This is a genomic window from Corynebacterium pilosum DSM 20521 = CIP 103422 (assembly GCF_000373805.1).
Classification (GTDB): Bacteria; Actinomycetota; Actinomycetes; order Mycobacteriales; family Mycobacteriaceae; genus Corynebacterium; species Corynebacterium pilosum.
The window spans coordinates 1-43,555 of sequence record NZ_KB892448.1 but is presented as its reverse complement, the minus strand read 5'-3'; the positions used below and the strand labels follow the sequence as shown (position 1 = coordinate 43,555).

At 59.1% G+C, this 43,555-nt stretch carries 39 protein-coding genes and 1 tRNA gene; 28 read left to right on the top strand and 12 right to left on the bottom strand.

Going from position 1 to position 43,555, the window contains the following annotated elements:
- From B097_RS0105070 to B097_RS0105040, 7 genes are all read right to left on the bottom strand, one after another.
- On the bottom strand, positions 1-514 hold a 514-nt coding region (locus tag B097_RS0105070; protein WP_155879224.1), incomplete at its 3' end, for a hypothetical protein.
- A gap of 153 nt (positions 515-667) precedes the next feature.
- Complete coding sequence (locus B097_RS0105065) at positions 668-1,432, bottom strand: amino acid ABC transporter ATP-binding protein (protein WP_018581460.1); 765 nt, start codon at positions 1,430-1,432, stop codon at positions 668-670.
- Positions 1,432-2,370 carry an amino acid ABC transporter permease gene (locus tag B097_RS0105060; protein ID WP_018581459.1) on the bottom strand — a complete coding sequence of 313 codons (939 nt, stop codon included), beginning with the start codon at positions 2,368-2,370 and terminating at the stop codon, positions 1,432-1,434. The genes B097_RS0105065 and B097_RS0105060 overlap by 1 nt, the downstream gene beginning before the upstream one ends.
- A gap of 3 nt (positions 2,371-2,373) precedes the next feature.
- Complete coding sequence (locus tag B097_RS0105055) at positions 2,374-3,267, bottom strand: transporter substrate-binding domain-containing protein (RefSeq protein ID WP_018581458.1); 894 nt, start codon at positions 3,265-3,267, stop codon at positions 2,374-2,376.
- Between the two features lie 50 nt (positions 3,268-3,317).
- Positions 3,318-3,626 (bottom strand): hypothetical protein, encoded by a 309-nt coding sequence (locus B097_RS0105050; protein ID WP_018581457.1) that lies wholly within the window; start codon positions 3,624-3,626, stop codon positions 3,318-3,320.
- 10 nt (positions 3,627-3,636) lie between these two features.
- Entirely contained in the window at positions 3,637-4,524 is an 888-nt protein-coding gene (locus tag B097_RS0105045) for a DUF368 domain-containing protein (protein ID WP_018581456.1), read from the bottom strand.
- Between the two features lie 139 nt (positions 4,525-4,663).
- A tRNA-Leu gene (locus tag B097_RS0105040) sits at positions 4,664-4,737 on the bottom strand.
- 102 nt (positions 4,738-4,839) lie between these two features.
- Between B097_RS0105040 and polA the strand changes: the two genes are divergently transcribed.
- Complete coding sequence (gene polA, locus B097_RS0105035; protein WP_081618008.1) at positions 4,840-7,494, top strand: DNA polymerase I; 2,655 nt, start codon at positions 4,840-4,842, stop codon at positions 7,492-7,494.
- Positions 7,478-8,500 carry a winged helix DNA-binding domain-containing protein gene (locus B097_RS0105030; RefSeq protein ID WP_018581454.1) on the top strand — a complete coding sequence of 341 codons (1,023 nt, stop codon included), beginning with the start codon at positions 7,478-7,480 and terminating at the stop codon, positions 8,498-8,500. Before polA ends, B097_RS0105030 begins: the two co-directional genes overlap by 17 nt.
- On the opposite strand, the gene B097_RS0105025 is transcribed toward B097_RS0105030, so the two are convergent.
- Positions 8,497-9,243 (bottom strand): class I SAM-dependent methyltransferase, encoded by a 747-nt coding sequence (locus B097_RS0105025; RefSeq protein ID WP_018581453.1) that lies wholly within the window; start codon positions 9,241-9,243, stop codon positions 8,497-8,499. The genes B097_RS0105030 and B097_RS0105025 overlap by 4 nt on opposite strands.
- A 209-nt stretch (positions 9,244-9,452) precedes the next feature.
- On the opposite strand from B097_RS0105025, the gene rpsA reads away from it, so the two are divergent.
- A complete protein-coding gene (rpsA, locus tag B097_RS0105020; RefSeq protein WP_018581452.1) occupies positions 9,453-10,919 on the top strand; it encodes a 30S ribosomal protein S1 in 1,467 nt (488 codons plus the stop codon).
- A 94-nt stretch (positions 10,920-11,013) separates the two neighbouring features.
- Here the strand turns inward: rpsA and B097_RS13260 are convergent, their stop codons facing one another.
- The gene (locus tag B097_RS13260; protein WP_018581451.1) at positions 11,014-11,520 is read right to left on the bottom strand and encodes a DoxX family protein; all 507 of its coding nucleotides are present in this window, start codon (positions 11,518-11,520) and stop codon (positions 11,014-11,016) included.
- A gap of 112 nt (positions 11,521-11,632) precedes the next feature.
- On the opposite strand from B097_RS13260, the gene coaE reads away from it, so the two are divergent.
- The 4 genes from coaE (at position 11,633) to B097_RS0104995 (ending at position 15,391) form a co-directional block, all read left to right on the top strand.
- The gene (coaE, locus tag B097_RS0105010; RefSeq protein WP_018581450.1) at positions 11,633-12,232 is read left to right on the top strand and encodes a dephospho-CoA kinase; all 600 of its coding nucleotides are present in this window, start codon (positions 11,633-11,635) and stop codon (positions 12,230-12,232) included.
- Positions 12,233-12,269: 37 nt separating this feature from the next.
- Positions 12,270-14,375, top strand: coding sequence for an excinuclease ABC subunit UvrB (gene uvrB / locus B097_RS0105005; RefSeq protein ID WP_018581449.1), 2,106 nt, complete (start codon positions 12,270-12,272; stop codon positions 14,373-14,375).
- Positions 14,376-14,396: 21 nt separating this feature from the next.
- On the top strand, positions 14,397-14,855 hold the full coding sequence (locus tag B097_RS0105000; RefSeq protein WP_018581448.1) for a universal stress protein: 459 nt from the start codon (positions 14,397-14,399) through the stop codon (positions 14,853-14,855).
- Positions 14,856-14,947: 92 nt separating this feature from the next.
- Entirely contained in the window at positions 14,948-15,391 is a 444-nt protein-coding gene (locus B097_RS0104995; RefSeq protein ID WP_018581447.1) for a universal stress protein, read from the top strand.
- Positions 15,392-15,440: 49 nt separating this feature from the next.
- On the opposite strand, the gene B097_RS0104990 is transcribed toward B097_RS0104995, so the two are convergent.
- The 3 genes from B097_RS0104990 to B097_RS0104980 all read right to left on the bottom strand — a co-directional run bounded on the left by B097_RS0104990 (position 15,441) and on the right by B097_RS0104980 (position 19,382).
- Positions 15,441-17,651: a HelD family protein gene (locus B097_RS0104990; RefSeq protein ID WP_018581446.1), complete on the bottom strand. Its 2,211-nt coding sequence runs from the start codon at positions 17,649-17,651 to the stop codon at positions 15,441-15,443.
- Positions 17,652-17,777: 126 nt separating this feature from the next.
- Positions 17,778-18,689 (bottom strand): DoxX family protein, encoded by a 912-nt coding sequence (locus tag B097_RS0104985; RefSeq protein ID WP_018581445.1) that lies wholly within the window; start codon positions 18,687-18,689, stop codon positions 17,778-17,780.
- Between the two features lie 90 nt (positions 18,690-18,779).
- The gene (locus B097_RS0104980) at positions 18,780-19,382 is read right to left on the bottom strand and encodes an MBL fold metallo-hydrolase (protein ID WP_018581444.1); all 603 of its coding nucleotides are present in this window, start codon (positions 19,380-19,382) and stop codon (positions 18,780-18,782) included.
- Positions 19,383-19,537: 155 nt separating this feature from the next.
- On the opposite strand from B097_RS0104980, the gene uvrA reads away from it, so the two are divergent.
- The 21 genes from uvrA (at position 19,538) to tyrS (ending at position 43,069) form a co-directional block, all read left to right on the top strand.
- Positions 19,538-22,387 carry an excinuclease ABC subunit UvrA gene (gene uvrA, locus B097_RS0104975; protein WP_018581443.1) on the top strand — a complete coding sequence of 950 codons (2,850 nt, stop codon included), beginning with the start codon at positions 19,538-19,540 and terminating at the stop codon, positions 22,385-22,387.
- 98 nt (positions 22,388-22,485) lie between these two features.
- On the top strand, positions 22,486-23,334 hold the full coding sequence (locus B097_RS0104970; RefSeq protein ID WP_020573051.1) for a hypothetical protein: 849 nt from the start codon (positions 22,486-22,488) through the stop codon (positions 23,332-23,334).
- Between the two features lie 317 nt (positions 23,335-23,651).
- Complete coding sequence (gene infC, locus B097_RS0104965; protein ID WP_081618006.1) at positions 23,652-24,176, top strand: translation initiation factor IF-3; 525 nt, start codon at positions 23,652-23,654, stop codon at positions 24,174-24,176.
- 30 nt (positions 24,177-24,206) lie between these two features.
- Positions 24,207-24,401, top strand: coding sequence for a 50S ribosomal protein L35 (gene rpmI, locus B097_RS0104960; RefSeq protein ID WP_018581441.1), 195 nt, complete (start codon positions 24,207-24,209; stop codon positions 24,399-24,401).
- Between the two features lie 57 nt (positions 24,402-24,458).
- Positions 24,459-24,842 (top strand): 50S ribosomal protein L20, encoded by a 384-nt coding sequence (gene rplT, locus B097_RS0104955; RefSeq protein ID WP_018581440.1) that lies wholly within the window; start codon positions 24,459-24,461, stop codon positions 24,840-24,842.
- Between the two features lie 112 nt (positions 24,843-24,954).
- Entirely contained in the window at positions 24,955-25,785 is an 831-nt protein-coding gene (locus B097_RS0104950) for a TrmH family RNA methyltransferase (protein WP_026254319.1), read from the top strand.
- A gap of 98 nt (positions 25,786-25,883) precedes the next feature.
- Positions 25,884-26,930 carry a phenylalanine--tRNA ligase subunit alpha gene (gene pheS / locus B097_RS0104945; protein ID WP_026254318.1) on the top strand — a complete coding sequence of 349 codons (1,047 nt, stop codon included), beginning with the start codon at positions 25,884-25,886 and terminating at the stop codon, positions 26,928-26,930.
- A gap of 12 nt (positions 26,931-26,942) precedes the next feature.
- A complete protein-coding gene (gene pheT, locus B097_RS0104940; protein WP_018581437.1) occupies positions 26,943-29,471 on the top strand; it encodes a phenylalanine--tRNA ligase subunit beta in 2,529 nt (842 codons plus the stop codon).
- Between the two features lie 53 nt (positions 29,472-29,524).
- The gene (argC, locus tag B097_RS0104935; RefSeq protein ID WP_018581436.1) at positions 29,525-30,568 is read left to right on the top strand and encodes an N-acetyl-gamma-glutamyl-phosphate reductase; all 1,044 of its coding nucleotides are present in this window, start codon (positions 29,525-29,527) and stop codon (positions 30,566-30,568) included.
- 9 nt (positions 30,569-30,577) lie between these two features.
- Entirely contained in the window at positions 30,578-31,750 is a 1,173-nt protein-coding gene (gene argJ / locus B097_RS0104930; RefSeq protein ID WP_018581435.1) for a bifunctional glutamate N-acetyltransferase/amino-acid acetyltransferase ArgJ, read from the top strand.
- A 29-nt stretch (positions 31,751-31,779) separates the two neighbouring features.
- Positions 31,780-32,718 carry an acetylglutamate kinase gene (gene argB, locus B097_RS0104925; protein ID WP_018581434.1) on the top strand — a complete coding sequence of 313 codons (939 nt, stop codon included), beginning with the start codon at positions 31,780-31,782 and terminating at the stop codon, positions 32,716-32,718.
- Positions 32,719-32,720: 2 nt separating this feature from the next.
- A complete protein-coding gene (locus B097_RS0104920; RefSeq protein WP_018581433.1) occupies positions 32,721-33,923 on the top strand; it encodes an acetylornithine transaminase in 1,203 nt (400 codons plus the stop codon).
- A gap of 1 nt (position 33,924) precedes the next feature.
- Positions 33,925-34,863 carry an ornithine carbamoyltransferase gene (gene argF, locus B097_RS0104915; protein ID WP_018581432.1) on the top strand — a complete coding sequence of 313 codons (939 nt, stop codon included), beginning with the start codon at positions 33,925-33,927 and terminating at the stop codon, positions 34,861-34,863.
- A complete protein-coding gene (locus B097_RS0104910) occupies positions 34,864-35,361 on the top strand; it encodes an arginine repressor (protein ID WP_018581431.1) in 498 nt (165 codons plus the stop codon).
- A 98-nt stretch (positions 35,362-35,459) separates the two neighbouring features.
- A complete protein-coding gene (locus B097_RS0104905) occupies positions 35,460-36,665 on the top strand; it encodes an argininosuccinate synthase (RefSeq protein ID WP_018581430.1) in 1,206 nt (401 codons plus the stop codon).
- Complete coding sequence (argH, locus tag B097_RS0104900) at positions 36,665-38,101, top strand: argininosuccinate lyase (RefSeq protein ID WP_018581429.1); 1,437 nt, start codon at positions 36,665-36,667, stop codon at positions 38,099-38,101. The genes B097_RS0104905 and argH overlap by 1 nt, the downstream gene beginning before the upstream one ends.
- 46 nt (positions 38,102-38,147) lie before the next feature.
- The gene (locus tag B097_RS0104895) at positions 38,148-39,305 is read left to right on the top strand and encodes a hypothetical protein (RefSeq protein ID WP_018581428.1); all 1,158 of its coding nucleotides are present in this window, start codon (positions 38,148-38,150) and stop codon (positions 39,303-39,305) included.
- Positions 39,305-40,885 (top strand): vWA domain-containing protein, encoded by a 1,581-nt coding sequence (locus B097_RS0104890; RefSeq protein ID WP_018581427.1) that lies wholly within the window; start codon positions 39,305-39,307, stop codon positions 40,883-40,885. Before B097_RS0104895 ends, B097_RS0104890 begins: the two co-directional genes overlap by 1 nt.
- The gene (locus B097_RS0104885) at positions 40,872-41,531 is read left to right on the top strand and encodes a hypothetical protein (RefSeq protein WP_026254317.1); all 660 of its coding nucleotides are present in this window, start codon (positions 40,872-40,874) and stop codon (positions 41,529-41,531) included. The genes B097_RS0104890 and B097_RS0104885 overlap by 14 nt, the downstream gene beginning before the upstream one ends.
- Complete coding sequence (locus tag B097_RS0104880) at positions 41,528-41,710, top strand: Trm112 family protein (RefSeq protein WP_018581425.1); 183 nt, start codon at positions 41,528-41,530, stop codon at positions 41,708-41,710. Before B097_RS0104885 ends, B097_RS0104880 begins: the two co-directional genes overlap by 4 nt.
- 72 nt (positions 41,711-41,782) lie before the next feature.
- On the top strand, positions 41,783-43,069 hold the full coding sequence (gene tyrS / locus B097_RS0104875) for a tyrosine--tRNA ligase (RefSeq protein WP_018581424.1): 1,287 nt from the start codon (positions 41,783-41,785) through the stop codon (positions 43,067-43,069).
- Positions 43,070-43,555 lie beyond the last annotated feature (486 nt).

Genomic DNA, 43,555 nt, shown 5'->3' with positions numbered 1-43,555 from the left:
CGGTGGTGGTTTCATCGGTGGTGGCGCGTTCGCGGATCTGGTGTTCGAACTCGCGGATCGTGGCGGCATCGCCACGCAGGTTCATTGAGGCATCCCCGGTGGGTGGGTGCGAGGTGACTTTGAAGCTTGGTTTGGGTGTTTCTTCTTCGGCGTCGCAGTTATAGTGCTCGAGTTTTTCACGCGCATAGGCAGCAAAGCCGTAGTGGGTGCCGCCATAGCGTGTTAAGTCGCGGCGTAGTGCCCAGGCTTTGGTGTCGTCGTGAAGCCTGGCGACGACCCTTTCGATAGCATGCAGGCGCTCGAAGCCTAACTGGTTGGTGGTGGCATGCTCGCGGGCATCGCGCTGCTTGCGCTTTGAGGCGCACGGCCCGTAATACACCGCATAGAGTGTGTGGGTTTTGTCGACAGCTTTGGGTTCCGCGCCGGCCCGGATGAGGTCGTGGCGCGGTTGCAGGTCGGCCAGCAAAGTCATGGCGCTGGTGCCTGCGTCCCGGAGTATGTCGTTAATGGTCATGAACCTGACACTAAAACACCCACACAACCCAAGCGCGGGGGTAGCCGTCACATGTCCGAAACCTGTGGAAAACAACATAGTTATCCACAGAAAAATACCCCTGGGCAAACCTTCGAATGCGGACCCGCGCCGCATCCATTAACGTGAAAGGGTTTAGAAGATGCTCGAGAGGAACTCCTTGGTGCGTTCCTCGCGCGGGTTGTCCAGCACTTCTTCGGGGGTTCCGTACTCGACGATGACACCGCCGTCCATGAAAGCGACGTTATCGGCGACCTCGCGGGCGAAAGCCATCTCATGGGTGACAACCAGCATGGTCATGCCATCGTCGGCAAGCTTGCGCATGACACGCAGGACCTCGCCGACCAGCTCGGGGTCGAGAGCGGAGGTGGGCTCGTCGAAAAGCATCAGCTTCGGATCCATCGCGACAGCGCGGGCGATCGCGACGCGCTGCTGCTGGCCGCCGGAAAGCTGCGCCGGATAAGCCTCGGCCTTGGACGCGAGGCCGACCATGTCGAGCAGTTCCATCGCGCGCTTCTTCGCGGACTCGACGGACTGGCCCTTAACCTGGACTGGGGCCTCGATGATATTTTCCAGCGCGGTGCGGTGGGAGAAGAGGTTGAAGGACTGGAACACCATGCCGATGTCCGCGCGCTGCTTCGCGGCATCCTTGGCGCTGATTTCGTGCAGGACGCCGTCTTTCTCGCGGTAGCCGATCAGTTCGCCGTCCACATACAGGCGGCCGGCCGTAACCTTCTCGAGGTGGTTCACGCAGCGCAGCAGGGTGGATTTGCCGGAGCCGGACGGGCCGACGAGGCAGGTGACGTTGCCGGTGGGCACTTCAAGGTCGATGCCTTTCAGCACGTCCAGGTTGCCGAAGGATTTCCAGACCTGGTCGGCTTTGATCATCGGGGTGGTCATTAGCTGTTCCTTTCGACGATGGACACGTTGCCGGGGACGGTGCCTTCGGCGTCGGCAAGTGCGGCGAGCTGGCGGGCGGTCAATTCACGCGTGGCGCCCTTTTCGAAGTGCTTCTCCAAGTAGTGCTGGCCGATCATGAGAATCGAGGTGATCGCCAAGTACCAGGTCGCGGCGACCAGCAGCATCGGCACGGGCTCGAAAAGGGCGGCTGCGATATCCATGGAACGGCCGTAGAGCTCCAGGGAGTAGGGCACGGCGACAACCAGGGAGGACGTCTTCAGCAGGGAGATGAACTCGTTGCCGGTGGGAGGGATGATGATGCGCATTGCCTGGGGTAGCACGGTACGACGCATCGTCTGGCCCCAGCTCATGCCCAGGGCTTTCGACGCTTCCACCTGGCCTTCCGGTACCGACGAGACACCGGAGCGGACGATTTCCGCCATGTAGGCTGCCTCGTTCAGGCCCAAGCCCAGCACGGCCAACATGAACGCCGAGGAGGTCAGCGCCTCCAGTGAAATCTCAGCAAAGCCGAGGTTGATGGATTGATAGAGGGCGCCCAGCAGGCCCCAGAACATCAGCTGCACGTAGACGGGGGTGCCTCGGAAGATCCACAGGAACACCCAGGCCACCGCCTTGAAGACTGGGTTCTCACTCATCCGCATGACGGCGAGCACGACGCCGCCGACGACACCGATGATCATCGCCAAGATTGTGATCGCGATGGTGTGCAGCGCGGCGACCGCGATGCGGGTATCAAAGAGGTAGGTGAAGTAGGTGTCCCAGCCGTAGGCCTCATTGTTTGCTGCACCAATGACGAACCAGACCACCAGCGCGATGATGATGGCTGCCAGCACCCAGCGGCCGGGGTGGCGCAGTGGTTTGGCCTCAATGCGTTCCGGGCGGGAGCGCTCGGTCTGAGAGCTAGTTGTCGAAGCCATAGGTTAGTTTCCCTCCACTGGTTGTTCGTTGATGAGTGCCTCGTCGAGAAGCCCGTCCTCGATGGACCACTGGGCGAGGATGCGCTGGTATTCGCCGGTATCGATCAGGTGTTGCATTGCGGCTGCCATGGCGGGCCCAAGGTCGGAGCCCTTCGGCACGGCGAAACCGTAGGGCGCGGCGTCAAACATGTCGCCGACCATCTCCATCTTGCCGTCGGAGCGGTTGACGGCCCAGGCGGTGACCGGGGAGTCGGCGGACAGGGCGTCGGCACGCCCGACGAGTACCGCTAGCGCCGCGTTATCTGACGTGTCATAGCTCAAGACCGTGATCGGCTCCTTGCCGGCGTCCAAGCACTCTTGGGCTTTCGGCCGCACGTCGTCGGTTTCGGAGACGGTGGTGCGCTGCACTGCGACAGTAAGCCCGCACGGGTTGGCAGGGTCGATGTCGTCCCCGGTCTGCTGTGCCCATTGAATGCCGGCGTAGAGGAAGTTGACGAAATCATAGTTCCGGCGCCGCTCCTCGTTATCGGTGAAGCCGGACATGCCGGCGTCGATAGTCCCTGCGTCCACGGCAGGAAGGATCATGGCGAAGTCCTGCTCAACCGGTTCGAATTCTAGGCCCATGACGCTTGCCATGGCGTGGCCTAAGTCCATCTCTACACCGATAATTTTTCCGGTGGAGTCTTTGAACTCGAAAGGCGCGAAGGGCGGGTTGGTCCCGGCGGACAGCACCCTGTCAGCGGCGACCTCTTCGGGGACCATTGCGGCAATCTCGGGGACTTCGTCGGGAAGCACCTGCTCCCACCCGTCCGGGTTTCCGCCCTCGACGTTGGTCACGCACCCGGTGAGCAGGCTGGTGGCGCCGAGTAGCGCCCCCACTGTGACGATCTTTTTCATGCTCACACACCTTACCTGCCAGGTGCCTGAGCATTAGAATGTGGGCCTGGTTAGATGAACTTCAACGCAAAGTGAACGATCGCGCCGATCACCGTGGCGCCCACAAAGCCGATGATCCAGTCAATTGCGAAGCGCGAAGAGCCCTGAGCGCTAAGCGCGATGTCGCCGGAGGACATCATTTCGGCCCCCGAGGACAGCCATTCGGAGTAGCTGGAGGAGGATTCGGTTCCCTCCGTCGACGAAGTCTCCTGGCTGGAGTTCTGCTCCGTGTCCTGGGCCGTCGCCGCCGGAACGGCAGCCGTAGAAACGAGTGCGGCTGCCACGGTGGCGGCGAGGATTCGTTGAATACGCTTAGTCATGCAGCCGATCTTAACGAGGACTATCTTCGGTGATCACGTCAGCCTGCGCTGTGGACTGTTTGTAGCGATCAATCAGAATGAACACGGCCACGATTACGCCGCCCAGCATCATCATGCCCAGCACCAGCCCAACATTCGCCGGCGCATCGCCCGACCACGGCCACAGCGCGCGCAGCGAACCAAGCATGAGCCCGGCCATCGTGGCCAAGGTGACGTTGCGGTGCTCGCTCATCAACCAGCTGAGCACGCGCACGAAAAGGATCAGCCCGACGGCCGCACCGGCAATGAAGACCAGGATGATGTCGATTTCGCGGTTGGAGACAGCCCGGATGATCGGCTCATAAAGCCCCATCGCCAGCAGCAGGAACGAGCCCGACAGGCCGGGGAGCACCAGCGCGCACACGGCCACAGCAGCCGCGACGAAGATGACGATGAGCGACGGGTCGCGCACCGGTTCAGATGTAAAGCCTGTGGCAAAGAATGCGAGGACAGCACCGACGACGAACAGCGCGGCCAACCCCCAGTGCGCTTTACGACGATCCATCATGCCAAGCGGAACGATGATGGACACCAGCACCATCCCGAAGAACAAGCCGTTCGCCAGCTGCGCGTAGTCGGTGATGAAAACATGCATCACCGTGGACATGCCGAAGACGGCGGTGACCATGCCCACCCCGATAAGGACAAGGAAGAGCCAGTCCACCTCGCGGAACTTGCGGCGCATGATCAGGTCGGCGTTGTGAAGTGCTTTTTCGTAGATGCCGACGATCAGCGCGATTGTGCCGCCGGAAATACCTGGGACGAGCTCGGCCAAGCCGATGAGGAATCCGCGCAGAACGTCGAAGATATAGGAAAACAGGCCCCGCCTATTAGGTTTGCTGGGGGAGTGGGTGGCCATAAAGGTCTCTTTCGGAAGTGTGTCGATTTATCCGGCGATCGATTTTAGCCCAGTGGGCACCTGTATCGGGCGACCGACGTTCCAGCTTTCGTCGACAAGCAGAAACCGCCACCTACCTGCGTAGATGGCGGTTTATTTGTGCCCCTGGTGAGACTCGAACTCACACTGGACGGGTTTTGAATCCGTTGCCTCTGCCAATTGGGCTACAGGGGCGTAGCGAGTTCATACTTTAGCGCACACGCACCGCGCGCACGAAATCAGGTGCTTGTAGGCGGTCCGGGGGGCGTGTCCACGTGTCAGGCTAGACTGGCACGCGTGACTGACAAACGCCTTTTGCTTATCGACGGACACTCCATGGCTTTCCGCGCGTTCTACGCGTTGCCGGCGGAAAATTTTTCCACCACCGGCGGCCAGCATACGAACGCGGTGTACGGCTTCCTGTCTATGCTCGCGAATATTCTTGCCGACGAGAAACCCACCTACGCGGCTGTCGCTTTCGACGTGGGGCGCAAGACTTTCCGCACCGAGAAGTTTCCTGAATATAAGGCGCAGCGCGCGGCCAGCCCTGAGGAGTTCAAGGGGCAGGTTCCGCTTATCGACGATATCCTGCAGGACTTAGGCATCACCACGTTGTCGGTGGAGAATTTTGAGGCGGACGATATCGTCGCAACGCTGGTGACCCAGGCGAAGGCCACGGGCGATTTTGAGATCCTGATCGTCACCGGCGACAGGGATTACCTACAGCTTGTCGACGACACCACCACGGTGCTCTATCCCACCCGTGGCGTGTCGACCATGACGCGCTTTACCCCGGAGGCGGTGAAGGAGAAGTATGATCTGACGCCGCAGCAGTACCCGGACTTTGCGGCTTTGCGCGGGGACCCCTCCGATAACCTGCCCAATATTCCCGGCGTGGGTGAAAAGACTGCCACAAAGTGGATCAACCAGTACGGGGACCTTGAGACGCTGCTGGAGCATGCCGACGAGATCAAGGGCAAGGTCGGCAACAATTTCCGCGAGCGTTTGGATCAGGTGCGCCTGAACCGTGAGCTGACACAGATGGTCACGGATATGGACCTCCCCGTTGGGCCCGAGGACCTTGAGCTGAAGCCAGTGGACGTTGGCACGGTAGCAACGGCTTTCGATGAGCTCGAGTTCGGCGTGAATCTGCGCGAACGCGTGCTGGCGGCAGTCCCGACGACCGGCTCCGCTGACGCTGCCGAGGAAGAGACTGTCCAGCTTTCCGATGTCGTCATCTCTGACGAACCATTGGACACGTGGCTTGAACAGCGCGAGGGCCAAGGCATGGCCGTGTTTTTCGTCGGCAAGGGCGAACCGAATGGTGGGGACGCGAGTGCGGTAGGCATCGTCGATAAGCAACGCGAGGGTATTGCGAAGGAGCTGGCTGAGCTCTCGCCTGCAGAAGACAAGGCCTTGAAGGCGTGGCTGGAGTCGGAGACGCCGAAGTACCTGCATGAGGCGAAGGCGGCGTTTCACATGCTGGCCGGGCGTGATATTGAGCTGAATGGGATTGCGCATGACACGGCGATCGCGGCGTACCTGCTGCGGCCTGGTCAGCGCACCTATGATTTGCGCGATGTGTATCAGCGGCACTTGCAGCGTCAGCTGGGAGAGGCCGGTGATCAGCTGAGCCTGCTGGGCGATACCACGCTGACGGATTCTGCCGCGGCGATCTTGGAGCTGGCGGAGGAGCTGACCACGCAGCTCAAGGCGATCGACAGCTTCGACCTGTACCAGGACTTGGAGCTGCCATTGGTGTCGATCCTGGCGCGCATGGAGGATACTGGCATCGCGGTGGACATGGACGTGCTCGAAGATCAGTTAAAGACGTTCACCGACCAGGTCGCCCAGGTAGAAGAAGAGGCCCGCAGGCTTGTCGACGAGCCCGACCTGAACCTGTCCAGCCCGAAGCAGCTGTCCGTCGTGCTTTTCGACAAACTGGACCTGCCGAAGACGAAGAAGACGAAGACGGGTTATTCCACGGCGGCGAAGGAAATTGAGGCGCTGGCGAAGAAGAATCCGCACCCGTTCCTGGATCATCTCTTGGCGCACCGCGAGTACCAGAAGATGAAATCCACGCTGGAAGGCCTGATCAAGACGGTCCAGGATGATGGGCGGATTCATACCACGTTCAACCAGACCGTGACATCGACCGGGCGCCTGAGCTCCGCGGACCCGAACCTGCAGAATATTCCGGTGCGCACCGAAGCCGGCCGCAAGATTCGCTCCTCCTTCGTGGTGGGCGAGGGCTATGAGACCCTGCTGACGGCCGACTATTCGCAAATCGAGATGCGTGTCATGGCGCACCTGTCGCAGGACCCAGGCCTGATCGAGGCGTACAAGGACGGCGAGGACCTGCACAATTATGTCGGCTCCAAGGTCTTTGACGTGCCGATCGACGAAGTCACCGCTGAGTTGCGCCGCCGCGTGAAAGCTATGAGCTACGGCCTGGTCTATGGGCTGAGCGCTTTCGGCCTGTCCGGTCAGCTGGACATCAGCCCCGGTGAGGCCAAGCAGATCATGGAGAGTTACTTCGACCGCTTCGGTGGCGTGAAGCGCTACCTCGACGAGGTTGTGGAGCAGGCTCGCCGCGACGGCTACACGTCCACCGTCTTTGGGCGCCGCCGCTACCTTCCGGAGCTGACCAGCGATAACCGCGTGGCCCGGGAGAATGCGGAGCGTGCGGCGTTGAACGCGCCGATCCAGGGCACGGCCGCAGACATCATCAAGGTGGCGATGATCCGGGTCGATGCTGCGCTGCGGGAAGCAGGGCACAAGTCGCGCGTTCTGCTCCAGGTTCACGACGAACTGGTCGTGGAGATCGCCCCCGGCGAGCTTGAGGAGGTCCGCTCCATCATCGAGACCGAGATGGACGGTGCGATCACCCTGCGCGTGCCACTCGAGGTGTCTGCCGGCGCGGGGAAGAACTGGGATGAAGCCGCGCACTAAAGCACGCGCTCGCCTGCTGGCCCAAAGATTGATCGGCCCGGGGTGGGGATCACCGGCGGAGGTGATGTCGGCTTTTGGCCTGATGCAGGGGCAGGAGCCCACGGTCTTTTCGTCGATAAGCCTGCGCAGCGGCGGCAAGATCGACGATGTGTGCAGCGCTCTTGCGCGAGGAGAGATCGTGCGTGGGTATCCCATGCGTGGCACGGTCTTCGCGGCGCGTGCCGACGAACTGCGCTGGCTGACCGAGCTGCTGGCCAAGCCCGGCGTGGAACGCGCGCGAACCTCGGTGCTCAACGCTGGCGGCACCGATTCGGATATTGCGCAAATCCGTGATCGCGTTCTTGCGGAAAGTCCGGTCACGAATACTGAGTTCAAGCAGATCGTCGCGGAGGTCGCTCCAGAGACTTCAGCGCGGCTGACTTACCGCGTGCGCTACCTCCTGATAGTCGAGGGAACCCTGGCGTACCTTGGCCCGGAACAACGGATCGGACCTGCACCCGATGGCGGTGGGCTGGCGGAAGTCTTTAACGGCGATCGGCAGGCCGCGGCCACGGAGATCATCTCCCGGTATATCCGCACCCACGGCCCCGTGACCTTCGAGGACGTGCGCTGGTGGTCGAAGCTGCCGGTCGCGGAGATTCGCGTGGCGCTCACGCAGCTTCCCGAGGACATCGTGCGTGACGACGACTACTTTTACCGAGGCGGTCTTATGGAGGAGCTGGCCGAACTCTCGCCGGCGCGCGTGCGCCAACCTCATTTGTTGCCGGCCTTTGACGAGTACATCTTGGGCTACCAGGATCGCTTGTTTGCCATGAGCCAGGAGACTCACGAACAGCTTGTTCCTGGAAATATGGGGGTGTTTCGCAAGCCTGTCGTGGTGGATGGGATCGTGCGGGCAGCCTGGCGGCGAGTGGGCGGGAAGCTGGTCACCGACGAGTATTCCCGCATTCCCGCTTATGCTTGGCCGGGTGTGCGACGCAAGTTCCGCGAGTACCCCTTCTTCTAGTTGTCTCTTAAGGACGCGCAGCGGGTGACGAAGATGGCGGTACCGGGGAAGATGCGGCCACGTTCTGGGGACCACTGGCCCCAGTTCTCGGTGAGGTTGTCGGGCCATTCGGGTTCGATCACGTCCACTAGTTCGAATCCTGCCGCGCGGATGGCGCGCACCCAGTCGCCGAAGGTGCGGTGATATTCGGCGTAGGTGAGTTGGCCGTGCTCGTCGTATTCTTCGTATTCGCGTGCGAAGTAGGGGATTGTGGCGGTGAAGGAGGCGGGATCGTCAGGAAACACACAGCGCATCGGGTGGTTCACGGAGAAGACGAAGCGGCCATCGTCGTGAAGCACCCGTCGAATCTCTCGCAGTGCTGCAACCTCGTCGCGGACGAAGGGGAGAGCACCGAAGGCGGAAAACGCGACATCAAAAGCGGCCGTGCGGTAGGGAAGAGCCAGTACATCGGCTTGGACGAGCGGGGTATTGGGATCAGCGTGGGCGAGCATGCCAGCAGAGATATCGAATGCGGTCACAGCAGCGGTGGGGTATTCGTCGATAAGCCAGGAGGAACAAGGTGCGGAACCGCAACCGACCTCCACGACGCGCTTGCCGGCGAGATCGCCAAGCAAGCGCGCATCTGACTCGGCCAGCATCTCCGGACACCAGTGGAAGCCGTCCAAATAGGCGGGGTGATCGCGGTGGTAGCGGGTGGCGTCTTCGTCCCAGTAGGTACGGTTTGCGTGTGAGGGGGTATTCACTAGGGGATCAGCTTCCAAATCATTTGCTCTAGCTGCACAAACGGACTATTGTTGTGTGAGCGTGTCTGTGTTTCAGGGCGTGGTAGGCGGTAATAGGAGCGCCTGCGCGTTCCCGAAATGAGATCGAAAGCCCAGCTTAGCAGCGGGTTTTTGAGAGATACGTTTCTGTCCATTTTCGACCTCCTATCCGTTTCGGAGCAACTTAATTAATGTCCACTTCTAACACCCCTCAGGTAGCCATCAACGACATCGGCACCGCTGAGGATTTTCTCGCTGCAGTTGACGAGACCATCAAGTACTTCAATGATGGCGACATCGTCTCTGGCAGCGTCGTCAAGGTTGACCACGACGAAGTCCTCCTTGACATCGGCTACAAGACCGAAGGTGTCATCCCTACCCGCGAGCTGTCCATCAAGCACGACGTCGACCCAGACGAGGTTGTCGAAGTCGGCGACGAGATCGACGCACTTGTCCTGACCAAGGAGGACAAGGAAGGCCGTCTGATCCTGTCGAAGAAGCGTGCACAGTACGAGCGCGCATGGGGCACCATCGAGGAACTGCAGAACAACGACGAGCCAGTCACCGGTACCGTCATCGAGGTCGTCAAGGGCGGCCTGATCCTGGACATCGGTCTGCGCGGCTTCCTGCCTGCATCCCTCGTCGAAATGCGTCGCGTCCGCGACCTGGAGCCATACATCGGCCAGGAGCTGGAAGCGAAGATCATCGAGCTGGACAAGCACCGCAACAACGTTGTGCTGTCCCGCCGTGCATACCTGGAAGAGACCCAGTCCGCGGTCCGCTCCGAGTTCCTGCACCAGCTGCAGAAGGGCCAGGTCCGTAAGGGCGTTGTGTCCTCCATCGTCAACTTCGGCGCATTCGTCGATCTCGGCGGTGTCGACGGCCTGGTTCACGTCTCCGAGCTGTCCTGGAAGCACATCGACCACCCATCTGAGGTTGTCACCGTCGGCGACGAAGTCACCGTTGAGGTTCTCGACGTTGACCTGGACCGCGAGCGCGTGTCCCTGTCCCTGAAGGCAACCCAGGAAGACCCATGGCGCGTGTTCGCACGCACCCACGCTGTGGGCCAGATCGTGCCAGGCAAGGTCACCAAGCTGGTCCCATTCGGTGCGTTCGTGCGCGTCGAAGAGGGCATCGAGGGCCTGGTCCACATCTCCGAGCTGGCACAGCGCCACGTCGAGGTGCCAGACCAGATCGTCAACGTTGGCGAAGAGCTCATGGTCAAGGTCATCGACATCGACCTGGACCGTCGCCGCATCTCCCTGTCTCTGAAGCAGGCAGACGAGGACTACGTCGACGAGTTCGACCCATCCCGCTACGGCATGGCCGATTCCTACGACGAGCAGGGTAACTACATCTTCCCAGAGGGCTTCGACCCGGAGACCAACGAGTGGATGGAAGGTTACGACGAGGCTCGCCAGGAGTGGGAGAACCGCTACGCTGAGGCAGAGCGCCGCTACCAGGCACACGCTGCTCAGATCGAGCGTCACCGCGCCGCAGCAGCTGAGGCTGCTGAGGAATCCGCTAACTACTCTTCCGCGTCTTCCGAGGATGCGCCTGCTCCGGCATCCAACGAAGCAGCAGAGGAGACCTCTGGTGGTTCCCTGGCTTCCGACGAGCAGCTGGCTAAGCTGCGCGAGAAGCTCGCTGGCAACTAGTTTGCGCTGAAGCCATCTAATAATGTGATGGCTGGTTCAAAGTTCGGGCCCGAAGTCTAATTAGTTTTAGACTCCGGGCCCGATCTGTTTTAGCCTAGGCTGCGGGGAGCAGGCTTGGTTTGGTGTGAGGCGTTTTGAGGTTGCGGGTTGCCATGAAGAGATAAACGATGGCAACCGCGACCGCGAGGGCAACAGTTGAGCTGCTGTTTTCAGATAAATACATCGCGGCACTACTTGGGACGGCGAAGATGAGAAGCGCAGCGATCACCCAATTTCTAGCTACGTGCGCCCAGGATATTTGTGACGAGGAAAATCCGTCCCAAAAACCATAGGCAGAACCTTTTCCACGAATCAGGGCCAGTGCTTGAAAAGCGCCGAAGATGACGAAAGGAACCCCGGCGCCGAGCTTGCTCCAGGGGTGCAAAGCGGGAATGAGTAGGGCGACGCCTACGAAGAATTGTAGAAGCGGGAGCACATAGGAGATCTGAGTGTCCCTTTGCTTGCCCTCTAAAAGGCTTCGGGCTGCCGCGGTGAGGAGAGCGGCTGAACATAACGTTAGGAAGCCGATCGAAATCAGCTTCGTCGACAATGCAATATCCACGAGTGCTCCTTTCACTAAGTGTGTGTAATCCACATCACTATTGTTGTACTTAGTGTCAAAGTTTACTAACTTTCGCAGGGGAAATGAAGGTGGCCCCGCTAGAATCTTTTCCATGCGAATCATCGGTTTGACAGGCGGAATTGGCAGCGGCAAGAGCACTGTGGCAGAGATGCTGCGCGAACGGGGAATTCCGGTGGTAGACGCTGACCAAGTGTCACGCGAGATCGTGGAACCAGGGCAGCCGGCGTTGAAAGAATTGGCATCCGCTTTCGGCGATGAAATTCTCACTGATGCCGGAGATCTCAATCGGGCAGCGCTAGCGAAGAAGGCGTTCAGCTCGCAAGAACACACCGAGCTGTTGAATTCAATTACGCACCCGGCAATCAGGGCGGAAGTGCGGAGCCGGTTCGCGCAACTCGAAGAGGCAGGGCACAAGGCTGCTGTCTATGACATGCCCCTATTGATCGAACAGGGACTCCACGAGCAGGTTGACCTCACGATCGTCGTCGATGTAGACGCTGAGGAACGCGTACGACGCCTCGTCGACAAGCGCGGGCTCGATGAAGCCGATGCCCGCAACCGCATCGCACGCCAGATCGACGACGATACACGGAAGAGCGTCGCTGACGTGATTATCGACAACAATGGAGCCCTTGAAGAATTGGAGACGCAGGTCGACGCCTTACTAACGCGACTTACCGGGGACGACTAGATACGTTTTCATTGGCCGGCCTACTAGTGTGGGGAATATGGCTTTTCCTGCAGAGCACCCTGTCTATTCTCATTCCGAATTTCGCCCCATCGGCGAGGTGGAACGCTCCGATAAACCCTTTGAAGTGATCTCGGAGTTTGAGCCTTCAGGTGACCAGCCACGCGCCATTAAGGAACTGGACGAGCGCCTCGACCGCGGCGAGGAAGACGTGGTCCTGCTTGGTGCTACAGGTACCGGTAAGTCCGCAACGGCCGCCTGGCTGATTGAACAGCAGCAGCGGCCGACGTTGGTCATGGCCCCGAATAAGACTCTGGCGGCCCAGCTTGCCAATGAGTTGAAAGAGCTCCTGCCGAATAACGCGGTGGAGTATTTCGTTAGTTACTACGACTACTACCAGCCAGAGGCGTATATCGCGCAGACGGACACCTACATTGAGAAGGACTCATCCATTAATGAGGACGTGGAGCGTTTGCGCCACGCCGCTACCTCTGGGCTGCTGAGTCGTCGCGATGTGGTCGTCGTTAGTTCTGTGTCCTGTATTTACGGCCTAGGCGCGCCGCAGTCCTACCTGGATCGCTCGGTGGTGTTGCGTATCGACGAAGAGATCGACCGTGACCAGTTCCTCCGCCTTCTCGTGGACGTGCAATATGAGCGCAATGACTATGACTTCCGACGAGGAACCTTCCGTGTCAAGGGCGACACGGTGGACATCATCCCGGCATATGAGGAAGTCGCCGTGCGCGTGGAATTCTTCGGCGACGATGTGGACGCGCTGTACTATATTCACCCCGTGACCGGCGATGTTCTCCGTCAGGTCGATGAGCTGCGCATTTTCCCGGCGACGCACTATGTGGCTACGGAAGAGCGCATGGAAAAGGCGATCGAGGCGATCAAGGAGGAGCTGGCCGACCGTCTCGAGGACCTCGAAAACCGGGGCAAGCTTCTGGAAGCCCAGCGCCTGCGGATGCGCACCGAATACGATCTGGAGATGATTCAGCAGGTCGGTTTCTGCTCGGGCATCGAGAACTATTCGCGTCACATGGATGGGCGTGAGGCAGGAAGCGCCCCGGCGACCCTGCTTGACTACTTCCCAGAGGATTTCCTCACCATCATTGATGAGTCGCACGTGACTGTTCCCCAGATCGGGGGCATGTTCGAGGGCGATATGTCGCGCAAGCGCAACCTTGTTGAGCACGGATTCCGCCTGCCGTCTGCGTTGGACAACCGCCCACTGACTTTCGACGAGTTTGAGCAGCGCGTCGGCCAAACTGTGTACATGTCGGCAACACCCGGTGACTATGAGCTGGAGGCAGCCGGCGGCGAGTTCGTCGAACAGGTCATCCGCCCGACAGGCCTGGTGGACCCGCACGTGGAGGTACGCCCGACGAAGGGACAGATCGACGACCTCATCGAGGAGATCCGTCAGCGCACCGAGAAGGACGAACGCGTTTTGGTCACCACCTTGACCAAGCGGATGGCGGAAGACTTGACCGACTACCTGATGGAAAACGGGATCCGGGTCCGCTACTTGCACTCTGACATTGATACCTTGCAGCGCGTCGAACTACTGCGCCAGCTCAGGCTCGGTGAGTATGACGTGCTGGTGGGCATTAACCTGCTGCGTGAGGGCCTTGACCTGCCAGAAGTGTCTCTGGTGGCCATCTTGGACGCCGATAAGGAAGGTTTCCTGCGCTCGACGAAGTCGCTCATCCAGACTATTGGCCGTGCCGCGCGTAACGTCTCGGGCTCGGTGATCATGTATGCGGATAAGGTCACCGAATCGATGCAGTATGCCCTCGACGAAACCGAGCGCCGCCGCGCCAAGCAGATTGCTTATAACAAAGAGCATGGCATCGACCCGCAACCGCTGCGTAAGAAGATCTCTGACATTTTGGACGAGGTCTACGAAAACAATGCGGAGGCCGCCGCCGCGGAGGGCAGTGCTGTAGGCGACGCTGCGGTCGTCGATAAGCCTGATACGTCCACAATGGCTGAAGATGAGATCCAAGCACTGATTGATTCATTGACGGCGCAGATGACTTCGGCAGCCCGTGACCTCAAGTTTGAGCTCGCTGGGCGGCTGCGCGATGAGGTGGCTGACCTTCGAAAAGAACTTCGTGGTATTAAGGACACAGGAATCTAGAAAAGAAAGGGATCGAATCTTATGCACTCCTATTCGACAATCACCGTAGGAACTGACGGCTCCTCGTCCTCGCTCAAGGCCGTCCGCTCCGCCGCCAGCCTGGCCCGCGCGTACGATGCGCAACTGATTATCATCTGCGCCTACTACAACTCGACAGGGTCCCTGTTGAACTCCCCAAGCTCCGATTACTCCACCCTGCCCGTGGTCAGCGACGACCGCGCGGAGGAGTACCTCTCTGAGGCCGGCGAACTCGCTGCAGAAGAAGGAGCAACCAAGGTCCGTCTGATCGCCAAGTCCGGCTCGCCGGTGCAGGTGCTCGTGGACTCTGTCACCGAATACGGGGCTGACTTGCTGGTTGTGGGCAACCGCGGCGTCAATTCCTTGTCCGGTCGCGTCTTCGGCAATATCCCTACTGGCGTGGCACGGAAGGCGAATGTTGACGTGATGATCGTCGACACCGCGGAATACTCCGACGATTAGAGACGATTAGACGCAGATCACCCTAGTGGAATATTGATACACTAGAGAGGCATATCCCCTCCGCGGTTCAAATCGAAAGGTCAACGGACATTATGAGCGATTACTACAACTCCATCGTTGTCGGCACTGATGGGTCTAAGTCATCTCTACTGGCAGTCGAGCGGGCAGCGAAGATGGCTGCGGCATTCGACTCGAAGTTGATCATCGGCTGCGCTTACTACGAGACCGAGGAAGACGCGTCCAAGACCTTGCGCCAGGATTCGGTGGCTATCCTCGGTGATGAGAAGGCTCAGGAGAACTTGAAGCAGGCTGCTGAGCACGCCCGCGAAGCCGGTGCTCAGAACGTGGAGACCGCTGTGCGCCCAGGCACCCCGGTGCAGGCGTTGATGGCGATTGTGAACGACAACAAGGCTGACCTGCTGGTTGTGGGTAACCGTGGCATCAATTCCCTGACCGGCCGCCTGCTTGGTTCGGTGCCGGCAGACGTTGCGCGTCAGTCTGATTGCGACGTGATGATCGTCCACACCGTCAACTAAGCTTTCGCTTATCGACGATGCGCCCGCCACATTGTGTGGCGGGCGATTTTTATGACTTTGGCGGAAGGTCGCCAATCACCGTGAGTGTTTGCGTAGCACGGGTGTAGGCCACATAGAGGTTCTGCCAGCCCTGGTTCGACGCCCCGACAATCTCCGCGGGATTGACAACCACCACGTGGTCAAACTCCAATCCCTTGACGTCATCCACGTTCTCTGCGGTGATGATGTGGGTGAGCCTGTCGTCGTCGAAAAGCACGCTGTGGGGATCCGTGCCGGCAGGGAAGTAGCGCACCGGCTGGCCGCTCGACCGGATCGCGACCGCCGGCGTGGCATCAGGATCAATGATCTCCAGCAGCTCATTGGCCACCTCCATGATTTCGGTGGGGGTGCGGTAGTTCACCGTGAGCTCGTGGAGGGCATAGCGCGTGCCGACGAAAGGCTCTAGCGCAGTCGCCCAATCGTCAGTCCCGGCAGGGGAGCCGGTCTGTGCGGTGTCTCCGACCAGTGTCATCCAGCGTGAAGGGCTGCGGCGGAAAATCATGCGCCATTCCATCGGCGACAGTTCTTGGGCCTCGTCGACGATCACGTGACCGTAGGCCCAGGTGTAGTCCTCCTTGGCTCGCTGCGCGGTGGAACGGTTATCGGTTTCCTGTTGGCGGGCGGCGAGAGTCTCGGCGTCGATGACGTCGTGGGCGGACAAGATTTCTGCCTCGAACATGTCATCGTCGTTATCCGTGGATTCAGAGGACGCGAGCACATCCAACGCATCCTCAGCCTCGGCGACTTCACGACGCCACTGCTCGTCGGCCTTCGCGCGCTCGTCATCAGGACTGGGCATGCCGATGAGCACCGCCAGCTCGTCGAGCAGGGCAGTGTCCGAAGGCGTCAGAGGTGCGTCGGGTGAGCGGTAGAGCGCCTCCTGGGTGGTCTCGTCGTAGTCATAGGCAACTTCCTCGATAGCCTCGGTGTTGGTGAGTAGATTCTCGAGTACTTGCAGGGGTGCCAGTTCCGGGAAGTACTCGTCGATAAGCGAGCGCAACGCAGGCTCATCAGCCAAGTCATCGTGGAGCTGATCGATATCAGCCTCCGACAGGAGGTTGGCGCCGCCGAGGGGGTCTGCGCCGATACGATCCGCCATTTGTGCGGCGAGCAGGCGCGTGAACTCTTCGCGGAAGATCTCGCGGGCCTGGTTGTGCGGCTTGCGGGAACGCCGCGCCCGAGTGCGCGCCGCCTTAACCAGCTTCTGGCTGACCTGCAGTTCGATCGAACCGACGGTGACGTGCACCGTCGAGTTCGGCACGGTCTGCCAGGCCTGTACGGCGCGTTTGAGGATGGTCACCATTTCCTCAGAGCCCTTGATCTCGCGGCCGATCAGCGTTTCGGTGCCTCTGGGGTTGATTCCTGGGACGAGGTCGCCGACCGTCGCGAGCACCACGCCGGTCTCACCGAGCTCCGGAAGCACGCGGGAGATATATTCCAGAAAGGTCTTATTTGGCCCTACGATGAGCACGCCGGTTCGTGCCAGTTGTTCGCGCCAGGTGTACAGCAGGTAGGCGACGCGGTGCAGCGCTACCGCCGTCTTACCCGTCCCTGGGCCGCCCTGGACGATGAGCACACCGCGGGTGTCATCGCGGATGATCTCATCCTGCTCACGCTGGATCGTCTCGACGATCGACGTCATATGCCCCGTGCGCGCCTGGTTCATGGCGTGGCGCAACGCTGCCTCCGAACCCACATCTGCGGTCGGTTCGTCGGTGACCTGGCCCGACAATACCTCATCGTCGACGCCTGTCACCTTCCGTCCGTTGGTGCGGATCTGCCTGCGCAGCTCCACTCCCTCGGGGTTGGCGGTGGTGGCTAGGTAGAAAGGACGCGCCATTGGGGCGCGCCAGTCCAAGAGGAGAGTGCGGTAATGATCGTCGCGGTCGTCGATCCCCATACGGCCGATATAGCGGCGATCCAAGTCGGGGCGCCCAGGCACCGGATGTTCGCCGTCCTCGTCAGCAATGTCGATGCGCCCGAACACCAGCCCGATCTCCGCCACGGTCAAGGCATCCAACTTCGCGTTGAGGCCGTGGTACTCGGTCTCGCGGCGCACCAGCGCGTCCGAATCGGGGTTGTCTGGGTCAACGTCTTGCTGCACCTGCTCTAAGCGGGCGCGCGCCCCGGCAACTTCGGCGTCGAGGTGTGCAAAGAGCGTATCGACGTAGTCCTGTTCCGCTGCGATGTCTTGGGATTGACCGAGTGATGATTCGGACACGAAGTGTGCTTCTCCTCAAAGGCTGAAACTAGGGAAAGAGTGAACAGATCATTCTACCAAAAATGCCGAAAACCCCGCGGGCACCAATTCTCTGGCACCCCGCGGGGCAGCGGGCAGGCGTCGAAACTACTTATCGAGGCGCTTGCGTGCGCGGTTAACTGCCTTGTTTGCGCGCTTCTGCAGCTTGTCCGCACGCTTGTTAGCGCGCTTACGTGCGCGGCCTGACTTGATGTCGGACTCCGCCTTGTTTAGCGCTTTGTCAGCCTGCTTCTGCGCCTTGTTCGCCTTCTTGACGACGCCCTTGCGAGCCTTCTTGGCATCCTTGTTGGCTTCGTCCAACCAGTCGCTAGCGGTGTCTTGGGCGTTGCTGAGCCAATCGCTAGTGGTTTCCTTCGCGTTGTCGACCCACTTGCTAGCGGTGTCAATCCAGTCGTCCTTGTTGTCGTCGACATAGTTCGACACCTGCTTGCCCGCTTCCTGGGCGCCGGAGGTGACCTTCTCGGTCGTGTCTTGGATCCAGTTCTGCGCGTTGTTCAGCGCCTTCTCGGATTCGGACTGGGTGGGCAGTGCCGCCTGCACCTTGTTGGTGGCGGTCTGCGCAGCCTTCTTGGTGCGCCACGCCAGACCTGGCTTGCCGGCAGTGTCTGCGGTTGCCAAGAACAGGCCGCCCAGCAGAGCAACGTTGGTCAGCGCGCCGTTACGACGAGAGGACTTCTCTTCAGCGGTGTCTGCCTCCCAGAAGGCATGACGGCCCAGCAGGGTCGGGATGGCGGTGACTGCCAGGGTGCCTGCGGCGAAGCGTGGTGCCTTGCCCAAAGCATAGAGTGCGCCGGCGCCGACCTTGGTGCCGCCAAGTGCCTGTGCAACCAGCTCTGCATCCTTCGGAACGTAGCGCTGGTACTCGGCAGGAACAACGCTGCGGACCTGCTTGAGGAAGCGCTCGGAGGATTCAACATGCTCAGAGCTGTTAACGAGGGTGTCTACACCGTCGGCGATGTAGACGGATGCAAGCATCGGGCGGGCAATCTTGCGGATCATGTGTGATCAAGTCCTTACTTAGAAACTAAAAGTTATCGGTCTGTGTACTCCACTGTAGACAAAAAACGGTCTACTGTGCGAGAAATTTTCCTACCAACGGCGGTTCCACCACTCGTCGAGATGCGGACGCTCCTCTCCCACGGTTGTCGATTTTCCGTGGCCAGGGTGAATAATCGCGCTGTCGTCGTACACATCGAAGACCCGTTCCTTCGCGTCATTGAACAGACGCACGAAATCGCCTTCCGATGCCGTCTTACCTAGGCCTCCAGGGAAGATGGAATCGCCGACGAACAGGTGAGTCTGCTCGTCGATTGCGACCTCGAGGCATGCGCCGCCGGGGGTGTGCCCACGCAAGATGAACACTGGAATCTCGAGATCGGCAAATTGAAGTGTGTCGCCCTGCTCCAGCTCATGATCCACCGGTGCAGGCAGGGCAGGGGAGTCCAGGAAAGAGGCCCAGTGGGTTGCCCCGGTTTTCTGGAGGACTTCTTCCAGTGCCCCAACGTGATCATGGTGACGGTGGGTAGTCAGCACATCGGTGATGGTGACGCCAGCGTCCTCCGCCATGGTGAGTAGGGCGGAAGCGTTGGTCGGCGCGTCGATAAGCAACCCTTTGTCGCCCGACGCAATCAGGTAGCTGTTGTTGTCCATGTCGCCCACGGACACGTGATGAAGTGAAAGCTTGTCAGTCATGCCACAACTCTACGGGAATTTTCAGCGGGTTAGCGCTGTTGAGGTGGTCGTTGGTATGTTCGAAGACATTAAATGTGACTAGTAACCCTGCCCAAATTAGCCCAATCAAGCTCAGGCAGGTTGACCGGCTGTCGCAGAAAGGGACCGGTAAATACATGGCTGACAAGCTGATCGTGCGTGGCGCCCGCCAGCACAACCTCAAAGACATCGATATTGAACTGCCACGCGATAAGATGGTGGTTTTCACTGGCCTGTCTGGCTCGGGAAAGTCCTCCATGGCTTTTGACACTATTTTTGCGGAAGGTCAGCGACGCTACGTCGAGTCTTTGAGCTCTTATGCGCGCATGTTCCTCGGTCAGATGGATAAGCCGGACGTGGACTATATCGATGGTTTGTCGCCAGCGGTCTCGATCGACCAGAAGTCTACCAACCGCAACCCGCGCTCCACGGTGGGCACGATTACCGAAGTGTATGACTACCTTCGCCTGCTTTACGCGCGCGCCGGCACCCCGCATTGCCCAGTCTGCGATGCCATGATCGAGCGCCAGACCCCGCAGCAGATCGTCGACCAGGTTTTGGAGGGGGAGGAGCGCACCAAATTTCAGGTGCTTGCGCCTGTGGTGCGCAATCGTAAAGGTGAGTTCGTGGATCTCTTCCAAGATCTGGCGGCTCAAGGTTTCTCCCGTGTCAAGGTCGACGGGGAAATGTATCAGTTGTCAGAGCCGCCGACACTGCAGAAGTCCTACAAGCACTACATCGATGTCATTGTCGACCGCCTGCAGGTCAAGGAAAGCCAGAAGCAGAGGCTGACCGACTCGGTGGAAACAGCGCTGCGGCTCGCGGACGGACTTGTCGTCATCGATTATGTCGACCAGCCTGAGGCCTCCGACGATCGCTACGCCATCTTCTCCGAGAAAATGGCGTGCCCCAACGGGCACACCTTGGACATTGATAGCTATGAGCCCAGGTCCTTTTCGTTCAATGCGCCTTTTGGTGCCTGCCCGTCCTGCGACGGCTTAGGAACGAAGACGGAGATGGACGCTGAGCTCATCGTCCCGGACCCCGATGCGCCCGCGGTGGATGCATTCCAACCCTGGAATTCCAGCCCGAACAAGCGCTATTTCGTCAAGCTCATCGAAGGCCTGGCGAAGGAACTTGAGTTTGACCCGCAGACGCCGTTCTCGAAGCTGAAAAAGTCTGAACAGAAGGCGCTGCTGGAAGGCTCCAAGGTCAAAGTGCACGTGCGTTATAAGAACCGCTTCGGCAGGCAGCGCAACTTTAACTCCGAGTTCGAGGGAGTGATGGGCTATTTGCGCCGCAAGCTCGACTACGCGGAGACGGAGACCGCGAAGGAACGCTACCTCGCCTATACCCGTGAGGTTGCATGCCCTACCTGCGAGGGCACGCGTCTGAAGCCTGAGATCCTTGCTGTGCGTCTGAAGTCCACGACTCACGACGAGAAGTCCATTGCTGGATTGACGGCGCTGTCTATCGAAGAGGCCTCAAAATTCCTGGACAACCTGGTATTGGGGTACCGGGAGGAGATGATTGCGGGTGCTGTGTTGAAGGAAACGCAGGCGCGCCTGCACTTTCTTATCGACGTCGGTCTGACCTACCTCACGCTGGACCGCTCTGCCGGCACGCTGTCGGGCGGTGAAGCGCAGCGCATCCGCCTGGCCACTCAGATTGGTTCCGGGTTGGCCGGGGTGATGTACGTTCTGGATGAGCCATCGATCGGTCTGCACCAGCGCGACAACCAGCGACTGATCGAGACGCTGAAGAAGCTGCGTGACATCGGCAACACACTCATCGTCGTTGAGCACGACGAAGAGACCATTCGTGAAGCGGACTGGCTGATCGATATCGGGCCTGCAGCCGGCGAATACGGTGGCGAGGTGGTCTACCAGGGGGCACCTAAGGGCATTCTGAAGGCCAAGAACTCGGTCACGGGTGATTACCTTGCTGGCCGCAAGGAGATCAAGGTTCCAGAGACTCGTCGTGAAGTGGACAAAGACCGCCAGCTTCACATCATCGGCGCGCGCGAAAATAACCTGGACAATATTGATGTGGATATTCCGCTGGGCGTGCTGGTGGCAGTCACCGGTGTGTCGGGCTCCGGTAAGTCCACCCTGGTCAACCAAATCTTGGCGAAGACCCTGCAGAACCAGCTCAACCGGGCACGACAAGTCCCGGGCCGGGTGAAGAAGGTTGATGGCCTCGAGCACCTAGATAAGTTGGTGCAGGTAGACCAATCGCCGATCGGGCGAACGCCACGATCGAATCCGGCGACCTACACCGGTGTGTTCGACAAGATCCGTAACTTGTTTGCGGAGACCCATGAGTCCAAGGTGCGTGGCTACAAGCCGGGCCGCTTCTCCTTCAACGTCAAGGGTGGCCGCTGTGAAGCCTGCCAGGGCGACGGCACAATCAAGATCGAGATGAACTTCCTTCCGGACGTCTACGTGCCGTGCGAAGTGTGCGAGGGAACGCGCTTCAACCGCGAAACACTCGAGGTGCGCTACAAAGGCAAGAATATTGCCGAGGTCTTGGATATGCCGATCTCCGAGGCCACCGAGTTCTTTGAGCCGATCACCTCGATTCACCGGTATTTGGCAACACTTGTCGATGTCGGGCTGGGCTATGTCCGGCTGGGACAAGCCGCTACCACCTTGTCCGGTGGTGAAGCGCAGCGCGTCAAGCTGGCCGCCGAGCTGCAGAAGCGCTCCAATGGGCGCACCATCTATATCCTCGATGAGCCGACGACCGGTCTGCACTTTGAGGACATTCAGAAGCTGATGATGGTCCTGCAAGGCCTCGTCGATAAGGGCAATTCTGTGATCGTGATCGAGCACAACTTGGACGTGATCAAGTGCGCCGATTGGCTGATCGACATGGGGCCGGAAGGCGGTAGCGGTGGTGGCACCGTTGTTGCGGAGGGCACCCCGGAGGATGTCGCCAAGGTCGAAGGCTCGTACACGGGGCGCTACCTGGCCGAGCTGCTTTAGGCGTATAGGAGGGACAACATGAGGTGGTGCTTCAGGCGGTAAGTATCATTGTTAAGTGAACTTGCATGGAAGCATGACCTGAGGAAGGAACCTCTACCGTGGAATCACATCAACGACGCGGAGGCCCCCACGAGGAACCGCACGACGATTTCTGGGACGAGGATTCCCCTACGCAACACGTGGACCAAGTCAACCTAGGCGATGCGGACGCCGCAGATCCGGCACTCGACGACGAACGCCCCGAATTCGTCCCCTACGAACCGACGGAATCGGAGCCAGCCAGCGGGAATACCAAGACCAGCCCCTGGACAGTCATTGGCGCGATTTTGGCGGCCATCGTTGCTGTTGGCGCCGGAGTGTGGGCGTACTCGGCGTTGAAGGACAATGCCGACGAAGCCTCGTCTGCAAGCACAGCTACGAGCACAGTTGTGGTCTCCCAAGACCCGGCGACGGAGGAAGAGCAGCCGCCAGCTGACGACGAGGAAGCCTCCGAGACGGAGGAACCAGAACCCGTCACCAATGCGCCAGAGCAGACGCGTTCCGCACCCACAATGGTGACTTTCGACGAAGGCCAAGGAGTGGAACCTGTGCGGCCAAACGAGCCTGAACCTGGGCGGCCGCAACCACCACAACCGCGCCCTTCGCAGGACCAGCGGGGCCAGGCGAATAGTTCACGCGCCCCGGAAGGAGCTCTGCAATGCGCAGCGAACGTGAACTGGCGGGTGTTCTCGACCACCGGTAACGGAGGGTGCGGAAACGCAGAAGAAGTCGCAGTAGCGATGGCGCCGCACTCTGGGTCTGGGCAAAACTCGATTGAGGTACCGCTTCCAACGCAAGAGGGACAGCGGCCGGCCTCGGCGAAGTGCACGCTCGTTGGCGATAATTCCTATGAGTGCCAAGCGCGTGGCGTGAAGGTGTTCTTGGAAGATCGTCCGGTGCGCGACTAGCCGCAAGGTAGGCGTCGGGAAACACGGGTGTGGCGTGATTTGAGTTTCAGGTGCGGCTTCTGCTAATGTTGACCGCACTACCGCCCGAAGCGCCTGATTCTAGGTGCCAGGGTCGCAAGTGGAGTTACTCCCACCCCATACCGCCGCTTTGGTTGGTTAAGGGTCCAAAGTTCGGTAGGGGAATCGTCGTAAAGCGATCCCATCCTGAACGAGGAAGAACTCCCGCACAGCGAATATGCTGCGCGGGTTTTGTGTGTAGTGGCTCCATGCGCGAGAACTGGTAGCGAATCATATCGTCTTTTAACTGAGGAGTTCTCATCAGCGCTGAAGCTCGGATCAATGACAGAATCCGCGTCCCCGAAGTCCGTCTAGTCGGCCCGTCCGGCGAGCAGGTAGGAATCGTCCGTACCGACGACGCCCGCAAGCTTGCCTACGACGCTGACCTTGACCTAGTGGAAGTAGCACCCAACGCGAAGCCACCTGTGGCCAAGATCATGGACTACGGCAAGTACAAGTACGAGCAGGCACAGAAGGCCCGCGAGTCCCGTAAGAACCAGCAGCAAACCGTGGTCAAGGAACAGAAGTTCCGCCCGAAGATCGATGAGCACGACTACCAGACCAAAAAGAACAATGTGGTTCGCTTCCTGGAAAAGGGTAACAAGGTCAAGGTGACCATCATGTTCCGCGGACGCGAGCAGTCTCGTCCTGAACTTGGTTTCCGCCTTCTCGAGCGTCTTGCAGAAGACGTCGGCGAGATCGCGCACATCGAGTCCAGGCCGAAGCAGGACGGCCGCAACATGACCATGGTTCTTGGGCCAGCCTCCAAAAAGGGCAAGAAGTAGACCATTCTCAACCTCTGAAGGGTTTTAATCATGAAGCAGAAGACCCACAAGGGCACCGCAAAGCGCATCAAGGTTTCCGGTTCCGGCAAGCTGCGTCGCTACCAGGCTGGTAAGAAGCACTTGAACGAGCACAAGACCTCCAAGCGCGTTCGCCAGCTGAAGAACGCCGTCGACGTCTCTCCAAACGACGTGCCACGCATGAAGAAGTTGCTGCGCCGCGCATAATAGTCGCGCATCGCCCCCATCCGAATAAGTTTCAATTAGAAGTTAGGAAGTACAACTGTGGCACGTGTCAAGCGCTCAGTTAACGCCAAGAAGAAGCGTCGCGCGATTCTGAAGTCCGCTAAGGGCTACCGCGGCCAGCGCTCCCGCCTGTACCGCAAGGCGAAGGAACAGTGGCTGCACTCCATGACCTACGCGTACCGCGATCGTCGCGCACGCAAGTCTGAGTTCCGCAAGCTGTGGATCCAGCGCATCAACGCAGCAGCTCGCATGAACGACATCACCTACAACCGTCTGATCCACGGCCTGAAGCTGGCCGAGATCGACGTTGACCGCAAGATCCTTGCCGATCTGGCCGTCAACGATTTCGCAGCATTCTCCGCAATCTGCGAGGCGGCAAAGGCTGCACTGCCAGAGGACGTCAACGCTCCAAAGGCTGCTTAGTCTTCCGGGAAGCGCACGCTTCTTGCTTGACGACGACCACCCGAACTCTTCCATGTACTTCATGGGAGGGCACGGGTGGTTTTGTCTTTCAGTAGCACTACACTTATCCACCATGGCACTTGATTTCTCCCAGCCCTTTACAGAACGCACCCCACGCATCGTAAATGCGGCCAAACTACACCGGGCGGCTGCTCGTCGAAAAGCGAAGCAATTCTTGGCAGAAGGGGAGAACGCCGTCGAGGCTGCCGTAGCCACCGGCGCTGCCACCGACGTGTTCGTGACCGAGAGGGCCGCGCAGCGTTTCGGGGAAATTCTGACCACCGCCGAGTACATGAACGTGTATACGCACGCCATCGACGAGAAGGCGGCGGAACATTTGGCAGACACTGTGACCACCACGGGCATCTTTGCCTTGTGCAAGCCGGTGACGTGGTCGACGAAGCAGGCTCTGAAGGGTTTCAATGATTTCTGGGCAGTAGGTGTAGATACCGCTGATCCGGGAAATGCGGGCACTCTGATTAGGATCTGCGACGCGATGGGCGCCGACGGCGTGATTTTCGCTGGTGACACGGTGGACCCGCAGGCACCGAAGGTGGTTCGTTCCACGGCTGGGTCTCTCTTTCATACGCCGGTCGTCAGGGATCGTGACGTTAAGGCGGTGATTGCGCAGCTCAAGGACAAAGGCCTCAAGATTGTTGCCACGGTGGTAGACGGCGACGTGGCCTTGGATTACGCAGGCGAGATGTTGAGCCAGCCACACGCGTGGCTCTTTGGCAACGAGGCGCACGGCCTTGACCCAGAGATCGCAGCGCTTGCGGACTACAAAGTCACTATCCCGATCCAGGGTTCCGCAGAATCCCTGAACCTGGCGACTGCCGCGGCGATGTGCATGTGGGAATCATCCAAGGCGCAGTACGTCGTCGACGAGCAGACTGCTAACTAGTGCAGCCCACCTTCCTGCAGCGCCCGCCGCCGTCGCGGGTATGCTGTGAGGGTCCATATTTTCCTGACGTTCCCAGAAAGGCGAGGGTGAGCTCCAGCGTGTCTGATACACCCGATATCCAGTTGACCGAAGAGTCATTGAACCAGGCCGCAGAGCAGGCCATCGCTGCATTCGATGGCGCCATAGACTTGGCCGCACTCGAGCAAGCAAAACGCGATCACCTAGGGGAGCAGGCATTTATCCCGCAGGCACGCCGCGCCCTGGGCACCTTGCCGAAAAGCGAGCGCAAGGACGCCGGCCGCATGGTGAACATGGCCCGAGGCCGCGTGGAGAAGCATTACGCGCAGGTTCATCAGGTGCGCGAGGCAGAACACCGTGCGCAGCAGCTGAAGGCGGAAAAGGTCGATGTGACCATGCCTACCGCGCGCACCCAGGCTGGCGCGATGCACCCGATCACCACGCTGAGTGAAAATATCGCCGATATTTTCATCGGCATGGGCTGGGAGATTGCCGAAGGCCCAGAGGTCGAGGCGGAATACTTCAACTTCGATGCGCTGAACTTCATCCCGGACCACCCGGCCCGCACCCTGCAGGACACCTTCTATATCGGCAGTAAGGACTCCAAGCAGGTCCTGCGCACCCACACCTCCCCGGTACAGGTGCGCACCCTGTTGGACCGTGAGCCACCGGTGTATATCGCCTGCCCGGGGCGCGTGTTCCGCACCGACGAACTAGACGCAACCCACACCCCGGTCTTCCACCAGGTGGAGGGCTTGGCCGTGGACAGGGGGCTGACCATGGCGCACCTGCGCGGCACCCTCGATCACCTTGCGAAGGTGCTCTTCGGCCCGGAAACCAAGACGCGGATGCGCACCAACTACTTCCCGTTTACTGAGCCTTCGGCGGAGGTAGACGTGTGGTTTGCGAACAAGAAGGGTGGCGCCGGCTGGATCGAGTGGGGCGGTTGCGGCATGGTCAACCCGAACGTACTGCGCGCGGTGGGCATTGATCCCACGGAGTACACCGGTTTCGCTTTCGGCATGGGCCTGGAGCGAACCTTGCAGTTCCGCAATGGCCTCAGCGACATGCGCGACATGGTTGAAGGCGACGTTCGATTCACCGTTCCATTCGGTGTGCAGGCATAAGGGAGGACACTCATGCTTATTTCCCAGAATTGGATTACCCGCTTGGTGCGTGCATCGGGCACAGACAACTGGTCAGTTGCTCCTGAGGTGCTTGACCACGGCTTTGTCCGCGTCGGTTTCGAAACCGAAGGCTACGAGCCGATCGAAGAGACCACCGGGGACCTCGTTTTCGGCCGCGTTCAGCAGATTGAGGAGCTCACCGAGTTCAAGAAGCCGATCCGTTACTGCCAGGTTGACGTTGGCCAGGCGAACGGCTCCGGCGAGCTGCAGGGCATCATCTGTGGCGCCCGCAATTTCAAAGAGGGCGACCTCGTCGTTGTCGCCTTGCCGGGTGCGGAGCTTCCTGGCGGATTCAAGATCTCTGCGCGCAAGACGTATGACCACATTTCCGATGGCATGATCTGCTCCGCAGCTGAGCTAGGCATGACGGACAAGCAAAACGCGGGCATCATCACGCTTTCCGACGATTATGGGGCCCCAGGCGAGGACGCGCGTGGCCCATTGGGGCTGGACGACACCGTGTTCGATGTCAACGTCACCCCAGACCGTGGCTATGCACTTTCTGCCCGCGGACTGACCCGCGAGATTAGCTCAGCTTTTGATCTGCCTTATGCGGATCTGGCCAAGGATCCTTCGGTGGCTGGTATCGACCTGTCAGCCGTGCCGGCCCCGACTGAGCAACTGATTGAGATCACCGCCGACGAGTCCACCAAGACCCAGCGCTTCGGTCTGCGCAAGGTCGAAGGCATTGATCCTGCTGCGGAGTCTCCGTTCTGGCTCCAGCGCGAACTGATGCTGTCCGGCCAGCGCCCCGTCAACGCGGCAACCGATGTAACCAACTACATCATGCTGCTTCTGGGCCAGCCCATGCACGCCTTCGACGCTGGCCAGATTGCCGGCAACCTGCATATTCGCAACGCAAAAGCGGGGGAGAAGTTCGAAACCCTCGACCACGTGGAGCGCACGCTTTCCGACGAAGACGTGGTGATCTGCGACGACAAGGGAATTCAATCCATGGCCGGTGTCATGGGCGGCACCACCTCGGAGATCTCTGAGACCACAACGGACGTCTACTTCGAGTCCGCTACGTGGGATGCTCTCACCGTGGCACGCACGTCGCGCCGCCACAAACTCACCTCCGAGGCGTCCCGCCGGTTCGAACGCGGCGTGGATCCCGCGATTGTGGAGGTCGCCCTGGATATGGCATGTGCTCTACTGGTGAGCATCGCCGGCGGCACCGTTTCTCCAGGGCGCACCTTGGTCGAGGGCACCGTGCAGGAAGCACAGCCGATTCAGCTGCGTGTTAGCCACCCGTCCGAGTTGATTGGTGTGGAGTATGGCCGGGACGTCGTCGTTAAGCGCCTTGAAGAGGTCGGCTGCACCGTCGCAAGCGTTGGTGGCGAGGGTGATGACGAGGTCCTTTCGGTGACCCCGCCGACGTGGCGTACCGATTTCACCATGCCGGAGGACTTGATCGAGGAGATCATGCGTCTTGAGGGCTTGGATGATATTCCGCTTGTCCTCCCGACCCCGCGCGGCGGACGCGGCCTGACGCTGGAGCAGCGCCGACGCCGGGCTGTCACGCACGCCTTGGCGTACTCGGGTTATGCAGAGATCCTGCCGACTCCGTTCATCGCGAACGATGTATTCGACAAGTTTGGGCTTGCCGACGACGATCCTCGACGCAGTGCCGTCAAGGTCCAGAACCCGCTGGACAATGACTATGCAGTGCTGGGCACGACGTTGTTGCCATCGATGCTTGAGGCGGTGGGGCGTAACGTCGCGCGCGGCCGCCATGATGTCACTTTGTACGGCGTGCAGCAGGTCGCTTTCCAGCGTGCTGACTCCTCGCCGATGCCGGATGTTGCACAGCGTCCGAGCGATGCCGAGGTTGAAGAGCTGATCAACTCGCTGCCTGAGCAGCCACTGCACGTCGTCACCGTTGGTTTGGGCGACAAGGTTTACGCAGGCCCATGGGGCGAGGGGCGTGCCTACACCTGGGCTGACGCGATCGAGTCCGCGCAGGTTGTTGCCCGTGCTGCAGGTGTGCAGCTGGAGATCGAATCCGCTGAGTATTTGCCGTGGCATCCAGGTCGCTGCGCTGCGCTCAAGGTGGATGGGGAGATCGTCGGTTATGCCGGCGAGCTGCACCCGCAGGTCTTGGAGGCCCTCGAGCTTCCGCCCCGTCTGTGTGCCATGGAGATCGACCTGACCGCGCTACCGCTGCGGGAAAAGTTCCCAGCACCAGTGCTGTCGAGCTTCCCGGCGCTGCACCAGGATATCGCGCTGACCGTGGATGAGGACGTGCCTTCGGAGGCAGTGCGCCAGGCTGTTGAGGAAGGTGCCGGAGAGTTGCTAGAGACCGTCGAACTCTTCGACGTGTTCCGCAGTGACAAACTCGGCGCGGGTAAGAAGTCCCTTGCTTTCAAGCTGCTGTTCCGCGCTGGCGATCGTACGTTGACCGACGATGAGGCCTCGGAGGCGCGCTTGAAGGCAGCCGAGCTGGCGCAGCAGCGATTCGGTGCGGAGATGCGTGCATAAACTTCCGCGATGAATAGTTTGCATGCCGTTGCATAAATGCTACAGTGGCATGCATGGCAATCAAGGTAGCAGTAGCAGGAGCAACAGGATATGCAGGCGGAGAGATCCTGCGCCTGTTGCTTCAACACCCGAAATACCTGGCGGGGGAGATAGAGATTGGCGCGCTGACCGGCAACTCGAACGCCGGCCAGCACGTCGCTGACCTCATGCCTCACCTGCCCCAGCTGGCTGAACGCGTGATCCAGCCCACCACCACTGAGGTATTGGACGGCCACGATGTGGTCTTTTTGGGCCTTCCGCACGGTTTTTCCGCGGACATCGGGGCAGCGCTTAGCGACGACACCCTTGTCATCGACTGTGCTGCGGACTTCCGGCTGAAGAGCGCGGAGGACTGGACCGCATACTACGGTTCGGAACATGCGGGCTCGTGGCCTTACGGCATTCCTGAAATGCCGGGACATCGCGAAGAAATCGTCCAGGCTCGTCGAATCGCGGTACCGGGATGTTTCCCTACCGGCGCCACCTTGGCCGTGCTGCCCGCAGTGGAGGCCGGCATCGCCGAACCAGACATCTCGATCGTGTCGATCACAGGTGTATCTGGCGCGGGGAAGAAGGCATCGGTCGCGATGCTGGGCGCGGAAACGATGGGTTCTTTGAAGGCTTATAACACCGCAGGCAAGCACCGCCACACTCCCGAGGTCGCCCAAAACGTGGCTGAGGTGACCGACAAGGACATCACTGTCAGCTTCACTCCGGTGCTTGCACCTCTTCCACGTGGCATTCTGACCACAGCTACCATGCCGCTAGCCAAGGGTGTCACCGATGATGCAGCACGCGCTGTGTATGAAGAGTTTTATAAAGATGAACCTTTCGTGCACGTGCTTCCAGCAGGTGCTCAACCTCAGACCCAAAACGTTGTGGGCTCCAACATGTGCCACGTCCAGGTTGAGGTGGATGCCCAGGCAGGAAAACTGCTTGTCACCAGCGCGATTGATAACTTGACCAAGGGTACCGGTGGAGCAGCGGTGCAGTGTATGAATATCGCCCTTGGTTTCGATGAGACTGCGGGCCTACCCCAAGCCGGCGTTACCCCTTAAGGAGAAAACATGACTGCATTGGGAATTACTGCGCCGAAGGGTTTTAGCGCCGCTGGTGTCACCGCCGGTATCAAAGCTTCGGGCAATCCAGACATGGCGCTTGTCGTCAATAACGGCCCCGAGTTTCATGCCGCCGCCGTATTCACCCGCAACCGCGTCGTCGCATCTCCCGTCAAGCTATCGCGCGAGGCTGTTGCTGACGGTGTCTTGCGCGCGGTGGTGTACAACTCGGGTAACGCGAACGCGTGCAATGGCGTCCAAGGCGACAAGGATGCTGCAGCGATGCAGACCCATGCCGCCCAGCACCTTGGCTGTGAGAACCCAACTGATGTTGCGGTGTGCTCAACGGGGCTCATCGGCGAGCTGCTTCCGATGGAGACTATCCTCGGAGGCATCGAACTTTTCCTCGGAGCGCTGGGCACCAGTGGCGATCACGGGACGACGGCTGCCGAAGCCATCATGACGACGGACACAGTCTCAAAGCAGGCTGTCACCCAGCGCGACGGCTGGTCCGTTGGCGCGATGGGCAAGGGCGTGGGCATGATGGCACCGTCTTTGGCCACGATGTTGGTGTGTGTCACTACGGATGCCTCGGCAAGCCCAGAGGCTCTCGACGTGGCATTGCGTCAGGCCAGCGCTGTCACCTTCGACACACTGGATATCGACGGCTCGACCTCGACGAACGACACTGTGATCCTGATGGCATCTGGCGCTTCGGGTGTGACGCCTACCCAAGAGGAGCTGAACGAGGCTGTCTATGAAGTGTGTCTGGATATCGCCAACCAAATGCAGGCCGATGCTGAAGGCGTGACCAAGCGGGTCACAATTACCGTCGACGGAACCGATTCGAACGAGGAAGCGCTAAACGCTGCGCGAACTCTGGGCCGCGACAATCTCTTCAAATGCGCCATGTTCGGGTCTGATCCCAACTGGGGCCGCGTGCTTGCCGCGGTGGGTATGGCAGACGCGGCAATGGATCCAGACCGAATCTCGGTGTACTTCAACGGGGAGGCTGTGTGCGAAAACACGACCGGTACCCCCGGCGCCCGCGACGTGGATCTGAGTGGTGAAGACATTGACGTGCGAGTTGACCTGGGAACCGGTGGAAAAGGCACCGCAACAGTTCGAACAACTGACCTTTCCCACGCGTACGTTGAAATCAATTCGGCCTATAGCTCTTAGGTCGGGCAGCCCCACAGTTAAGGACAACAATGCAGGACATGATGAAAAGCCTGACCAGTGAGATCAGAGCTAACGTTTTAGCCGAGGCACTGCCATGGTTGATGCACTTCCGCGACAAGATCGTCGTCGTTAAGTACGGTGGCAACGCCATGGTCGACGACGAGCTGAAGAAGGCGTTCGCGGCAGACATGGTGTTTCTGCGCACGGTGGGCGCAAAACCCGTGGTCGTCCACGGTGGTGGCCCGCAGATCTCCGCGATGCTGAAGCGCGTCGGTCTCGAAGGCGAATTCAGAGGCGGCTTCCGGGTCACTACGCCCGAGGTCATGGACATTGTTCGCATGGTGCTGTTCGGCCAGGTTGGTCGCGATTTGGTCGGCCTGATCAATAGTCATGGGCCGTATGCCGTCGGCACCTCGGGTGAAGACGCCGGGTTGTTCACCGCGGAGAAGCGCTTTGTCGATCTTGACGGGAAGAAGACCGACATTGGTTTAGTCGGCGATATCGTCGACGTAAACCCGGACGCGGTGATGGACATCATCGATGCCGGACGCATCCCTGTGGTATCGGGCATCGCCCCGGGGACAGATGGCAATGTCTACAACATCAACGCTGACTCCGCCGCGGGTGCTCTGGCAGAGGCCTTGAAAGCGGAGCGACTGGTGATCCTGACCAATGTCGAAGGCCTCTACACCGACTGGCCGAACAAGGATTCGCTGGTCTCTAAAATCGTCGCCGACGATCTCGAAGAGCTACTTCCCAACCTTGACTCTGGAATGATTCCCAAAATGGAATCCTGCCTCCGAGCCGTCAAGGGCGGCGTGAAGGCTGCACACGTTATCGATGGGCGAATCGCCCACTCGGTACTGCTGGAGCTGCTAACGATGGGCGGCATTGGCACAATGGTGCTTCCCGACGATTACCAGCGCGATGATTACCCAGAAGGCACAGTCTTCAGGAAGGACGTATAACGATGAGCGACGCAACCACGACATGGGGCAATGTCCTCATGAACACCTACGGGACACCTCCGATCGAGCTCGTCTCTGGCTCCGGAGCGACCGTGACTGGTGCCGAAGGAAAAGAGTATATTGACCTGCTCGCAGGCATTGCCGTCAATGCCTTGGGGCATGGCCACCGGGCTATCGTCGAGGCGGTGTCCGACCAAGTCGGCCAACTTGGTCACGTGTCAAACCTGTTCGCCTCTGCACCTGTCGTCGAGGTGGCAGCCGCATTGCAGCAGCGTTTCGGTGATCAAAGCGCACGGATCTTCTTCTGCAATTCCGGGGGTGAGGCAAACGAAGCAGCCTTCAAACTTGCACGCCTCACGGGTCGGCGCCGCGTGCTGGCAGCGCAAAACGGCTTCCATGGCCGGACGATGGGATCTCTGGCTCTGACTGGTCAGCCGGATAAGCGCAAGCCTTTTGAGCCCCTCGCTCCGGGAGTGGAGTTTTACCCCTACGGGGATATTGATTTTCTGACCAAGACTGTCGAGACCAACCCGACCGATGTCGCCGCCATTTTCCTGGAACCCATCCAAGGCGAGACAGGAGTGATCCCTGCGCCCGAAGGTTTCCTGCAACAAGTTCGCGACCTCTGCGATAAGCACGGGACCCTGATGATTGTCGACGAGGTCCAAACCGGTATTGGCCGCACCGGCGACTTCTTCGCCCACCAACACGAAGGTGTCGTGCCAGACGTGGTCACGATGGCGAAGGGTTTGGGCGGGGGACTGCCCATCGGCGCGTGCCTGGCACGCGGAAAAGCCGCGGAGCTCTTTGGACCCGGTTCCCACGGCACCACCTTCGGGGGAAACCCAGTAGCGTGCGCGGCAGCCTCAGCAGTACTCGACGTTGTCGACGAGGACTTCGTTGCTGACGTGAAGCGAAAGGGAGAGGTGTTCGTCGATAAGCTCACTGCGCTCGACACGGTGACCGACGTGCGGGGACGTGGACTGATGCTCGGCGTTGTCCTCGACCAGCCCGTGGCGAAGGCAGCCGTGGAGGAAGGCTACAAACAAGGCGTAATTCTTAACGCTCCAGCCGACAATATTCTCCGACTCACCCCGCCGTTGGTCATCACCGATGACGACATCGATGAGGCTGTCCGACGCATCGATGCAACCCTTAAAGAAGTGCTGAAAGCAGAAAATAACGATGAGAAGGAAGGGAAGTAGGATGCCACGACATTTTCTTGCCGACGATGACCTGACCCCAGCAGAACAGGCCGAGGTACTCGAGCTTGCCGCCGAACTGAAGAAAGCGCCATTGTCCAAGCGGCCGCTAGAAGGCCCGTTCTCAGTGGCTGTGCTGTTCGATAAAACTTCCACACGCACCCGTTTTTCCTTTGATGCCGGCATCGCGCACCTGGGTGGGCATGCGATTGTCACTGAAACTGGCAACTCCCAGATGGGCAAAGGCGAGACGTACCAAGACACAGGCGCTGTGCTGTCGCGTTTCGTTGAGGCGATCGTGTGGCGCACTTATGCGCACCAGAATCTTTTAGACATGGCGGAGACGGCGACGGTGCCCATCGTTAATGCGTTATCGGACGATTTGCACCCCTGCCAGATCCTGGCTGATCTCCAAACCGTTGTGGAAAACCTCTGCCCTGAAGAAGGCCCCGCGGGCTTGAAGGGGAAGAAGGCCGTCTACCTGGGCGATGGCGACAACAACATGGCGAATTCGTACATGATCGGTTTCGCTACCGCGGGCATGGACATTTCAATTGTCGGCCCGGAGAGCTTCCTGCCTAAACAGGAATTCGTTGACCGAGCGCGCGCACGTGCAGAGGAGACTGGGGCAACGGTCGTCGTTACGTCCGATATCGACGAGGTCCAAGGTGCCGATGTAGTTATCACCGACACCTGGGTGTCGATGGGGATGGAAAACGACGGTAAAGACCGACTCACCCCGTTCCTGCCGTACCAGGTCACCACTGACATCATGGAGAAGGCAGGGGAGGAGGCAATCTTCCTGCACTGCCTTCCTGCCTACCGTGGCAACGAAGTGACCGCCGACGTGATCGACGGGCCAGCCTCGCGTGTCTTCGATGAAGCCGAAAATCGTTTGCACGCACAGAAGGCGCTGTTGGTCTGGCTGCTGGAGAATCAGTAGATGTCCGCACCAGCCTCACGCACTGCCCGTCAAGGGAAAATCCTTGACCTGCTGAATTCGACGCGGGTGCACTCGCAGGTTCAGCTCTCGGAGCTGTTGCTGGACGAGGGGATCGACATTACCCAGGCGACCCTGTCACGCGACCTCGACGAGCTGGGGGCGAAAAAGGTGCGACCGGCATCGGGTGGCAGGTCGTTTTATACGGTGAGCATCATCGAGCAAAATCTTGCGGAAGCCTCCACAGGTCCCCGTGACAAATTGCGACGCATGCTCGAAGAACTGGTCGTTTCCGTTGACCATTCTGCCAACATCGCAGTGTTGCGCACCCCGCCGGGGGCCGCGCAGTACCTGGCGAGCTATATCGACAGAGTGGGCCTGGAGTCGGTCGTCGGAACGATCGCCGGGGACGACACGATCTTCGTGCTCGCGCGAGACCCAGTCTCCGGCAAGGAACTAGCGTCTCAGCTAGCTGCTACGCCTGAACAGCGACCGCACTGACGCTTCACAATAGAACATAGAACTGGGCGGGGCGAGGCACACGGCCAGCCCATAACCCGGTACTCTGATACACCGAAATCTTTCTAAAGGAGTAACACATGACTAATCGCGTAGTGCTTGCCTACTCGGGCGGCCTCGACACCTCTGTAGCGATCCCTTACCTGGCAGAAATGACCGGCGGCGAAGTCGTCGCAGTATCTCTGGACCTGGGCCAGGGTGGCGAGGATATGGAGTCCGTGCGCCAGCGCGCCCTCGACTGTGGTGCGGTCGAGTCCATCGTCGTCGACGCGAAGGATGAATTCGCGGATGACTACTGCTTGCCGACGATCAAGGCCAACGGCAAGTACATGAAGCAGTACCCGCTGGTGTCCGCGATTTCCCGCCCATTGATCGTGAAGCATCTCGTTGAGGCCGCCAAGGAGTTCGGTGGCACTCACGTTTCACACGGTTGCACCGGCAAGGGCAATGACCAGGTGCGCTTCGAGGTTGGCTTCATGGACAATGATCCAAACCTGGAGATCATCGCGCCGGCTCGTGACTTTGCATGGACCCGTGACAAGGCGATCGAGTACGCGGAGAAGATCGACCTGCCTATCGAGCAGTCCGCTTCGTCCCCATTCTCCATTGACCAGAATGTGTGGGGCCGCGCTGTGGAGACCGGTTTCCTGGAGGACCTGTGGAACGCCCCGACGAAGGATCTGTACGCCTACACCGAGGATCCAGCGCTGGGCAACGCGCCGGATGAGGTCATCATTTCCTTCGAGGCCGGTAAGCCGGTTGCCATCGATGGCAAGCCCGTCACGGTCTTGGAGGCCATCGAAGAGATGAACCGCCGTGCAGGCGCGCAGGGAATTGGCCGCCTGGACATGGTGGAAGACCGTCTGGTTGGTATCAAGTCCCGTGAGATTTATGAGGCACCGGGTGCTGTCGCGTTGATCACCGCGCACGAGGCACTCGAGGATGTCACCGTGGAGCGTGAACTTGCACGCTACAAGCGTCTGATTGAAGCACGCTGGTCCGAGGAAGTCTACGACGGCCTGTGGTTCTCCCCACTGAAGCGTTCTCTGGATGCGTTCATTGAGTCCACCCAGGAGCACGTCACCGGTGACATCCGCATGGTTCTCCATGCTGGTACCGCTACCGTCAATGGTCGCCGTTCCAACCACTCGCTGTACGACTTCAACCTGGCTACCTACGACACCGGCGACACCTTCGACCAGACCTTGGCGAAGGGCTTCGTCCAGCTGCACGGCCTGTCCTCCAAGATCGCTAATAAGCGCGACCGCGAAGCAGGCCAGAACTAATGCAGCAGCACGGCACGAACGAAGGAGCACTCTGGGGCGGCCGGTTCTCCGGCGGGCCGTCTGAGGCCATGTTTGCGCTCAGCGTCTCCACCCACTTCGACTGGGTATTGGCGCCTTATGACGTGTTGGCGTCGAAAGCCCATGCCAAGGTTCTCAACCAGGCAGGTTTGCTTTCCGACGAGGACCTGGCCACCATGCTCGACGGCCTCGAGCAACTGGGCAAGGACGTAGCTGACGGTTCTTTTACTCCTGATCCGTCGGATGAGGACGTCCATGGCGCAATGGAGCGTGGGCTCATCGATCGCGTCGGCCCAGAAATTGGTGGGCGCCTGCGTGCCGGCCGCTCCCGCAATGACCAAGTCGCCGCCATGTTCCGCATGTGGCTTCGCGACGCCCTGCGCGACGTCGCCTTGGACATCACCGACCTGATCGACGCACTCGTCGATCAGGCGAAGGCACACCCCGATGCGATCATGCCTGGCAAGACACACTTCCAGGCGGCCCAACCGATTTTGCTTGCGCACTCGCTGCTAGCCCATGCACAGCCAATGCTGCGCGACCTCGAGCGCATCCAGGATCTGGACAAGCGCTTGGCCGTGTCTCCTTATGGTTCTGGGGCATTGGCGGGTTCGTCGCTGAAACTCAACCCAGAGGCGATCGCGGAAGAGCTCGGCTTTGATTCCGCGACCGACAATTCCCTCGACGGCACCGCCAGCCGCGACTTCGCCTCTGAGGCGGCGTTTGTGTTGGCACAGATCGGCATCGACCTCTCGCGTTTCGCGGAGGAGATCATTGCGTGGTCGACTCCGGAGTTTGGGTACATCACGCTTCACGACGAGTGGTCGACCGGTTCGTCGATCATGCCACAGAAAAAGAACCCGGATGTCGCGGAGCTGACCCGTGGAAAGTCTGGCCGTTTGATCGGCAACCTTGCCGGCCTGATGGCAACGTTGAAGGCTCAGCCGCTGGCGTACAACCGTGACCTGCAGGAAGATAAAGAGCCGTTGGTCGATTCGATTTCTCAACTGAAGCTGCTTCTGCCTGCTATGACTGGGCTAACAGCTACGTTGGTCTTCCACGAAGATCGGATGCGGGAGCTTGCACCTCAGGGGTACACGCTGGCGACTGATTTGGCCGAGTGGATGGTGCGCCAAGGTGTTCCATTCCGCGAAGCTCACGAGGCATCGGGCGCGTGCGTCCGCATCGCTGAACAGCGTGGCGTCGACTTGGTGGATCTGACCGACGAAGAACTCGCCAGCGTGGATGAGCGACTCACTCCAGAGGTCCGGGAAGTTCTCACCATTGACGGTGCTGTGGCATCACGTGACACTCGTGGCGGAACGGCTCGTCCACGAGTCGAGGAACAACGCGACAGGGTAGAGGAAGCGAACGCCTCCTACCGCGCATGGGCAAAGCAGCCAGTACGTTCTGCGTAAACTGAGTTGCGCTGCGAACGAGACTCCAGTCACTTAAAGTGAGATTATGGATGCTGGTTCAAACGCCAAGGGCTCCGGTCGCTCACGATCGGTTGGCCTTGGCGTTTTTCTTATCATTGTTGCGATAGCTGCAGTGGTGGTCGGACGCTTCGGAATGCCGAATATTAATCTCGGCGCGCTGAACCCTTTCGCTGGATCGTCCACAACGCAGGTAAGCGGAGTCATCGGTTCAGAGAAGCGCCCGTTCTTCGAGGACGAAGATGTGAAGAAGCGCTTCAAAAAGCTGGGCTATGAAGTCAACGTCCGCACAGCTGGTTCGCGCGAAATTGCAGAAACCATGGATATGTCAGGGCAAGACTTTGTTTCTCCTTCATCTGAGCCGGCAACAGAGAAAGTGGAGCGTGTATTTTCCTCGGACGGCGCAACCTACCCGTTCTATTCTCCAATGGTGGTGGCTACTTTCCAGCCGATCGTCGACATCTTGACGCGCCAGGGGCTGATCCGCGAAGACGGGCCGAACAAGGTCCTCGACGTGCAGGGTCTCATGGAGCTTGCGCAAAGTGAGACGCGGTGGCGCGATCTGGGAGATGAGTTTCCTTCTCCCCGGACCGTCCAGATTTCTACGACAGACATTCGTACATCAAATTCGGCCGCGATGTATCTCTCCATTCTCGCCTGGGTGCTATCTGACATGTACCCGGAGCAGGCCGAAGACCCTGCTTTCCTGGCAGATCAGATCACTCCTTTCTTCACCGGCCAGGGGTACACAGCGTCAAGCTCTGCAGGGCCATTCGCCGATTACCTCAGTCAAGGCATGGGGGCCGCGCCAATGGTCTTGGTCTACGAAGCCCAATACTTGGGCGAGCAGATGAAACCCAATTCTCGGATTGGTGACGACAATGTCCTGCTTTATCTTTACCCAACGGTGCAGGCCAAGCATGGTGTTGTAGGCCTGACCGAGGAGGGGGAGGAGATCGCGCGGCTGCTAGCAGAAGATTCTGCGCTGCAAGAATTGGCGGCACGCCATGGGTTTAGGCCGAATAACTCTCCGGCATTTGAAGAAGTGATGGCTGAACACGAACTCACTCCACCAGAAACGTACCTCGCCACAGTTGACCCTCCGTCCTATGAGCGCTTGGAAGAGTTGATTAGAGAAGTTGGCAATGCGTATTCGACGCCACCACAGGAAGTGGAGGAACACTAATGAACCGCGTGTGGTTGGCCCTAGTTGCACTACTTGCAGGAATTGGATTGGTGGGTTGTGCCGGCGAAGCCCCAGATTCTGGCATTTTCTCGAGAGGCAAGAACTTCGACGACGAACCGTTGACCATTGTTGCTGCCACCGAGCTCCAAGACCTCGAGCCACTGGTGAATCAGGCTTCGGAGGATCTCGGATTTCCCATCATTCTCCGATCTCCCACAGGAACGCTGGAAAATTCCCAGATGCTCAAGCAGGGCGGGTACGACGGCACCGTTGACGCGACCTGGTTTGCTACTAATCGTTACGTAGACCTTATCGGCGCGCAGGACAAGCTTGCCGACGAGACAAAGATTGCAACCAGCCCTGTAGCCTTCGGTGTCTGGACAGAATCAGCGAAGCGCCTTGGCTGGGATACAGAACAACCGACATGGGCTGAGTTTGCCGAAGCAGCAGCAAACAATGAGTTCACCTTCGGGATGACGGACCCAACAGCATCGAACTCCGGCTTTTCCGCACTTGTGTCTGTTTCCACATCATTTGCCGATACCGGGCAGGCTCTGACGAGAGAAGATATCCACAAGATCCACGAGCCGATGAAGAAGCTGTATCAAGCCCAAGACTTGGTGTCCGGTTCCTCAGGGTGGCTCGCAGGAACGTTTGTAGACAATCCTGGCAAGCTCGACGCGATCATCAACTACGAGTCCACGCTCTACCAGCTTCGCGACGAAGGCCACCCCATTACGGTGGTAATTCCCCGTGATGGTGTGATTTCCGCAGATTACCCACTATCCACTCTCGCGCAACCCGCGACGGAGCAGGCGGGAGAGAAGGTCGCAGCATTAACAGAATGGTTGCTGAATCACCAGGAGGAGATTGCCCAGACCTATCGTCGCCCTGTGGAGCGTGTGGACAGCGTGCCGGAAGAGCTATCCCGGCAAGGAGTCATTGAGCTGGCGTTTCCTGGTGACCAACTTGTCGTCGATACGCTTCTGGATGCTTATAACAATGAGTACCGGAACCCCGGCAGCACAACGTATGTGCTGGACACATCGGGTTCAATGGAAGGCATGAGGATGGCAAGTCTTAAGGCCATCATGGACGGGCTGATCAGCGGTGAGTCATTCACTGTCACTGGCGATGTTTCTCTGCGGGACAATGAGAAAGTAACTATCTGGCCTTTCGACCCGACGGTGGAGCCTATGACACAGGTCATCAACCGGGGCGATCCGCAAGCGATTGCTGAGCTATCCAATTATGCAGAGGGCCTCGAGGCGGAAGGCATGACTCCGCTGTATTCCACGTTGCTAGCAGCCTTGCGGGAAGCCGATACTGAAAGTGGCATTCCATCTATTGTTTTGCTCAGCGACGGCGCCGTCACGGAGGGCCCCGATTACTACCGATTCGAAGCGGAGTATGCGACTTTGCCAGAGGAAACGAAGGAAATCCCAGTCTTTGTGATCCTCTACGGGGAAGCTAGTGAGGAGGAAATGACCTGGCTAGCGGATCTCACTGGGGGCAAGGTCTTCAATGCTATCGACGGTGATCTGCCACAAGTATTTAAGGAGATTCGTGCCTACCAGTAAAAAACGCCCTGATGAGACGGGCATTTCCACAAATTTCCTCACTTCACGCAAGAACCTCGTCGGATTAGGGGCAGCGGCGGCAGTGGTCCTAGGACACTTGACTTTTGGCTTAGGCGCGTTGTGGGGTGTGGCTGCGTTGGCGGCCTGGGGCGCGGGTGTTTCGCTTACCCCAGAGGCAAAGCCTAAGGCTTTACCGACCCCGCGACCAGAGCCGACTCCGCTCAAGTTACAGAGAACCTTACGTCTGTCAGTGGACAAACTTCGTGCAGCGCGGCCCCCCAGTGAAGTGATGACTCAAGCACGTACGCTGGATCAAAGTGTGCGGTTTGTTCTTGCAGAGTGGGATGATCTTGAGACGTCACCCGAGCATCAGCAGAACATGTGGAACATTGTGGAGATTTATCTGCCGCAGGTGATTGAAACATATCTTGATGCTCCAAACTTGGAGTTACCTGCCGCCGTCGAAGGCGTCGTCGATTCGCTTGTCACGCTAACCAAAGCCTCAGACAACATTAAACAGGCCATTTTGGATAATAATGTGCGCGAGTTGAACTCCCATGCACGGATGTTGCGTTCAAAGTTTGGCAACCTGCCGGGTCTTAACGACGAACCGCCGTCAGGTAGCGGGTACACTGAGGAACCATGACTTTGGATCCGAAATTGCTCGAGGTATTGGCGTGCCCAAAGGACAACGGCCCTTTGACCTATCTGGAAGATGAACAGCTCTTGGTCAATGAAAGGTTGAATCTGGCCTATCGGATCGACGATGGCATTCCGGTCCTGCTTATCGACGAAGCCCAGGAGTGGAACTCAACCGCTTCCTAATCTGCCGCGCGGCGTTCTTGCAGCCCGCGACGATTTATCAATTTATCAATTCATCTTTCTGAGGAGTTTTTCGTGTCTACCACTACGGACGCACCAGTAAATATCATTGACGAACTTTCCTGGCGCGGTTTGATCAACCAGTCCACAGATTTGGACCAGTTGCGTGAAGCGACCACCCAGCCAATCACCCTTTACTGCGGGTTTGACCCCACTGGTCCTTCGCTGCACGCCGGGCACTTGGTCCCGCTGCTCATGTTGCGCCGTTTTCAGGAAGCCGGACACCGGCCACTAGTGCTAGCCGGTGGTGCGACTGGCATGATCGGTGACCCTCGTGATGTTGGTGAGCGCTCGATGAACTCTGCGGACACAGTAGGGGAGTGGGCCGAGCGAATTTCTGGTCAGCTGCAGCGTTTCGTCTCTTTTGAAGGCGAGAATGCAGCACAGCTGGTGAACAACAACGATTGGACGAAGGACCTTACGGTCATCTCTTTTCTGCGTGACATCGGCAAGCACTTCCCGCTGTCGACCATGCTGGCACGTGACACTGTCAAGCGTCGCCTAGAAAACGATGGCATTTCATACACTGAGTTCTCCTACATGCTTCTCCAAGCCAATGATTACGTCCAGCTTCGACGCAAGTACGACTGCGTTCTGCAGGTTGGCGGCGGCGACCAGTGGGGCAACCTGGTTGCAGGTGTTGACCTTAACCGCCGGATGGACCAGGAACAGGTCCACGCACTAACTGTTCCGTTGGTGACGGACTCCGAGGGAAAGAAATTTGGTAAGTCCACTGGCGGCGGTTCACTATGGCTCGACCCTGAAATGACCAGCCCGTACACCTGGTACCAGTACTTCATCAATGCCGCGGATGCTGATGTGATCCGCTACTTGCGCTGGTTTACCTTCCTGACCAAGGAAGAGTTGGAAGTACTCGAAGTCGAGGTGGCCGAACGGCCATTCAAGCGTGAGGCGCAGAAGCGACTTGCTCGCGAAATGACTGATTTGGTGCACGGGCCTGAGGCCACCAAGGCTGTCGAACTTGCCTCTCAGGCATTGTTCGGTCGAGCCGAACTTGCTGACCTCGACGAAAAAACACTGGCTTCTGCGGTTTCGGAGACCGAGGTTCTCGAGGTCAACCCCGGCGATGATCGCACGATCATCGACCTTCTCGTGGGATCCGGCCTAGTTGATTCCCGAGGAAACGCGCGCCGCGCTGTGAAGGAGGGTGGCGCTTACGTAAATAACCAGCGCATTGAGTCGGAGGAGTGGACCCCGGAAGCCGAAGATCTCCTCCACGGCACATGGCTTGTCTTGCGTCGAGGCAAGAAGAACTTCGCTGGTGTGAAGGTAAACGGTTAAGTCCACCTACAGCAGACCCCAACGTTTAACCGCGGCCTTTAACAGGCCGCGGTTTTCCATTCTGACCTGCAGATTTTGCAATGATGATCTTAGTGTGTAGATTAATTCACGTCGCCAGGGAGACCGCGAAGGTGATCCGGCGACACGGACGTAAACACGAAGTTGACACAGAATGAACAAGTCAGCTAAGTTAAGAAGTCCAGCCGCTCAGAGAAGATCTTAGTGAAAAGATCCAATCGGGTGTGCGAATGTTGTGTGAGAACTCGATAGTGTGCCAATGTACTTTTTTGTTTGTGTGTTGGTGTGTGTGCCTGTGTGCTTGCAGTGGCCTTGAGTGGTTGTTGTTGGTGTGTGCCGGTCATGCTACAGCTTCCGTGGTTGTGGTGTGTTTAGATTTTTTCGGTGCAGCATGGGTGTGCATATTTAATGTGCATTCAATTTGGTAGATGAATCATATTTGTTTATGGTTGTTTACTTTTTGCCAGC

Coding starts and splice junctions, on each gene's coding strand:
- B097_RS0105055 (WP_018581458.1), bottom strand. CDS start 3,267: ATGAAAAAGATCGTCACAGTGGGGGCGCTACTCGGCGCCACCAGCCTG.
- B097_RS0104910 (WP_018581431.1), top strand. CDS start 34,864: ATGTCCGCACCAGCCTCACGCACTGCCCGTCAAGGGAAAATCCTTGAC.
- argJ (WP_018581435.1), top strand. CDS start 30,578: ATGACTGCATTGGGAATTACTGCGCCGAAGGGTTTTAGCGCCGCTGGT.
- B097_RS0104985 (WP_018581445.1), bottom strand. CDS start 18,689: ATGATCCGCAAGATTGCCCGCCCGATGCTTGCATCCGTCTACATCGCC.
- B097_RS0104880 (WP_018581425.1), top strand. CDS start 41,528: ATGACTTTGGATCCGAAATTGCTCGAGGTATTGGCGTGCCCAAAGGAC.
- B097_RS0104980 (WP_018581444.1), bottom strand. CDS start 19,382: ATGACTGACAAGCTTTCACTTCATCACGTGTCCGTGGGCGACATGGAC.
- B097_RS0104905 (WP_018581430.1), top strand. CDS start 35,460: ATGACTAATCGCGTAGTGCTTGCCTACTCGGGCGGCCTCGACACCTCT.
- argF (WP_018581432.1), top strand. CDS start 33,925: ATGCCACGACATTTTCTTGCCGACGATGACCTGACCCCAGCAGAACAG.
- uvrB (WP_018581449.1), top strand. CDS start 12,270: ATGGCTTTTCCTGCAGAGCACCCTGTCTATTCTCATTCCGAATTTCGC.
- argB (WP_018581434.1), top strand. CDS start 31,780: ATGCAGGACATGATGAAAAGCCTGACCAGTGAGATCAGAGCTAACGTT.
- B097_RS0104920 (WP_018581433.1), top strand. CDS start 32,721: ATGAGCGACGCAACCACGACATGGGGCAATGTCCTCATGAACACCTAC.
- B097_RS0104950 (WP_026254319.1), top strand. CDS start 24,955: ATGGCACTTGATTTCTCCCAGCCCTTTACAGAACGCACCCCACGCATC.
- rpmI (WP_018581441.1), top strand. CDS start 24,207: ATGAAGCAGAAGACCCACAAGGGCACCGCAAAGCGCATCAAGGTTTCC.
- B097_RS0104895 (WP_018581428.1), top strand. CDS start 38,148: ATGGATGCTGGTTCAAACGCCAAGGGCTCCGGTCGCTCACGATCGGTT.
- B097_RS0104995 (WP_018581447.1), top strand. CDS start 14,948: ATGAGCGATTACTACAACTCCATCGTTGTCGGCACTGATGGGTCTAAG.
- B097_RS0105050 (WP_018581457.1), bottom strand. CDS start 3,626: ATGACTAAGCGTATTCAACGAATCCTCGCCGCCACCGTGGCAGCCGCA.
- B097_RS0105000 (WP_018581448.1), top strand. CDS start 14,397: ATGCACTCCTATTCGACAATCACCGTAGGAACTGACGGCTCCTCGTCC.
- pheT (WP_018581437.1), top strand. CDS start 26,943: ATGCTTATTTCCCAGAATTGGATTACCCGCTTGGTGCGTGCATCGGGC.
- uvrA (WP_018581443.1), top strand. CDS start 19,538: ATGGCTGACAAGCTGATCGTGCGTGGCGCCCGCCAGCACAACCTCAAA.
- B097_RS0105030 (WP_018581454.1), top strand. CDS start 7,478: ATGAAGCCGCGCACTAAAGCACGCGCTCGCCTGCTGGCCCAAAGATTG.
- rpsA (WP_018581452.1), top strand. CDS start 9,453: ATGTCCACTTCTAACACCCCTCAGGTAGCCATCAACGACATCGGCACC.
- argH (WP_018581429.1), top strand. CDS start 36,665: ATGCAGCAGCACGGCACGAACGAAGGAGCACTCTGGGGCGGCCGGTTC.
- B097_RS0105060 (WP_018581459.1), bottom strand. CDS start 2,370: ATGGCTTCGACAACTAGCTCTCAGACCGAGCGCTCCCGCCCGGAACGC.
- B097_RS0105065 (WP_018581460.1), bottom strand. CDS start 1,432: ATGACCACCCCGATGATCAAAGCCGACCAGGTCTGGAAATCCTTCGGC.
- argC (WP_018581436.1), top strand. CDS start 29,525: ATGGCAATCAAGGTAGCAGTAGCAGGAGCAACAGGATATGCAGGCGGA.
- B097_RS0104890 (WP_018581427.1), top strand. CDS start 39,305: ATGAACCGCGTGTGGTTGGCCCTAGTTGCACTACTTGCAGGAATTGGA.
- coaE (WP_018581450.1), top strand. CDS start 11,633: ATGCGAATCATCGGTTTGACAGGCGGAATTGGCAGCGGCAAGAGCACT.
- B097_RS0105045 (WP_018581456.1), bottom strand. CDS start 4,524: ATGGCCACCCACTCCCCCAGCAAACCTAATAGGCGGGGCCTGTTTTCC.